The sequence below is a fragment of the Nonomuraea zeae genome (genome assembly GCF_005889725.1).
In the GTDB taxonomy this organism is placed as follows: Bacteria; Actinomycetota; Actinomycetes; order Streptosporangiales; family Streptosporangiaceae; genus Nonomuraea; species Nonomuraea zeae.
Window position 1 is genome coordinate 1 of record NZ_VCKX01000083.1, and the last position, 43,313, is coordinate 43,313.

Annotated in this window: 41 protein-coding genes and 1 riboswitch; of the genes, 28 read left to right on the forward strand and 13 right to left on the reverse strand. The window is 71.6% G+C overall.

Annotated elements, in window-relative coordinates:
- Window positions 1–403: 403 nt before the first annotated feature.
- From ETD85_RS25680 to thyX, 6 genes are all read left to right on the forward strand, one after another.
- Window positions 404–2,530 carry an anthranilate synthase component I gene (locus ETD85_RS25680; RefSeq protein WP_138692345.1) on the forward strand — a complete coding sequence of 709 codons (2,127 nt, stop codon included), beginning with the start codon at window positions 404–406 and terminating at the stop codon, window positions 2,528–2,530.
- A 57-nt stretch (window positions 2,531–2,587) separates the two neighbouring features.
- Window positions 2,588–3,781 carry an amidohydrolase family protein gene (locus ETD85_RS25685; protein ID WP_138692346.1) on the forward strand — a complete coding sequence of 398 codons (1,194 nt, stop codon included), beginning with the start codon at window positions 2,588–2,590 and terminating at the stop codon, window positions 3,779–3,781.
- Window positions 3,782–3,837: 56 nt separating this feature from the next.
- Window positions 3,838–4,746 (forward strand): ABC transporter ATP-binding protein, encoded by a 909-nt coding sequence (locus ETD85_RS25690; RefSeq protein ID WP_138692347.1) that lies wholly within the window; start codon window positions 3,838–3,840, stop codon window positions 4,744–4,746.
- Window positions 4,746–5,525, forward strand: coding sequence for an ABC transporter permease (locus ETD85_RS25695; RefSeq protein ID WP_240779417.1), 780 nt, complete (start codon window positions 4,746–4,748; stop codon window positions 5,523–5,525). Before ETD85_RS25690 ends, ETD85_RS25695 begins: the two co-directional genes overlap by 1 nt.
- 185 nt (window positions 5,526–5,710) lie before the next feature.
- The gene (locus ETD85_RS25700) at window positions 5,711–8,365 is read left to right on the forward strand and encodes a M4 family metallopeptidase (RefSeq protein WP_138692349.1); all 2,655 of its coding nucleotides are present in this window, start codon (window positions 5,711–5,713) and stop codon (window positions 8,363–8,365) included.
- Window positions 8,366–8,484: 119 nt separating this feature from the next.
- Window positions 8,485–9,219, forward strand: coding sequence for an FAD-dependent thymidylate synthase (gene thyX, locus ETD85_RS25705; RefSeq protein WP_138692350.1), 735 nt, complete (start codon window positions 8,485–8,487; stop codon window positions 9,217–9,219).
- 51 nt (window positions 9,220–9,270) lie between these two features.
- On the opposite strand, the gene ETD85_RS25710 is transcribed toward thyX, so the two are convergent.
- Window positions 9,271–9,579 (reverse strand): ubiquitin family protein, encoded by a 309-nt coding sequence (locus ETD85_RS25710; RefSeq protein WP_138692351.1) that lies wholly within the window; start codon window positions 9,577–9,579, stop codon window positions 9,271–9,273.
- A 3-nt stretch (window positions 9,580–9,582) separates the two neighbouring features.
- Window positions 9,583–10,662, reverse strand: a complete 1,080-nt coding sequence (locus ETD85_RS25715) for a WD40/YVTN/BNR-like repeat-containing protein (protein ID WP_138692352.1) — start codon at window positions 10,660–10,662, stop codon at window positions 9,583–9,585.
- Window positions 10,663–10,836: 174 nt separating this feature from the next.
- On the opposite strand from ETD85_RS25715, the gene ETD85_RS25720 reads away from it, so the two are divergent.
- Entirely contained in the window at window positions 10,837–11,613 is a 777-nt protein-coding gene (locus tag ETD85_RS25720) for a helix-turn-helix domain-containing protein (protein WP_240779411.1), read from the forward strand.
- A gap of 38 nt (window positions 11,614–11,651) precedes the next feature.
- On the opposite strand, the gene ETD85_RS25725 is transcribed toward ETD85_RS25720, so the two are convergent.
- From ETD85_RS25725 to ETD85_RS25735, 3 genes are all read right to left on the reverse strand, one after another.
- Window positions 11,652–13,028, reverse strand: coding sequence for a sialidase family protein (locus ETD85_RS25725; RefSeq protein ID WP_138692354.1), 1,377 nt, complete (start codon window positions 13,026–13,028; stop codon window positions 11,652–11,654).
- Between the two features lie 230 nt (window positions 13,029–13,258).
- Window positions 13,259–14,377: a globin domain-containing protein gene (locus ETD85_RS25730; protein WP_138692355.1), complete on the reverse strand. Its 1,119-nt coding sequence runs from the start codon at window positions 14,375–14,377 to the stop codon at window positions 13,259–13,261.
- Window positions 14,378–14,663: 286 nt separating this feature from the next.
- Window positions 14,664–15,023: a winged helix-turn-helix transcriptional regulator gene (locus tag ETD85_RS25735; protein ID WP_138692356.1), complete on the reverse strand. Its 360-nt coding sequence runs from the start codon at window positions 15,021–15,023 to the stop codon at window positions 14,664–14,666.
- Between the two features lie 64 nt (window positions 15,024–15,087).
- Between ETD85_RS25735 and ETD85_RS25740 the strand changes: the two genes are divergently transcribed.
- From ETD85_RS25740 to ETD85_RS25760, 5 genes are all read left to right on the forward strand, one after another.
- On the forward strand, window positions 15,088–15,858 hold the full coding sequence (locus ETD85_RS25740) for a DsbA family oxidoreductase (protein ID WP_138692357.1): 771 nt from the start codon (window positions 15,088–15,090) through the stop codon (window positions 15,856–15,858).
- A 50-nt stretch (window positions 15,859–15,908) separates the two neighbouring features.
- The gene (locus ETD85_RS25745) at window positions 15,909–16,205 is read left to right on the forward strand and encodes a hypothetical protein (RefSeq protein WP_138692358.1); all 297 of its coding nucleotides are present in this window, start codon (window positions 15,909–15,911) and stop codon (window positions 16,203–16,205) included.
- A gap of 183 nt (window positions 16,206–16,388) precedes the next feature.
- Window positions 16,389–17,096, forward strand: coding sequence for a gamma-glutamyl-gamma-aminobutyrate hydrolase family protein (locus tag ETD85_RS25750; protein WP_138692359.1), 708 nt, complete (start codon window positions 16,389–16,391; stop codon window positions 17,094–17,096).
- Window positions 17,097–17,105: 9 nt separating this feature from the next.
- Entirely contained in the window at window positions 17,106–18,020 is a 915-nt protein-coding gene (locus tag ETD85_RS25755; RefSeq protein ID WP_138692360.1) for an alpha/beta hydrolase, read from the forward strand.
- Complete coding sequence (locus ETD85_RS25760; protein WP_240779412.1) at window positions 18,017–18,817, forward strand: enoyl-CoA hydratase/isomerase family protein; 801 nt, start codon at window positions 18,017–18,019, stop codon at window positions 18,815–18,817. Before ETD85_RS25755 ends, ETD85_RS25760 begins: the two co-directional genes overlap by 4 nt.
- Window positions 18,818–19,056: 239 nt before the next feature.
- On the opposite strand, the gene ETD85_RS25765 is transcribed toward ETD85_RS25760, so the two are convergent.
- Both ETD85_RS25765 and ETD85_RS25770 read right to left on the reverse strand, forming a co-directional pair.
- Entirely contained in the window at window positions 19,057–20,238 is a 1,182-nt protein-coding gene (locus tag ETD85_RS25765; RefSeq protein ID WP_138692361.1) for an acyl-CoA dehydrogenase family protein, read from the reverse strand.
- Between the two features lie 26 nt (window positions 20,239–20,264).
- Window positions 20,265–20,855 carry a class I SAM-dependent methyltransferase gene (locus tag ETD85_RS25770; RefSeq protein WP_138692362.1) on the reverse strand — a complete coding sequence of 197 codons (591 nt, stop codon included), beginning with the start codon at window positions 20,853–20,855 and terminating at the stop codon, window positions 20,265–20,267.
- Window positions 20,856–20,985: 130 nt separating this feature from the next.
- On the opposite strand from ETD85_RS25770, the gene ETD85_RS25775 reads away from it, so the two are divergent.
- The 12 genes from ETD85_RS25775 (at window position 20,986) to ETD85_RS25830 (ending at window position 34,697) form a co-directional block, all read left to right on the forward strand.
- Window positions 20,986–22,590 carry a sensor histidine kinase gene (locus ETD85_RS25775; RefSeq protein WP_240779413.1) on the forward strand — a complete coding sequence of 535 codons (1,605 nt, stop codon included), beginning with the start codon at window positions 20,986–20,988 and terminating at the stop codon, window positions 22,588–22,590.
- Window positions 22,587–23,264, forward strand: coding sequence for a response regulator (locus ETD85_RS25780; RefSeq protein ID WP_138692363.1), 678 nt, complete (start codon window positions 22,587–22,589; stop codon window positions 23,262–23,264). Before ETD85_RS25775 ends, ETD85_RS25780 begins: the two co-directional genes overlap by 4 nt.
- 163 nt (window positions 23,265–23,427) lie before the next feature.
- On the forward strand, window positions 23,428–23,844 hold the full coding sequence (locus tag ETD85_RS25785) for a hypothetical protein (protein ID WP_240779414.1): 417 nt from the start codon (window positions 23,428–23,430) through the stop codon (window positions 23,842–23,844).
- Window positions 23,845–23,854: 10 nt separating this feature from the next.
- On the forward strand, window positions 23,855–24,448 hold the full coding sequence (locus ETD85_RS25790; RefSeq protein ID WP_138692364.1) for a phosphoribosylanthranilate isomerase: 594 nt from the start codon (window positions 23,855–23,857) through the stop codon (window positions 24,446–24,448).
- Window positions 24,449–24,638: 190 nt separating this feature from the next.
- The gene (gene clsA / locus ETD85_RS25795) at window positions 24,639–25,220 is read left to right on the forward strand and encodes a cardiolipin synthase ClsA (RefSeq protein ID WP_138692365.1); all 582 of its coding nucleotides are present in this window, start codon (window positions 24,639–24,641) and stop codon (window positions 25,218–25,220) included.
- Window positions 25,221–25,224: 4 nt separating this feature from the next.
- Window positions 25,225–27,729: a mannose-1-phosphate guanyltransferase gene (locus tag ETD85_RS25800; RefSeq protein ID WP_138692366.1), complete on the forward strand. Its 2,505-nt coding sequence runs from the start codon at window positions 25,225–25,227 to the stop codon at window positions 27,727–27,729.
- A gap of 279 nt (window positions 27,730–28,008) precedes the next feature.
- Window positions 28,009–28,521, forward strand: coding sequence for an FHA domain-containing protein (locus tag ETD85_RS25805; RefSeq protein ID WP_138692367.1), 513 nt, complete (start codon window positions 28,009–28,011; stop codon window positions 28,519–28,521).
- Between the two features lie 52 nt (window positions 28,522–28,573).
- Window positions 28,574–29,227, forward strand: coding sequence for a transcriptional regulator FtsR (gene ftsR, locus ETD85_RS25810; RefSeq protein ID WP_240779415.1), 654 nt, complete (start codon window positions 28,574–28,576; stop codon window positions 29,225–29,227).
- Between the two features lie 131 nt (window positions 29,228–29,358).
- Window positions 29,359–29,829, forward strand: coding sequence for a bifunctional nuclease family protein (locus tag ETD85_RS25815; RefSeq protein ID WP_090771501.1), 471 nt, complete (start codon window positions 29,359–29,361; stop codon window positions 29,827–29,829).
- A 147-nt stretch (window positions 29,830–29,976) separates the two neighbouring features.
- The gene (locus ETD85_RS25820; protein ID WP_138692368.1) at window positions 29,977–30,597 is read left to right on the forward strand and encodes a MerR family transcriptional regulator; all 621 of its coding nucleotides are present in this window, start codon (window positions 29,977–29,979) and stop codon (window positions 30,595–30,597) included.
- A gap of 61 nt (window positions 30,598–30,658) precedes the next feature.
- Window positions 30,659–30,757, forward strand: a riboswitch (glycine riboswitch).
- Between the two features lie 182 nt (window positions 30,758–30,939).
- Window positions 30,940–33,771 (forward strand): aminomethyl-transferring glycine dehydrogenase, encoded by a 2,832-nt coding sequence (gene gcvP / locus ETD85_RS25825; protein ID WP_138692369.1) that lies wholly within the window; start codon window positions 30,940–30,942, stop codon window positions 33,769–33,771.
- Window positions 33,772–33,896: 125 nt separating this feature from the next.
- Window positions 33,897–34,697, forward strand: a complete 801-nt coding sequence (locus tag ETD85_RS25830; RefSeq protein WP_138692370.1) for a tetratricopeptide repeat protein — start codon at window positions 33,897–33,899, stop codon at window positions 34,695–34,697.
- A gap of 80 nt (window positions 34,698–34,777) precedes the next feature.
- On the opposite strand, the gene ETD85_RS25835 is transcribed toward ETD85_RS25830, so the two are convergent.
- Entirely contained in the window at window positions 34,778–35,140 is a 363-nt protein-coding gene (locus tag ETD85_RS25835; RefSeq protein ID WP_138692371.1) for a hypothetical protein, read from the reverse strand.
- 82 nt (window positions 35,141–35,222) lie between these two features.
- Between ETD85_RS25835 and ETD85_RS25840 the strand changes: the two genes are divergently transcribed.
- Window positions 35,223–35,825, forward strand: a complete 603-nt coding sequence (locus tag ETD85_RS25840) for an alpha/beta hydrolase family protein (RefSeq protein ID WP_240779416.1) — start codon at window positions 35,223–35,225, stop codon at window positions 35,823–35,825.
- A gap of 1 nt (window position 35,826) precedes the next feature.
- On the opposite strand, the gene ETD85_RS25845 is transcribed toward ETD85_RS25840, so the two are convergent.
- Window positions 35,827–36,024, reverse strand: a complete 198-nt coding sequence (locus ETD85_RS25845) for a DUF5999 family protein (protein ID WP_132341476.1) — start codon at window positions 36,022–36,024, stop codon at window positions 35,827–35,829.
- Window positions 36,025–36,225: 201 nt separating this feature from the next.
- Window positions 36,226–36,786, reverse strand: coding sequence for a TetR/AcrR family transcriptional regulator C-terminal domain-containing protein (locus ETD85_RS25850; protein ID WP_170246838.1), 561 nt, complete (start codon window positions 36,784–36,786; stop codon window positions 36,226–36,228).
- A gap of 116 nt (window positions 36,787–36,902) precedes the next feature.
- Between ETD85_RS25850 and ETD85_RS25855 the strand changes: the two genes are divergently transcribed.
- Window positions 36,903–37,301 (forward strand): hypothetical protein, encoded by a 399-nt coding sequence (locus ETD85_RS25855; RefSeq protein WP_138692373.1) that lies wholly within the window; start codon window positions 36,903–36,905, stop codon window positions 37,299–37,301.
- A gap of 117 nt (window positions 37,302–37,418) precedes the next feature.
- Here ETD85_RS25855 and ETD85_RS25860 read toward each other — a convergent pair whose 3' ends face one another.
- The 3 genes from ETD85_RS25860 to ETD85_RS25870 form a co-directional block, all read right to left on the reverse strand.
- Window positions 37,419–38,780 carry an RNA polymerase sigma factor gene (locus ETD85_RS25860; RefSeq protein ID WP_138692374.1) on the reverse strand — a complete coding sequence of 454 codons (1,362 nt, stop codon included), beginning with the start codon at window positions 38,778–38,780 and terminating at the stop codon, window positions 37,419–37,421.
- Window positions 38,781–38,957: 177 nt separating this feature from the next.
- Entirely contained in the window at window positions 38,958–39,299 is a 342-nt protein-coding gene (locus ETD85_RS25865) for a hypothetical protein (protein ID WP_138692375.1), read from the reverse strand.
- Between the two features lie 43 nt (window positions 39,300–39,342).
- Window positions 39,343–40,491 carry an AMP-binding protein gene (locus ETD85_RS25870; protein ID WP_138692376.1) on the reverse strand — a complete coding sequence of 383 codons (1,149 nt, stop codon included), beginning with the start codon at window positions 40,489–40,491 and terminating at the stop codon, window positions 39,343–39,345.
- Window positions 40,492–40,572: 81 nt separating this feature from the next.
- On the opposite strand from ETD85_RS25870, the gene ETD85_RS25875 reads away from it, so the two are divergent.
- Window positions 40,573–41,466, forward strand: a complete 894-nt coding sequence (locus tag ETD85_RS25875) for an o-succinylbenzoate synthase (protein ID WP_240779419.1) — start codon at window positions 40,573–40,575, stop codon at window positions 41,464–41,466.
- Window positions 41,463–43,124 (forward strand): 2-succinyl-5-enolpyruvyl-6-hydroxy-3-cyclohexene-1-carboxylic-acid synthase, encoded by a 1,662-nt coding sequence (gene menD, locus ETD85_RS25880; RefSeq protein WP_138692377.1) that lies wholly within the window; start codon window positions 41,463–41,465, stop codon window positions 43,122–43,124. Before ETD85_RS25875 ends, menD begins: the two co-directional genes overlap by 4 nt.
- Window positions 43,125–43,313 lie beyond the last annotated feature (189 nt).

Genomic DNA, 43,313 nt, shown 5'->3' on the forward strand with positions numbered 1-43,313 from the left:
CGAAGAGATCGTGACGGCCCTCGGCGTACGGCGCGGCGGCGCCTTCTCCTCGGGCATGGACTATCCGGGCCGCTACAGCCGATGGGCCTTCGGCTACGTCGACCCGGTCTCGGTCATCTCGGATCTCCTCTGGGGATGATGACTACAGAAATACAGTACAGCTCTGTATTGTATGTCGCCGCGGCGGGTCCCCGATGAAGGGTGCACGTTCTGGCGGGTCGCGTTGCGCGATCTTGGTCCGGCGGTTAACCTGTTCCCATGCGAAATCACGCTCAGCTCCAGTGGTGGCGCCGCTCCTAGGCGGCGCGTGTTTCGCATTCCTCAACGGACGGCCGCCCCGGAGGGCGGCCTTTCTCGTGTCCACCCCCGGGGCTCAGCATTTGACGTGATAAGGGGCAAGCTGGTGGAGACGAGCGGATATACCACAGCCGGGGGCATCGGCGTCGAGCGCGAGACACGCGAAGTGGACGAGGCGGCGCTCGAAGAGATCGTGACGGCCCTCGGCGTACGGCGCGGCGGCGCCTTCTCCTCGGGCATGGACTATCCGGGCCGCTACAGCCGATGGGCCTTCGGCTACGTCGACCCGTGCCTGGAACTGGTGGCCAAGGGCCGCACCATCTCGGCGACCGCGCTCAACGCCCGCGGCCGGATCGTGCTGCCCGCCGTCGCCTCCTGCCTGCTGGCCGCGGGCAAGCCGGTCTCCGAGCCCACGCCCGACCACGTCGAGGTCCTGGTGCCCGAAACGGCCGACCTGCTGCCGGAGGAGCTGCGCAGCCGCCGGCCCACCGTGTTCACCGCGATCCGCGAGGTCATCGCCGCCTTCCGCGGCGAGGACCCGCACCTGGGCCTGTACGGCGCCTTCGGCTACGACCTGGCCTTCCAGTTCGAGCCCATCAGGCACGAGCTCGTCCGCCCCGACGACCAGCGCGACCTCGTGCTCCACCTGCCCGACCGGCTGGTCGTGATCGACAGGCAGCGCGAGACCGCCCTCGAACACCGCTACGAGTTCACCGTCGACGGCACCACCACCCGCGGCCTGGACAGGTCCGGCACCACCGCCGAGCCCGTCACCCCCGCCGAGCTGCCCGCCAACCCCACGCGGGGCGACTATGCCAAGGTCGTGGCCGCCGCCAAGGAGAAGTTCAAGCGCGGCGACCTGTTCGAGGTCGTGCCCGGCCAGGTCTTCCACGCCACCTGCGACGACCCGTCGGCCTTCTACCGCGGCCTGCGCCACAGCAACCCGGCCCCGTACGAGTTCATCATCAGCCTCGGCGAGGGCGAGCACCTCGTCGGCGCCTCGCCCGAGATGTACGTCCGGGTCAACGGCGATCGCGTGGAGACCTGCCCCATCTCCGGCACCATCGCCCGCGGCAGCAACCCGGTCGAGGACGCCGAGGCCATCCGCACCCTCCTGTCCAGCGTCAAGGAGGAGTCGGAGCTGACCATGTGCACCGACGTCGACCGCAACGACAAGTCGCGGATCTGCGTGCCGGGCACGGTCAAGGTCATCGGCCGCCGCCAGATCGAGCTCTACTCCCGCCTGATCCACACCGTCGACCACATCGAGGGCCGGCTGCGCCCCGAGTTCGACGCGCTCGACGCCTTCCTCACCCACATGTGGGCCGTCACCGTCACCGGCGCCCCCAAGACGTGGGCCATGCAGTTCATCGAGGACCACGAGGCCACCACCCGCAGGTGGTACGGCGGCGCCATCGGCTTCATCGGCTTCGACGGCTCCATGAACACCGGCCTGACCCTGCGTACCGCCCAGATCAAGAACGGCGTGGCGACCGTCAGGGCCGGGGCCACGCTGCTGTTCGACTCCGACCCCGAGGCGGAGGAGCGCGAGACCGAGCTCAAGGCCAGCGCGCTGCTCGGGGCCCTGGCCGCGGTCAACCAGCCCGGCGCCGCGCCCGTCCCCGAGCCCAGGCCGCAGCCGGGCCAGGGCATGAAGGTGCTGCTGGTCGACCACGAGGACTCCTTCGTCAACACCCTGGCCGACTACTTCCGCCAGGAGGGCGCCGACGTGGTGACGCTGCGCCACGGCTTCCCGATCCACATGGTCGACGACATCGGGCCCGACCTCGTGGTGCTCTCGCCCGGCCCCGGCTGGCCGACCGACTTCGGCATCTCGGCGCTGCTCGACCAGATCTACGCCCGCGACCTGCCGGTGTTCGGCGTCTGCCTGGGCCTGCAGGCCATGGTCGAGCAGGCGGGGGGCACCCTTGAGCTGCTCGACTATCCCGAGCACGGCAAGCGCGGCCAGGTCTCCAGGCTCGGCGACAGCGCGCTGCTCGACGGGCTGCCCGAGGAGTTCACCGCGGCCCGCTACCACTCGCTGCACGCCAAGCGGCCCGGCGTGGTCGGCTTCACCCCGACCGCGCTCACGCCCGACGGCAACGTCATGGCGATCGAGGACCCCGAGCGGCGGCGCTTCGCCGTGCAGTTCCACCCCGAGTCGATTCTGACCCAGGAGGGGGGCGCGGGAGCGAAGATCATCGCGAACGTCCTCCGCCTTTCCCGAAGGTAGCCACCCTCCTCGGTAAAACGTCCGCGGGGGCGTGCGGGGCTCCCCTAGAGTCTCCGCATGCTCCCCGTAGACCTGCCCGACACGGTGCGTGACGCGCTGCTCGCCCCGCTCGTCGACCACCACTGTCACGGGGTGCGGCGGGACGACCTGACGCGCGCCCAGTTCGAGCTGCTCATCACCGAGGGCGGCAGCCCGGCGCCGCCCGGCACCACCCATTTCGACACGCCGCTCGGCGTGGCCCTGCGCCGCTGGTGCGCGCCGCTGCTCGACCTGGAGCCGCACGCGCCGCCGGCCGTCTACCTCGCCCGCCGGGCCGAGCTGGGCGCGGGCGAGGTCAACCGGCGGCTGCTCACGGGCGCGGGCGTGGTGGCCTTCCTGGTGGACGACGACGGCCCCGGCGACGGCCCCGGTGACGGCCCCGGTGACGACGTCAGCGGCATCGACGACGTCGACCTGCTGTCGGCCGCCGAGATGGGCCGGCACGGCGGCGCCGCGGCCGACGAGCTCGTCCGCATCGAGCGGATCGAGCGCGACGTCGCCGAGTCCGCGCAGGCCGCCCTCGACTACCTCGACAGCCTGGGCGAGGCGCTGGCCGCCAGGGCCGCCAGGGCGGTCGGGCTCAAGACGGTCATCGCCGGCGTGTGCGGCCTCGACCTGGAGCCCGGCAGGCCCAGCAGGGGGTCGGTGCTCGCGGCGGCCAACCGGCGGCTGGCCGAGCCCAAGGAGCCGGCGACGGAGCCGGTCCTGCTGCGCCACCTGCTCTGGAGCGCGATCGACGTGGCCAGGGAGCGGGGGCTGCCGCTGCAGTTCCACACCGGGTTCGCCGGTTCGGCGCCCGACCTGCACCGCTGCGACCCGGCCAGGATGAGCGCGTTCGTCCGGGCGCTGCAGCCTCTCGGCGTGCCGGTGATCCTGCTGCACTGCTACCCGTTCCACCGCCAGGCCGCCTACCTGGCCGCCGTCTACCCGCACGTCTACGTGGACATCGGCCTCGCCCTGCCGCACACGGCGGCCGCGTCGGCCAGGGTCATGGAGGAGCTGCTGGAGCTGACGCCGTTCCACAAGCAGCTGTTCAGCTCCCACTGCCGTGGTGTGGCCGAGACCGCCTACCTGGGCGCCCTCTACTACCGGCAGGCGCTCGGCGCCGCGCTCAGGGCCAGGCTCGGCGCGGGGGAGTGGAGCGTCGCCGACGCGGCCCGCATCGCCCACATGATCGGCTCCGGAAACGCCCGCCGGGTGTACCGCTTGTGAACTCCTCCTCACGGAGGAGGCGCGACTTCGTACTAATTACGGATAATCGCCACACCATGAGTGCTATCGAGATACGAGACCTTTCAAAGTCGTTCGGTCCGGTACGCGCGGTGGACGGGGTGTCATTTACTGTCGAATCCGGCACGATAACGGGCTATTTAGGCCCGAATGGGGCGGGAAAGACGACAACCCTGCGCAGCCTGCTCGGGCTGGTCACCGCGGATTCCGGCAGCGCGCTGGTCAACGGCCGGCGCTACGTCGAGCTCGACCGCCCCCTCAGCGAGGTCGGTGCGGTGCTCGAAGCCACCAACTTCCATCCGGGACGCACCGCGTACAACCACCTGCGCGTGCTGTGCACGGCCGCCAAGCTGCCCAGGGCGCGCGTGGGCGAGGCCCTGGAGCAGGTGGGCCTGGCCGACGTGGCCGGCAAGCGGGTGCTGGGCTTCTCCATGGGCATGCGGCAGCGGCTCGCCCTGGCCACCGCCCTCATCGGTGACCCCAAGGTGTACATCCTCGACGAGCCCGCCAACGGCCTTGACCCGGCGGGCATCCAGTGGCTGCGCGGCTTCATGCGCCACCTGGCGCACGAGCGGGGAGCCGCCGTCCTGGTCTCCAGCCACGTGCTGGCCGAGGTCGAGCAGATCGTCGACAACGTGGTGATCATCGCCAAGGGCCGCCTGGTCCGGCAGGGCACGCTGGCCGAGCTCGTCTCCAACGGCGGCGCGCCCGTCATCAGGGTGCGCACGCCCAAGCCGGAGGCGCTGCGGCCCGCGCTGGAGCGGCACGGCGCCCAGGTGGAGGCGGTGGGCGACGTCCTCAGGGTCACCGGCCTGGACGTCGAGGGCATCGGCGGCATCGCCCTGGACGAGCGCATCCTGCTGACCGAGATGACCCAGGAGCGGGGCGACCTGCAGCAGGTCTTCCTGGAGCTGACGGGAGAACAGACGGGGGAGGGGCGAGCGTGATGGCGCTCATCCGCGCGGAGCTGCTCAAGGTGGTCACCACCAGGCTGTGGTGGGTGATGCTGATCGTCATGCTCGCCTACGTCGGCCTGTCGCTCGGCTTCTTCATCGTCTTCGCCGGCCAGGGCGGGCCCGAGGGAGAGGCGATCGTCCCGGCCCGCGGCACCCTGGCCTTCCAGGAGTCGCTCTGGAGCGCCGGGGCGGGCGGCTCCCTGTTCGCGGCCGTGCTCGGGGTCGTCATGATGACCTCCGAATACCGCTACCAGACCATCACCACCACGCTGCTCGTCGCGCCGAAGCGGGTCAGGGTGGTGGCGGCCAAGCTCGCCGCGACCATGGTGGTGGGCGTGGTGCTGGGGCTGGCGGTGCTGGCGCTGACCGGCCTGGCGATCGCCGGGTCCGTGCTCGCCTCGGGCGGCGACCTGGCGTTCAACGCGACGATCGCGCGGGTCGCCGCGAGCGTGCTGGCCGTGCTGGCGCTCTACACGCTGTTCGGGCTCGGCCTCGGGGCGCTGGTCAAGAACCAGGTCGGGGCGCTCATCGCGGTCATCGCCTGGGTGTACGTCGTCGACTCCATCGTCAACGCGATCCCGGCGCTGCAGCCGGTGGGCAAGTTCACCCCCGGCGGGGCGACGGCGGCGCTGACCAACGTGGGAGCCGGGTTCGGGCTGGACACCGCGTACCTGCTGCCGGCCTGGGCGGGCGGGGCCGTCCTGCTCGGCTACGCGCTGATCTTCTCGGCCCTCGCCTCCGTCACCACGCTGCGGCGCGACATCACCTGATCCGGAGCGGGAAATCCGGTGCGGCGAAGATTGGCCGCGCCGGACGTTTCCGCGCCGCTGACCTCCTCCAGGAAAGAGGTAATGAATATTTCCGCAAACGGGTAATCGAATTGTTATTTGGCTCTTTGTCAAATTTGCTGTGATGATCGGGTCGCCAGAAAATCTACGCCACACCTGGAGGTGTCGTGTCCTGGCGTCCCATCACCCTCACCGCCATCGGGGCCAGTGCCGCCTTATGCCTGGCGCTGTCCCTGCCGGGAGCCGCCGCAGCCGACGACCCGCCGCCGCCCGACGTACAGACGCGCGCGGACACGCGGGCGCCCGCGGAGGTGAGCGGGCTGGCCGAGCCCGCGCAGCCGGGAGACCCGGTCGCGGCGGCCAGGGCGCACCTGGCCGATCCGCGCTACCACCTCGACCCGGCCGACCTGGTGCCGCTGCGGACCGTCGTGGACGGCCGGGACGAGACCGTCAGGTTCGCCCAGCGCTACCGCGGCCTGCCCGTCTTCGGCGGCCAGTACCTCGTCCACTTCCGCAAGAACGGCGCCCAGCGCGAGGTGACCGGCGCGGGCGGGCGCTTCCTCACCGAGCTGAGCGTCGACCCCGCGCCGGCGATCACCGGCGCGACGGCGGCGAAGCTGGCCCGCTCCCGGCTCGTCGCCGACCGCCGCGTCCGCGAGACGGTCAAGGCCACGCCCCGCGAGCTGGTCGTGGTGCCGCGCGGCAAGGGCGTGCTGGCCTGGCACGTCACGATCGCCGGCACGGACCGGGTCAAGAAGCGGCCGGTACTGCTCGACGCGTACGTGGACGCCCATTCGGGACGGCCGCTGTTCGGCGTCGACCGGCTGCGCCACGAGGGCCCGGTGACGGGCAGCGGCCAGACCGCGCACGGGCAGACCGTGCCGCTCAACGCCTACCAGCGCGCCGACGGCGCCTACGAGCTGCGTGACCGGTCCCGCCCGATGTGGAACGGCACCACCGGCGAGATCCTCACCTACGACGCGGCCGGCCGCGACGTCCAGGACTTCCTCGACCCCGGCATCCCGCCGGGCACCGAGCTGGCCACCTCGCCCACGCCGGTCTTCGGGCCGCAGCACACCGCCGCCGGCGCCGTGGACGCCCACTGGGGCGCGGGCAAGGTGTACGAGTACTACCGGGGCCTCGGCCGCGAAGGGCTCGACGGCGCGGGCGGCACCATGTACTCCGTCGTCAACGTCACCTTCCTGGGCGGGCCGTTCGAGAACGCCTTCTGGGACGGCACCAAGATGGTCTACGGCGGCGGTGGCGCGGACCTGCACTCCTTCGCCGCGAGCCTCGACGTGGTCGGCCACGAGATGACGCACGGCGTGATCACCCACAGCGCCGACCTGGTCTACCTCGGCCAGTCGGGCGCGATCAACGAGGGCCTGGCCGACTACTTCGGCAACGCGATCCAGACCGCCGCCCTCGGCATCCCCATGAGCGATCCGGACGCCAGCCTGCTGGGCGAGGGGCTCTGCAAGACGCTGCCGCCCGCCGAATGCGCGATCCGCGACCTGGACGACGACCGCAACGCCCCCGAGGACTACATCGGCGTCACCGTGGGCTTCGACGGAGGCGGCGTGCACCTCAACTCCACGATCTTCTCCGGCGCGCTCTGGGACGCCAGGGAGCAGCTCGGCGCCGGGTTCGACAAGATCGCCTACAAGGCGCTGACGGAGTACATGACGCCGCTGGACGACTTCACCGACGGCCGCCGCGCCGTCGAGTCCGCGGCCCGCGCGGCGGGCCTCAGCGGGCGCGACCGGCTCACGATCGCGCGGGCGTTCGACCGGCACGGCATCAGGCCGGGCTGGGAGCGGCTCATCCGCATCGACAGCAAGGTCGTGATCGACGGGCTCACCGACGCCTTCGACCCGCCGGGCCTGGCCGGCGACCGGTACGTCGTGACGAACTCCACCATCGACGCCGCCGGCCCCACCTCCATCCTCACCGGCCGCCTCACGGGCGGCGGCAGGCCGGCCACGCTGTCGGACAACGCCCGCTGGAACTGGCTCCCCGCCACCGACGGCAGGCGCGGCGCGTGGGTGTCCTACGACCCCGGGTCGGGCAGCTTCCAGATCAGGACGCGCCCCCTCGACCGCGGCACGCCCTCGGCGGTGCAGCACGACTCGGCGGGCTACGTCTACGGCATCGCCATCTCCGGCGACACCCTCGCCTGGTCGGGCGACGACCCGGCCACGGGAGAGACCGAGCTGTGGCTGAAGCGCGGCTCCGCCGCCCCGGTCAACCTCACTGCCCAGGCGGGCGTGCAGGGCCTGACGCCCTCGATCAGCGGCGGCCGGCTCGCCTACACGCGGGTGTGGTTCGAGGGGGAGGCCGACCACAGCACCCCGGTCGTCCGCGACCTGGCGACCGGCAAGGAGGTCGTGCTGCCCGAGGTGCCGCCGACCGGCGACGCCCCGTCGATCTCGGCGCTGCCCGTCATGACCGCCAGGCACGTGGTGTGGCTCTTCGACGCCGACCGCGACGGCCGCGCGGGCGTCATGCGGGCCGCCGCCGACGGCACGGGCTCGACGCCGATCGTCGCCGACGGGCCGCAGGCGCCGCAGGCGTCCTATCTGGACGCCAACGACAAGGTGGCCACGATCGGCCACTACCCCGGTGACTTCACCGTGGCGAACGAGAACCTGCTCAAGCTGCTCCAGGTCCCGATCTCGGGCGGCGCGCCGGCGCCGTACTCCTGCAACAGGGGGGAGCAGTCCCTGTTCGCCGCCGGGGAGGGCGGGCGCGTGCTGTGGCTCGACGGCACGGCCGCCGACACCGATCTGGTCACCCGCGAGCGGGCTGTGCACCGCTGCTGACCTGGCATCGGCGCCCGCCGTACCGTTGAGAGGGGGCGGCGGGCGCCGACTCGCGCGCGGGCGCGCCACCTGGTTTGCTTGGGGCCGTCACCGAACACCCAACCGAGCGGGGGCTCTCCATGGGCACAGCCGAACCCGAGACCGAGATCACGTTCCGCAGCGACATGGACGTGGAGCTGGTGAAATCGGCCGCGTCAGACGCCGACGTGCTCTGGGCCGCACGCGTGTCCACGAAGGGCGAGAGCTCGCTGGCCGAGATCGAGGCCGACCCCCAGCGCTCGAAGGGCCTGATCAACTTCCTGATGCGCGACCGGCACGGCACGCCCTTCGAGCACTCGTCCATGACCTTCTACGTCAGCGCGCCGATCTTCGTCTTCCGGGAGTTCATGCGCCACCGCACGTTCTCCTACAACGAGGAGTCCGGCCGCTACCGCCAGCTCGTCCCGGTCTTCTACGTGCCCGGGCCCGACCGCAAGCTGGTGCAGGAAGGCAAGCCCGGCAAATACGTGTTCAAGGACGGCACCCCGGAGCAGCACAAGCTGGTGACCGAGGCGACGATGGACAGCTGCCGGCGTTCCTACGACGCCTACCTGGAGATGCTCGACGCCGGGGTGGCCCGCGAGGTCGCCCGCACCGTCCTCCCGGTCGGCCTCTACTCGTCGATGTACGCCACCTGCAACGCCCGGGCCCTGATGAACTTCCTGTCGCTTCGCGTCAAGCGGGAGGACTCCGCGTTCCCGTCGTTCCCGCAGCGGGAGATCGAGATGGTCGCCGAGAAGATGGAGGCGTTGTGGGCCGGGCTCATGCCGCTGACGCACGCGGCCTTCGAGGCGAACGGCCGCGTCTGCCCGTGAGCCGGCCGCCGGCCGGCCGCCACAGGGGGTATGCGGCGGCCGGCCCGGCGATCAGGCGAGGGCGGGCAGGACGTAGACCTCGGCCCCCGGCGGCAGCGCGCAGTCGAGGCCGCCGAGGCCCCGGGCGTTCTCGCCGCACACGATCATGCTGATGTGCCGGCGGATGCGCCCGTAGTCGTCGCGCAGCCGCTCCTCCAGCAGGGGATGGGTGCGCCGCAGCATGTCGAGCGCCGAGCCCAGGGTCGGGGGGGAGTCGCGGTCGGCGCCGACCGCGAAGACCTTGACCTCCGTCCGCCCGCTCACCCACCGCCGCAGCGAGTTGGGCAGCACGAACACGACCATCGTCACGGGTTTCGTCATCGACTAGAGCACCGCCGCGCGCACGGTGAGGACGTCGGGCAGATGTCGGCCGACCAGCGACCACGTCTCCCCGTCGTCGCGGGACCAGTGGACCTCCCCGTCCCGCGTGCCGAAGAACAGCCCCGCCTCCGACGCCGTCATCGCATCGCGCAGGACGGTCGCGTGGACGGGACCCTCGGGCAGCCCCGCGCCGAACGGCTGCCACGTCTCGCCCGCGTCGTCGCTGCGGTAGATCCGGTAGCGGTGGCCGACCGGGGTGCGGTCCATGTCGGCCGTCAGCGGCAGCACGTAGACCGTGCCGGGCCGCGACGGATGGGTCACGATCGGGAAGCCGAAGTCGCTGGGCAGCGCCGAGCCGATGTCGTGCCAGCTCCCGCCGAAGTCGTCGCTGCGGTAGACGCCGAAGTGGTGCTGCAGGTAGAGGCGGTCGGGCTGCGCCGGGTCCATCGAGACCTTGTGCACGCACTGCCCGAACTCCGGATATTGCTGCCCCTCCGGCATGAACGGCGCCCGGATGTTGTGGTTGGCCGCCTCCCAGGTCAGGCCGCCGTCGGTCGTGCGGTAGAAGCCTCCGGTGGAGACCGCGACCGCCATGATCTGCGGGTCGGCCGGGTGGTTGACGATGGTGTGCAGGCACAGGCCCCCGCCGCCGGGCTGCCAGTGCTGCCGGTGCGGGTGCTCCCACAGCCCTTCGACGAGCTGGTAGGTGACCCCCCGGTCCTCCGAGCGGAACAGCGCGCCCGGCTCGGTGCCCGCCCACACGACGCCGGGCTCCGACGGCGAGGGCGCGAGCTGCCAGACGCGGGTCAGCGTCGCCCCGGTCTTGTCGGGGAAGGCGATGGGCGGCTGCTCGGCCTCCCCCCACGTCTTCCCGAGGTCATCCGAATAGAGGACGGACGGACCGAAATGCCCGTATTCGATGCCGGCCAGGAGCCGGGGTGTGGTGCCTCGGGTGTCGATCGCCACGGAGGGCACCGCGACCGTGGAGAACTGGATCGGCTCGATCTCGAACGGGCCGCCGTCCGTCGAGCGGGCGAGGAACAGGCCCTTGCGGGTGCCGATCGCGAGCACTGCGTCACTCATAGCATCGCTCCCATGTTCGCTTGCCGCCATCGTGCCACGCAGCGCCGACAGTCGCCGAAGACCGGGAGATTCGCCCCACCGAAGCTGTCCGGTTCGACATTACCTGAGGGGTAATCGCCGCCATTCCCTGTTGCCGGTAGCGTGCCGGGTATGGGAGCGCTTGCCGTACAAGAGATGACTTTCGGGGAGCTACTGCGCTCGTGGCGGCAGCGGCGCCGGGTGAGCCAGCTCGATCTCGGGATCGAGGCCGGGGTTTCGGCCCGCCACATCAGCTTTCTGGAGACCGGGCGGGCCCGGCCGAGCCGCGAGATGGTGCTGAAGCTGGCCGAGGAGCTGGGCGTGCCGCTGCGGCACCGCAACCGGCTGCTGGTGTGCGCGGGGTTCGCGCCGATCTATCCCGAGCGGGAGGTACGCGCCCCTGAGATGCACGTCGTACGCCAGGCGCTGGACAAGATCCTGGCCGGGCACGAGCCGTACCCGGCGGTCGTCGTGGACGCGGTCTGGAACCTGGTGGCGGCGAACTCGGCGGCGGCCATGTTCATGGACGGCGTGCCCGCCGAGCTGCTCAAGGAGCCGGTCAACGTGATGCGGCTGTCGCTGCACCCCGACGCGATGGGCGGCAGGCTGCTGAACCTGGCCGAGGTGCGCGCCCACCTGCTGCACCAGCTGCGCAGGCAGGCCGAGGTGTCCGGCGACGGCAGGCTGGCCGAGCTGCACGACGAGCTGGCCTCCTACACCTACCCGGGCGTGGACCTGAACGTGGCGCACGTGCCGGGGCCCGGCGACATCCTGGTGCCGCTGCGGATCGCGGCCGGCGACCGGGTGCTGTCGATGTTCACCACGATCGCCACGTTCGGCACTCCGGTGGACGTGACGGTCTCCGAACTGGCCATCGAGACGTTCTGGCCCAGCGACGAGGAGACCGCCGCCGCCTTCCGCGGCGCGTCCTGAGCCGCTTCTGAACCGCCGCCTGCCCCCGGTCAGGCGGGTCAGCGGGACGTCGGCGGGAGGGTGGGCACGGCCTCGCCGGTCGCGACGGGCGCCTCGATCGCCAGCGGCGTGGGCCCGCCTCCCGCGATCGGCAGCCCGCCGGCGACCGTGTACGTCCGCAGGTCGAGGGCCCCGCCCGACGGGGCCGACGCGGCCGTGAACACCGGGAAGGCGTTGCCGCCCGGCACGACGGAGGTGGAGACGTGGTCGCCGGCCATCCGGCCCTGACCGGTGTTCGCCAGCCAGTCCAGCGCCATCGGGCCCTGTAATTGGGTGGGCGCGGCCCAGCCCCTGCCGCCGTCGGCCGAAGAGGTGTAGCCGACCGTGAGCCGGCAGGTCGCGGCCGTGCAGCGGGCGTCCGGGTAGCGGTAGTAGGTGACGGCGAGCCTGGCCGTCCCGCCCGAGGTGGCGCGGTCGGTCCCGAGACCGGGGATGAAGTGGTCGCCGCCGTCGCCCGTGACCCGGCGGACGTGGCTCCACGCGGCCCCGGTGGCCGACTTGCTCAGCACGATGTCGTTGCCCGCGCAGCCGATCTGGAAGCGGCAGTCCTGCCAGACGACGTACACGGTGCCGGAGGCGTCCGTCTCCGCCGATGGCAGCGGCGAGGCGCGCAGCCCGCCCGCCACGGTGTGCCGCTCCACGAGCGACACGAGCACGTCCGCGCCCCAGGTGGCGCCGCCGTCGCGCGAGCGGAAGGCGCGGATCTCGTTGCCGTTGCCCAGGTAGGGGACCACCACGACGCCGTCGGGCCGCACCACCGGCTGCCCGCCCAGACCGGCGGCGGGGGTGCCGGCCACGGCCCAGGTCAGGCCGCCGTCGGAGGAGACGGCCAGCTTGATCGCGTTGTCCGCCGCGTGGTCGTCGAAGGCCGTGTAGCAGCGGCCGTAGAACGGGCTGGCCGGGGTGTTGTCGCAGGAGATCCAGCTCTTGTCCAGGTCGCCCCCGGCGGCGGTCGTGACCGGGGCGCCCCAGGTCAGGCCGCCGTCGGTGGAGCGGCTGGTGAGCACAGCCGCCCCGGCGAGCCCGCCCGCGTCCGTGAGCGCCAGCGAGGAGATCAGCCAGACGCCGTGCCGGACGTCGTACGCCACAGACGGGTCGCTGACCCGCTGGTACGGCCCGCCGCCGAAGGTCGTGATGCCGGGCAGGACGCCCTTCGCCCAGGAGGCGCCGCCGTCGCCGGAGGTGGCGAACGCGATGCCGGACGCCCCTCCGTCGAAGAAGCGGCCGGCCTGCTGCGCGACCACGATGGTCGAGCCCGACTGGTGGCTGTCGGGGCCGGTCTGCGTGCCGTGCTGGCTGGTGGCGTTCGCGTACGGATCGGCCCCGATCTCGGTCAGCGGGATGCTCGCCGACGCGGGGGAGGTGAGCATGAGCACAGTCGCGACAGTGACGGCCGGAACGGTCAGGAGTCCGCCGATTCCTCGGCGCCTGGCGGGTGATGGCACGGTTCACCTCATTTGGCGGGTCAGATTCCAGATCGCACGTCTGACCCGCCCTGTCAACCTCCTGATCACAAGACGGACGTCCCGGCCGGGTCAATCCACCGTGTGCCGGCCCCGCCGCCAGGGTCCGGCCATGACCCCGTGCGGGCGTTCTCAGCGAGAGGTCAGCGCTCCGCCTGGACGATGTCCCGGTGGATCCGGGAGAGGGGGACGCCGTCGATCTGCAGGCGGCGTACGGTCTCGTTGACCATGGAGGGCGGGCCGCACACGTACACCTCGTGCTCGGCCCAGGAGTGGAAGCGCTGCGTGACCTCGGGCAGGTGGCCGCGCATCCCGTCGTAGGAGGGCTGGTCCGACACCACGGGCAGCACGCGCAGCCACGGGAACGACGACTCCATCTTGATCAGGTCGGGCAGGTCGTAGAGCTCGTCGGCCGTGCGGGCGCCGTACAGCAGGTGGATGTTGGGGCGGCGGCCCGAGGCGATGACGGACTCGATGATCGCCTTCAGCGGCGCCAGCCCGGTGCCGCCCGCCACGCACAGGATGTCGCGCATGCTGCTCTCGCGCAGCGCCATCGTGCCCATGGGCGGCCCGAGCATGAGCGTGTCGCCGATGCGCGTGTGCCTGATCAGCGTGGTCGACACCCAGCCGCCGGGCACCGAGCGCACGTGCAGCCTGATCGTGTTGTCGGGGCGCGGCGCGTTCGCGATCGAGAACGTCCGCCAGACGCGCGGCCAGCGCGAGGTCTGCACGTTGACGTACTGGCCGGGCGTGTACGGCAGCCGCTGCGTGGGCCGCAGCGTGAGCACCGCGATGTCGCGATGGCGCTGCTCGTGGTCCACGACCTCGGCCAGCCACCACGCGGGCGAGACCCCCGAGTCCGACTCCGCCGACTCGATCATGAGATTGGCCGCCGCCGTGTACGCGGCCACCCAGGCCGCCTCGATCTCGTGGTTCCAGATGTCGGCGGCGAAACAGCGGATGGTGGCCAGCAGGGCGTTGCCCACGGCCGTGTAGTGCTCCGCGAGCACGCCGTACTTGCGGTGGTCCCTGCCCAGCTGGCCCAGGAAGGCCGCGAGGCTGTCCGGGCTGTCCAGGCTCCACACGATCCGGGTCAACGCGCTGAACAGTCGGTCACGCTGGACGTCCATGGCGGGCGGGAACATGCCTCGCAGGTACGGGCTCTCAGCGAACAACCGGCCGTAGAAGTAGGCCGTGGCCTTGTCGGCCACCGGCTCGACCACGGCGAAACTCTCTTTTACCAGGCGCGGATTCAACGACATATACCCAACCCCACCTATTGACCGGAAAAGAAATCCGGTCGTGCCGTTCACCTCCCTGACGGTTCCGGGTAGTGAACGCGCGGTGAGCCCCGGCACATCCGACGCGTTCAAAAATGAGTGTTACACCGCCGATGACGTGTCACAACCGTTTCACCCCAATAAGGTGCGAAGCGAAACAAGCGGTAGCCGATCTGTGATTCTCCGCAATCAGCGCCGACTGTTTTTCCGACCGTGAATGCGAATGTAAGTCATATTCGCTTTCAATTCATCAGTCCTCGGGTCCGGGTCAGCCGCGCCCGTCATATTTCTCCTGGGCGGCCAGGATGTCGGGGGCCGAACGCGCGATCCAGTCGACCAGCCCGCGCAGGTGCGTCACGGCCTCCTGGCCGAGCGGGGTGAGGGAGTAGGTCACCCTGGGTGGGGTCGTGGGCTCGACGAACCGGTCGAGCAGCCCGTCCCTGCCCAGCACCCGCAGCGTCTGCGACAGCATCTTCTCGCTGATGCCGCCGATCGTGTCGCGCAGGAGGTGGAAGCGCAGCGGGCCGTCCTTGAGCGCCACCAGCACCAGCACCCCCCACCGGCTGGTGAGGTGATCGAGCACCTCGCGCCCGGGGCAGGCGCTGTCGAAGAGATCTTTGGCGTCCACACCAGGAGCTTACCTACAGGTACGTACTTACGAAAGGTAAGCTGCCTCTCGTAATCTCCCTGATATGAGCACATTGACCGTTGACATCTGGTCCGACCTCGTCTGCCCGTGGTGCTACATCGGCAAGCGCCGCTTCGAGACCGCTCTGGCCGGCTTCGAGCGGCGGGCGGACGTACGGGTGCGGTGGCACAGCTTCGAGCTCGACCCGGACGGCAGCCCCCACCCGGGGCTCACCCTCCCCGAGCGCAGCCGGCGCGCCCTCGGCGGCACCCGGGCCGACACCGACCGGCGCATGGCGGCCGTCACCGAGCTGGCCGCCCAGGAGGGCCTCACCTACCGGCTGGACCGGGCCAGGGCGGTGAACAGCTTCGACGCCCACCGCCTCATGCACTACGCCGAGCGCATGGGCAGGGGCGAGGAGGTGCGCGAGCGGCTGATGCGGGCCTACACGGCCGACGGGGCGATCCTGACCGACCCCGCCACCCTGGTCGCCATCGCCGCGGACGGGGGCCTGGACCCGGCGGCCACGCGCGAGATGCTGCTGAGCGGCGACTTCGGCGAGGCCGTCAGGGCCGACGAGCGGCGGGCCCGCGAGCTGGGCCTCTCGGGGGTGCCGTCGTTCGTCTTCGGGGAGCGGTACGCGGTCTCGGGCGCCCAGCCGGCCGAGGTCTTCGCCCAGGTGCTCGACCGGGCCTGGCGGGAGTCCGCCGAGTCCGCCGAGTCCGCCGGGGGCGCCGAGTCCGCCGGGGGCGCTGCGGCGCAGGATGCCGAAGCCGGGGAGACCGGGGGCGCCGCGGCCGGCGACGGGGTGTGCGCCGTGGACAGGTCCTGCTGAAACCGTTGCGGACCGTTCCCTCCCGGGCGGGGCGGGCGTACCATCCGGCCATGGCAGTCCTCCATCCCCGGCGGGTGGCGTGGGAGGGCGCCCGGGTCTTCGTCTTCGCCGCGAACACGGACGCCTACTGGTGGCTCAGCGACACGCTCGGGCACCACCTGGGGATCCTGTACCAGTCACGGCTGCGCGACACGCGGCTGCGCCTGCAGGCCGCTCAGGAGTCCGAGGCGCTCTACGCCGAGACCGGCGCCTGGCGGGCGCGGCTGGACGATCTCCTCGACGACCACCCGGCGACCGCGTCCGTCCTGACCCGGTTGATCACCGAGACCTCCGCCCGCCTGCCCTGACGAAAGGGGCTCCCACCTGCCGCGATCACCGCGTACTCCGGGTCCACGGCAGGAGAGGATCTTGGGGAGAGGTGACATATCGGAAAGAGTGTGCGCCATGATGGGGCGTGTGGCCATCACGCCGGAGGCACTTTCCGGCGCGACGATGGCGGCACGAACTCCACCATGCCCCCTGGAGATCGCATGTCCCGACCGCTGATCGGTATCACCGCCTACTTCGAGGCCGCCCGCTGGAGTGACTGGGTGCGCGAGGCCGTTCTGTCCCCTCCCTCCTACGCCAAGGCGGTCGACCGGGCGGGGGGTGCGCCCGTGGTGCTGCCGCCGCTCGGCCTGCACGCCATCGAGGACTACGTACAGGGCCTGCGGGGCCTGGTCCTGGCGGGCGGCGTCGAGCTGGCCGCGAGCACCTACGGCGGCGAGGAGGACGAGCGGGTGCCCGAGGCGCAGGCGCACCGCGACCGCTTCGAGCTGGCCCTGGCCAGGGCCGCGGTCCGGGCCGACGTGCCGATCCTGGCCATCGCCAGGGGCATGCACGTGCTCAACGTCGCCCAGGGCGGCACGCTGATCCCGTGGCTGCCCGAGGTCCTCGACAGCGAGCGGCACGGCGAGCGGGCCAGCGAGCGCACGGGCGAGCCCGGCGCGGCCCACACCATCCAGGTCAGCGTGTCCAGCAAGCTCGGCAAGGCCGTCGGCGACCGGATCGAGGTGACCGCGCCGCACCACCAGTCCGTCCGGCGGCTCGGCAGCGGCCTGCTGGCCGTGGCGTGGGCGGAGGACCAGATCGTCGAGGGCATCGAGCTGCAGGGGCACCGGTTCGGCGTGGGCGTGCAGTGGCATCCGGAGCGAGGCGACGGCCGGCTCTTCGATGCGTTCATCGAGGCGGCCCGCTAGGCTGCGATCATGCCGCTGCACCCCCAGGCGCGGGATTACGTCGCCCGCTACCCGTCGGATCTCAACGCGGACCTGGCCACGCTCGGTCCGGCCGAGATCCAGGAGATGCGCGCGCAGGACGGCCTGGCCGCCCACCGGGGGCCGCACACCAAGCTGCCCTTCGTCCGCGACGAGCTGGCCGAGGGCGTGCCGATCCGCATCTACCGCGCCGACCCCGGCGACGGCCGGCTGCCCGTGGTGGTCTACTTCCACGGCGGCGGCTGGGTCTTCGGCAGCGTCAGGCGCAACGACGCGGCCGGCCGCGACCTGGCCATCCGCACCGGCGCGGTGGTGGTGTCGGTCGACTACCGGCTGGCCCCCGAGCATCCGTTCCCGGCCGCCGCCGACGACGCCTGGACCGTCGTGCGCGACATCTTCGCCCGCCCGGCCTTCTACCAGAGCGACGGCAGCGTGGCCGTCGTCGGCGACAGCGCCGGCGGCAACCTGGCCGCCGTCGCCGCCTGGCAGGCCCGCGACGCCGGGCTGCGGCTGGCGCACCAGGTGCTCGTCTACCCGGTGCTCGACGTGGCGATGGACACGCCGAGCTACCAGGAGTTCGCCAAGGGCTTCGGGCTGGACGCCGCGGAGATGGCGTGGTTCGCCCGGCAGTACGCCGCGGGCGCCGACCCGGCCGACCCGCGGCTGTCGCCGCTGCGGCTGCCCGACGTCTCCGGCCTGGCGCCCGCGACCGTCGTGACCGCCGAGTGCGACGTGCTCAGGGACGAGGGCGAGCGGTACGCCCACCGCCTGGCGGAGGCGGGCGTGCCGGCCGAGATCCGCAGGTTCGAAGGGGCGGTGCACTCGTTCTTCGTCCTGCCGGGCCTGTTCGACCAGGCGGTCGAGGCCCGCGACTACATTGCGGGCCGGCTGCGGGAGTCGCTGTGACCAACTCTGTGATCTACGACGCCTACGACAAGCTCAAGCTCGACACCCCGGCCGAGGGCGTGCTGAGGATCACGATCAGCGAGCCCGGCCGGCTCAACGCCGTCGACGCGGCCGCCCACCGCGAGCTGGGCGAGATCTGGCGCGACGCCGACCGCGACGACGCCGTCCGGGCCATCGTCGTCAGAGGAGAGGGCCGCGCGTTCTCGGCCGGCGGCGACCTGTCCATGATCGAGGAGATGACCCGCGACCACGCCACCAGGCTGCGCGTGTTCGCCGAGGCCCGCGACATCGTCTACAACGTACTCAACTGCTCCAAGCCGATCGTCTCCGCCGTCCAGGGCCCGGCCGTGGGGGCGGGGCTCGCGGTCGCGCTCCTGGCCGACATCTCCGTCGCCGGACGCACCGCGCGGATCATCGACGGGCACACCCGGCTCGGCGTCGCGGCCGGCGACCACGCCGCGATCGTCTGGCCGCTGCTGTGCGGCCTGGCCAAGGCCAAATACCACCTCCTGCTGTGCGAGCCGGTCACCGGCGAGCAGGCCGAGCGGATGGGCCTGGTCAGCCTGTGCGTCGACGACGACCAGGTGCACGACAAGGCCATGGAGATCGCCGTCAGGCTGGCCGGAGGCGCGCAGGAGGCGATCAGGCTCACGAAATACTCGCTGAACAACTGGCTGCGCCTGGCGGGGCCCTCGTTCGACGCCTCGCTGGCCATGGAGTTCCTCGGTTTCACCGGCCCGGACGTGACCGAGGGCGTACGCGCCCTGCGGGAGAAGCGGCCGCCGTCGTTCGGCTGAGGCCGGGGAGACGATCAGCCGGGAAGACGATCAGGACGAGCGGGTGTGCTTCCCCCGCGCTCGGGTAGCGGCGAAAGTGCAGACGACGTGGCCGGCACACCGGCCGTGCCGGCACCGAGGCCAGTCCGCCGAGGCCGAGAACGCCGCTCCGGGGGACGAAGCAGAGGCACTCACCGCCCGGCGCGTCCGGCGTCCGGTTCACCGGCAGCAGAGGAGGAGATCATTTTCCCCCGATGCGGTCAGAAGCTGCGCGGCAGCCCCAGCACCTGGGTCGCGAGGTAGTTGAGCAGGAGCTCCTCGGTCACAGGTGCGACCTTTCCGATACGGGCGTCGGTCAGCAGCCTGGCCACCGGATACTCCAGCGAGTACGCCATCCCGCCATGCGTCTGGAACGCGGCGTCGGCCGCCTCCCAGGCCGCCTGCGCTGCGGTCAGCTTGGCGATGTTGGCCTCGGTGCCGCACGGCAGGCGGCGGTCGAAGGACCAGGCGGCCTTGTAGAGCATCAGGCGGGCCAGCTCGATCTTGGCCTTGACCTGGGCCAGCGGGAAGGCGATGGCCTGGTTGGCGCCGATCGGGCGGCCGAACACCTCGCGTTCCTTGGCGTAGGAGACGGCCACCCGCAGCGCCACCTCGGCCGCGCCCAGCCCGGAGGCGGCCAGCAGGATCCGCTCGGGATTGAGGATGTCCCAGAGCACGGCCGCGCCCTTGTCCACCTCGCCGACCACGTTCGCGGCGGGCACCCGCACGTCGTCGAAGAACACCATGTTCGACGGCGTGGTGTTCGCGCCGAGCTTGGGGATCGGCCGGTAGGTCAGCGTGCCCGCGGCCACCGCCTCGGGCACGTTGACCAGGAGCACCGTCAGGCCGGCGGTGCGCGAGGCGGCCTCGGCCGCCGGGACCGTCCTGGTCACCAGCAGCATCCAGGTGGCCCGCTGCACGCCGGTGATCCAGATCTTCTGTCCCTTGACGACGTAGTCGCCGCCGTCTCGCCTGGCGGAGGTGGTGATCGCCAGCGCGTCGGAGCCGGCGTCCGGCTCGGTCAGCGCGAAGCAGGTCTCGATCTCGCCGGTGGCCAGCCGGGGCAGCAGGTCGGCCCGCTGCCCGTCGGTGCCGTGCCGGGCGATGGTGAGGGCGCCGAAGCCGGGCGTCAGCACGTACGTGAACGCCGAGCCGCCCGCCGCCCCCGACGCCGACAGCGTCTCCGTGGCGACCGCGAGCTCCAGCAGCCCCTGACCGCCGCCGCCGTATTCCTCGGGCACCGCCAGCCCCAGCCAGCCGCCCTTGGCCAGCTCTTCCCAGACCTCCTCAGGCCACCGCTTGCCGCTCTCGCAGCGTTGCCAGTAGTCCAGGTCGTAGCGGGAACAGATGTCGCCGATGCCACGCTGGACGGCCAGGGCGCTCTCAGGAAGGGTGAAATCCATCACACCATCGTAGAATGATGTTCGGTTCAGGGTCGAGGTCTCCGCGCGTGGAACACGAAGGCCGGGGGTGTGTTGCGCCACACCGTACGCCCGCGCACGACTTCCTCGAAGCGCTCGGCCAGCAGGTCGCGGAAGCGCCGCGCCGAGCTGAGCGGGATCGCGTGAATGTAGGAGAAGGTGGTGAACGCCGCCACCGGGCTCATCGCGGACGTCACCGCCGCCAGCAGGTCCTGCTGGAGCTCCAGCGGGAACGCCGCCCACGGCAGCCCGCTCACCACCACATCCGCCTGCCGCAGCCCCCGCTCGCCGAGCAGCTCGCCCACCCGAGCCGCGTCGCCGTGCACCACGTCCACGTCGGGGAAGCGGTCGGCCAGCCGCTGCGCCAACGGCTCGTTGAGCTCCACGGCCAGGTGGTGGCCACGACCGGCCAGCCGCTGCTGGATCTCAACGGTGAAGGAGCCCGTTCCGGGCCCGAGCTCGACCACTGTCGGCTCGCCGCGCTCGGGGATCGGCGTGCAGACGGCCGAGGCGAGCTGTCTCGAGCTCGGGGCGACGGCGCCGATGCTGGCGGGGGCGCGCAGGAACTGACCGAGGAACAGTGCGGTGTCGTTGGACATGACACGAATCTAAAGGGAAGATCCGGCTGAAGCGCTCCCCCTCAAGGACGGACCTCGCGGCCAGTAGGAGGAGGCGGGGTCCTCCGCACGGAGGATCAGCTCCCGCACGCTGGGCGGATACCGTGTGTCCATGCGTTGGCGCGGTGTGCCGCTGGATGTCCTGCTCGCGGTCTCAGGTGTGGGCCTCGACCTGCTCACCACGTGGCACGCGGGCGACACCGCCTACCTGCCGGCCGAGATGAACATCCCGATGGCGCTGCTGGCCGGCCTGCCCATGGGCCTGGTCAGGCGCTGGCCGGTGCCGGTCACCCTCTACCTGGCCGTCCTGCTGTTCGTCACCGACCAGCTCGAGTCCTTCACCTCCAACACCGCGCAGATCCTCATCTGCGTGGCGATCGGCGTGGCCGGCTACCGCTCCGGCTGGCGGGCCACCCTCCTGGCCGCGGTGCCCGCGATCCTCGCCACCGCGTTCAACATGGCCGACCCCGGCATCGCGCTCAACAGCAACATGTGGATGTACTCCGTACTGCTGCCGGTCTTCCCGGCCATGCTGGGGGCCTACCTGAGAGGCTCCGCCGAGCGGCTGGAGGAGCGGGACGTCACCCCCGACGCGCTGCTGGCGGCCGGCGGGGTGGCGATCACCGTGCTCAGCACGTGGACGTCCTGGCACTCCGGCCCGCAGCCCGTCTGGGTGGTCGGCCTGCTCGCCGTGGTGGGCGGCCTGTCGCTGGGCGTGGCCAGGCGGCTGCCGGGGCTCGTCTTCCTGCTGCAGGGCGTGCTGCTCGTCTCGGCCGACACCTATCTGAACGTCGCCGTCAACACCTGCGTCATCCTCACCCTCATCGCGATCGGCGTGTTCGCCATGCGCGTGAGCTCCTGGGCCTGGATGACCGTCGCCTACGCCGCGGGCTGCCTGCTGACCGCGATCGCCGTCGTCGCCGACGGCACCGACGTCACCCCGTTCCGCGTCGGCGTGCTGATGACGCTGGTGGCCACGCCGATCGCCATCGGCCGCTACCTGGGCGCCCGCCAGTCCGCCGCCGCCGCCGAGCGGCTGCGCGCGGAGGAGTCCGCCAAGGCGGCGCTGGCGCAGGTCCGCGCCGACCAGCTCGCCGAGCGCGAGCGCATCGCCCGCGACGTGCACGACATCGTGGCCCACCACGTCGGCGCCATGGTGCTGCGGGCCAGCGCCGCCCGCTACACCGCCCCGGACGGCCCCGTGGCCGACGCGCTCAGCGACATCCGCGAGACCGGGCACCAGGTGCTGCAGGACCTGCGCGACCTGCTCGACCTGCTGCGCGACCCGGACAAGCAGCCCGACCTGCTGGCCAACCCCGCCGACGTGGTGCGCGAGTCCGCCGAGCGGATGGCCGCCGCCGGGCTCGTGGTGGACCTCGACCTCGACCCGGCCACCGACCACGCCCCGCTGATCGCCCGGGCCTCCGCCGCCCGCATCGTCCAGGAAGGACTCACCAACGTGCTCAAACACGCCGGCCCCGGCACCCGGGTCCGCGTCGCCGTCACCCCGTCGCGAGAGGGGCTGAACGTGGAGATCCAGAACGGCCGCCCGCCCACCGCCATCGAACGCCTGCCCTCCTCGGGGCGCGGCCTGGCGGGCATGCGCGAGCGCGTCCGCGCCGTCGGCGGCACCCTCAGCGCCGGTCCCGACGGCGAAGGCGGCTGGCTGCTGGCCGCGAGCCTGCCCGCGCGCCTGACCCCGGGCAGCGCCGCGTGATCCGCGTGCTGGTGGCCGACGACCAGGCGCTCGTACGCGCGGGCGTGCGCATGCTGCTGCAGGCCACCGGCGACATGGAGGTCGTGGGCGAGGCCGAGGACGGCGCGGAGGCCGTACGCCTGGCCGAGCGCCACCTGCCCGACGTGATCCTCATGGACTTGCGGATGCCCAGGGTCGACGGCCTGGAGGCGATCAAGCGGGTGCTCGCGGCCCGGCCGGGGTCCAGGATCGTGGTGCTGACCACGTTCGCCGAGGACGGCAACGTCTACGCGGCCCTGCGCGCTGGGGCCGTCGGCTTCCTGGTGAAGGACGACGAGCCGGAACGCATGGTGGACGCCGTGCGCCGGGCGGCGGCGGGGGAGCAGCTCCTGGCGCCCTCCGTGCTGCGCAGGGTCGTCGAGCGCTTCCTGGACGCCGAGGAGCGGGCCGCGCCGCCCGCCACCCCCATGGGGCTGACCGAGCGCGAGCTGGAGGTGCTGGCCCTGGTGGGCACCGGCCTGTCGAACGCCGAGATCGCCGAGGAGCTGCACGTGGGCGTCACGACGGTCAAGACCCACATCGCCGCCGCCATGGACAAGCTGGGGCTGCGCAACCGCATCCAGGCCGCCGTGGTGGCCCACCGCAGCGGCCTCGTGGACGCCTCCTTCCGCCCGGTACGCCCCCCACGCGCCTGACCCCGCCGGGCCGGGCTCCCGCGCCCGCCGAGCCAGGGTTCTGCGGCGCCGGGCCGGGTCCCCCAGCGGGCGGATCGGCAGGTCATCCCGCAGGCTGACGACCGCGCGCGGTCCGCGCGGCGAGCATGTGGTCCTTCCGACGAAGAAAGGACCACTGGTCATCATGCGGGAAACCGTCGTCATGCCCCAGCCCGCGAAGCCGGGCGGCCAGGTCTCGCCCGGCCTCCTCTACAGTCTGCGCATCGTCGTGCTCGCCCAGGCGGCCGCACTGGTGGTGGCGGCCTCGTTCGCCGGCCAGGCGGTGGAGTCCGGCTCGATGGCCGAGACCCACGTGATGGCCGGCATGGTCGTCCACCTCGTGGCGCTCGTCCAGATCGTCCTGGCCGTGCTCGTCTGGCGCCCGGGCCGCGGGGCCGGCTGGCCGGCGCTCGCCAGCGCGGGACTGTTCCTGGTCGGGGCCGCCCAGCACTTCACCTGGCTGTGGCTGGGCGCGCACCTGCCCAACGGGGTGCTCCTGTTCGGCCTGATCACCGCCGTGCTGATCTGGGCCTGGTCGCCGGCGGCCGCCCGCCGCCGTTAGGGTCGGAGATGTGTATGTGAAGATCTGCGGGTTGAGCGAGCCCGAGCACGTGGCCACCGCCGTCGAGGCGGGCGCGGACGCCATCGGGTTCGTCATGACCAGGAGCCCCCGCCGGGTGACGCCCGAGCGGGCGGCGGAGCTGGCCGCGCTGGTCCCCGAGCACGTGCTGACCGTCGGGGTGTTCCGCGGGGAGGACCCCGAGACGGTGCGGGCCGCGGCGCTGGTGTCCGGGGTGCGGGCCGTCCAGCTCCACGGCAAGCATCCGCACGGCGACTTCACGGCGCTCAAGGACCTCGGCCGCTCGCTGGTCAGGGCCGTGGACGCGGCGGCCGACCTGCGGTGCGGGGCCTTCGACGAGGACCTGCTCATCGTCGACGCGCCCCACGCGGGCTCGGGGCAGCCGTGGGACTGGGCGGCCGTCCGCGGCCGCCCGTCGGGCCGCTGGATGCTGGCGGGGGGCCTCGACCCGGCCAACGTGGCCGAGGCCGTCGCGGCCGCCGCCCCGTGGGGGGTCGATGTGTCCAGCGGCGTGGAGACCGCGCCGGGCGTCAAGGACTCGGCGCTCATCACCGCCTTCCTGACCGCCGCCCGCCGCGCCGCCTGACCCCGCCGCGCCGCCTGGCCACGTCGCCGAGGCCCGGCCCGGTGCCCGCTCTCGCCCGCCTGATTCGCCGCTCAGGCGGGCCCGTTCCGCCTCGCTCCGGGGGCCGCCGTGCCGCGGGTGAGAAGCGCCTGGAACAGAGAGCCACAGGCGGGACCGCTGCGTTGCAGTTCCACGCAGTAGGGTCTCCTGCGTGAGCGAAACTTCCGCCGAGGACCGGATCTGGACGGTTCCCAACCTGCTGAGCTTCCTGCGCCTCCTGGGCGTCCCCGTGTTCCTCTGGCTGGTTCTCGGGCCCAAGGCGGACGGGTGGGCCATCGGGGTCCTCGCGGTGGCCGGCTTCACCGACTGGCTCGACGGAAAGATCGCCAGAGCGTTCAACCAGACCAGCAAGCTCGGCCGGATCATCGACCCCGCCGCCGACAAGCTCTACGTCTTCGCCACCATCCTGGCGCTCCTGCTGCGCGACGTCATCCCGTGGTGGCTGGTCGCCGTCATCGTGGGCCGCGAGCTCTTCGTCGCGTGTTCTTTTCCCGTACTTCGCAAACACGGCTACAAGGCACTTCAAGTGCATTTTCTGGGCAAGGCCGCCATGTTCAACCTCATGTACGCCTTCCCTCTCCTCTTCCTTGCCTCCCACACTGGGTGGTATGCCGATATAGCCCGAATTGTCGGGTGGGCGTTCGCGCTTTGGGGAACGGGCCTGTACTGGTGGGCGGGGGTGCTGTATGTGGTACAGGTGCGCCAACTCGTAACCTCGGCGAAAAAGGAGTGATCGGGTGAAGGCGGTCGTCATGGCAGGCGGGGAGGGCACTCGGCTGCGTCCGATGACCGCCAACCAGCCCAAACCTTTGCTCCCCGTGGTCAACCGCCCGATCATGGAGCACGTGCTCCGCCTGCTCAAGCGGCACGGCGTCACCGAGACGGTGGTCACGCTCCAGTTCCTGGCCGCGCTCGTGCGCAACTACTTCGGCGACGGCGATGAGCTGGGCATGAGCCTCCAGTACGCCACGGAGGACGTCCCGCTCGGCACCGCGGGCAGCGTCAAGAACGCCGCCGACCGCCTCCGCGACGACCGTTTCCTCGTCATCTCCGGCGACGCCCTGACGGATATCGACTTATCCGACATGATCCGTTTTCACCGTGAGAATTCGGCTCTCGTGACGATCGGCCTGAAACGCGTCCCGAACCCGCTCGAGTTCGGGATCATCATCGTGGACGACCAGGGCCGGGTGCAGCGCTTCCTGGAGAAGCCCACCTGGGGCCAGGTCTTCTCCGACACCGTCAACACCGGCATCTACGTCATGGAGCCCGAGGTCCTCGACGCCGTGGCGGCCGGCGAGCCCGTCGACTGGTCCTCGGACGTCTTCCCCGCCCTCCTCGACCGCGGCGCAGCCATCTACGGCTACGTGGCCGAGGGCTACTGGGAGGACGTCGGCACCCACGACAGCTATCTCAAGGCCCACGCCGACGCCCTGTCGGGCAAGGTCAACCTGGACATCGGCGGCTTCGAGCTCTCACCCGGCGTCTGGGTCGCCGACTCGGCCTCCGTGGACCCCGACGCCGTGCTCAAGGGCCCCCTGCTCATCGGCGAATACGCCAAGGTCGAGGCCGGCGCCGAGCTGCGCGAGTACACCGTGCTCGGCAACAACGCCGTCGTCCGCGAGGGCGCCTTCCTGCACCGCGCGATCGTCCACGACAACGTCTACCTCGGCCCCGGCGCCCACCTGCGCGGCTGCGTCATCGGCAAGAGCACCGACATCATGGCGGGCGCCCGCATCGAGGAGAACGCCGTCATCGGCGACGAATGCGTCATCGAGGCCGAGGCGTACGTCTCCAGCGGCGTCAAGGTCTACCCGTTCAAGACCATCGAGGCGGGCGCGGTCGTCAACACCAGCGTCATCTGGGAGTCGCGGGGCCAGCGCAACCTGTTCGGCCCGAGGGGCGTCAGCGGCCTGGTCAACGTCGAGATCACCGCCGAGCTGTGCGTCCGCCTGGCCAGCGCGTACGCCACCACCCTGAAGAAGGGCGACTACGTCGTCACCTCCCGGGACTGCTCCCTGGCCGCCAGGGCGCTCAAGAGGGCCGTCATCGGCGCGCTGACCGCGGGCGCCATCAACGTGCTCGACCTGGAGGCCGCCCCGCTGCCGGTGACCCGCTTCCACACCGCCAGGGAGTCGGCGGGCGGCGGCATCGCGCTGCGCACCACGCCCGGCGACCCGCAGAGCGTGGACATCGTCATCATGGACGACCGCGGCGCCGACCTGCCCCCGGCCGCCCAGCGCAAGCTGGAGCGGGTCTTCTCCCGCCAGGAGTTCCGCCGCGCCTTCCCCGGCGAGATCGCCGAGCTGCACTACCCGGCCAGGGCCATCGAGGACTACACCCACGAGCTGCTGCGCCACATCGGCGTGACCGGCGTCAAGGACATGAAGGTCGTCGTCGACTGCGCGGGCGGCACGTCCTCGCTGGTCCTGCCGACCCTGCTCGGCCGGGTCGGGGTCGAGGTGCTCACCGTCAACGCCCGGCTCGACGATGTGTCGCCCACCGAGACGCTCGCCGAGCGCCGCCGCGACCTGCAGCGCCTGTCGGAGCTGGTCAGCTCCTCCAGGGCCGCGTTCGGCGTCCGGTTCGACCCGGTCGGGGAGCGGATCGCCCTGGTGGACGAGATGGGCCAGCTCATCAACGAGGAACGCGCCCTGCTCGTCGTGCTCGACCTCGTCGCCGCCGAGCGCAGGGGCGGCCAGGTGGCCCTGCCCGTCACCACGACCAGGGTCGCCGAGCAGGTCTGCCGCTTCCACGGCGTGCAGGTGCAGTGGACCTCCACAGCGCTGGACGCCCTCACCTCCGCCGCCGCCGGCCCGGACATGATCTTCGCGGCGGACGGGCGCGGCGGCTTCGTCGTCCCGGAGTTCAGCCCGGCCATCGACGGGCTGGCCGCGTTCATGCGCCTGCTGGGGCTGGTCGCCCGCACCCGCCTGTCGCTCAGCCAGATCGACGCCAGGATCCCCGAGGTGAAGCTGCTCAAGCGGACCGTGCCCACGCCGTGGGCGGCCAAGGGGGCCGTCATGCGCTCGGTCATCGAGGCGGCCGAGGCCGAGCCCGACGGCTTCCGCATCGACACCACCGACGGGGTGCGGGTGGCCCGCGACGACGGGAGCTGGGTGCTGGTCCTGCCCGCCGCCGCCGAGCCCGTGACCGACCTGTGGGCCGAGTCCTCCGACATGGACGGCGCCCAGGCCCTGCTCGAACGCTGGGCCCGCATCGTGGAGCAGGCCGCCACGTGATCCGGTCACTGAGCGTAGCCGGACGGGCTCGCAAAAGGCTTTGCCGATGACGTGCACAGAGAGTGCCGCAAGATCGTAATGTAGAAACGCGCGGCGGCATGGACCACGGGGCGGGGGCGGCGGTAACTTTGTCTGCGTCCAAACCAAAGTCCAGCGCCCCGCCTTGACCTTTGCCGCTGATCAGCGTAAGTTGCGGCATTCGCAAACTTGAAAAAGCGAAGCGAGGCGCGTTCCCCAGCACCGTCGCCGCGTCTTCGCGGTAGGAGGCCGAGCCGATCGATGCCGAGCGTCTACTGCACGCAGTGCGGGCATGCCAACCCCGAGGATGCCCGTTTCTGTTCCCGCTGTGGGTCACCGTTGACCAGACCCGAGGTCTCCGGGGACACCACATCGACGATCTCCGTCGCGGGAATCGAGGCGTACGAGGCTGAGACAGGCGACATGCTCCTGGCCGAGCGGGCGCTGGTCGAGCAGCTGCCGCCCGGCACGGCGTTGCTCACGGTGACCAGGGGCCCCAACCAGGGCAGCCGCTTCCGGCTCGACAAGGAGCTGACCACCACCGGCCGCCATCCGGAGAGCGACATCTTCCTCGACGACATCACCGTCTCCCGGCGCCACGTCGAGTTCTACCGCCACCGCGGCGGCCAGTTCTCCGTGCGCGACGTGGGCAGCCTCAACGGCACCTACGTCAACAGGGAGCGGATCGAGGAGGTCCCTCTGCACTCTGGGGACGAGGTGCAGATCGGCAAGTTCCGCCTGGTCTTCCTGATGCGAGCCAACGCCGGCGCATGAGCGAGCGGAGCGGGCGAGCGATCGGCGCGGTCACGCCGGACGGGGAGGCCGCGTGAGCTCCCAGGCGGCACGCTCGCACATGAGCATCGGGGAGGTGCTCGCCCTGCTGCAGGGCGAGTTCCCCGACGTCACCATCTCCAAGATCCGCTTCTTGGAGGGCGAGGGGCTGATCGAGCCCGAGCGCAGCCCCTCCGGCTACCGCAAGTTCACCCACCTGCACGTGGAGCAGCTGCGCTTCATCCTCACCGAGCAGCGCGACCACTACCTGCCGCTGCGGGTGATCAAGGACAGGATGGCCGAGAGCTTCGGCCGTCCGCGGGCCGTGCAGCACAAGCAGGAGACCAGGCTCAGCAGGGCCGAGCTGATCGAGGCCGCGGGCATCGACGAGGAGACGCTCACCGACCTCGAGGACTACGGCCTGCTCGCCCCGGTGGCCCGGCGTTACGACGAGGAGGCGCTCAATGTGGCCCGCAGCGTCGGCGCCCTGGCCCGCTTCGGCCTGCACCCCCGGCACCTGCGGGCGGTCAAGGCGGCGGCCGAGCGCGAGTGCGGCCTGGTCGAGCAGACCGTCGCGCCCATTCTCAAGCGGCGGGCCCCCGGCGCCATCGGCGAGGCCGACGAGGTCGCCAGAGAGCTGTCCGCACTTCTGCTCGACCTGCACGCAGCCCTTGTCCGCACGGGGATCCGGTCGGTCCTGGGCCGCTGAGTCCGCAGCGGGCTGGGAGGCGGAGGCACATTCCAGCCCCGCCGGGTGTTACGTTGAATTGAAGAAGCCAGACAGCAGAAGCGACGATCAATAGCTGTGCCGGGTGACCGGTCAGGAATACGGAGCGGCCCGTGTTGCAGATGGAGGTCGTGGGCGTTCGAGTTGAAATGCCCACAAATCAGCCGATCGTCTTGCTCAAGGAGGCACACGGGGAGCGGTTCCTTCCTATATGGATTGGCATGACCGAAGCCACGGCCATCGCCCTGGCACAGGCGGAGGAGCCTCCGCCGCGGCCGCTGACCCATGACCTCTTCCGCGACGTGCTGAGCGCCCTGGGCGTCGGCCTGCGCGCGGTCAACATCGTCGCCCTGCGCGATGGCATCTTCTTCGCCGACCTGGTGTTCTCCAACGGCGTGGAGGTGAGCGCGCGGCCCTCCGACTCCATCGCGCTCGCCCTGCGCACCGGAGCCCGCATCTTCGCCAGCGAGGAGGTCGTCCAGGAGGCCGGAGTGATCATTCCGGACGACCAGGAGGACGAGGTGGAGAAGTTCAGGGAGTTCCTTGACACGATCACTCCCGAAGACTTCGGCAGGGCGGGGTAGGTATTTCAGTGCATTTACGCTTCACGACGCGCCGAGCCGGATCGTTGACTGAGCATGGTCACGGTCCTACGGTGCAAGTGAAACCCGTGGTCGCCCTTTACGAACCCCCAGATCAGGCCACGGGATGAGAGAAAGCCGGAGGTCCGCGTGGCGGTCAGCAGCGGCGAGGGAAAGACGGCCGGCCAGGAAGATCCGGTGCGGCGCGAGAGCGCGCGGCAGCGTGCCGGAGAGCAGGGTCTGCTCTTCGACGAGCAGCCGGCGGCGGTGCCGGACGACATCGGATACCGCGGGCCGACGGCCTGCTCGGCGGCCGGCATCACCTACAGGCAGCTCGACTACTGGGCGCGCACGGGTCTCGTAGAGCCCACGATAAGAGCCGCGCACGGCTCGGGCTCGCAGCGGCTCTACAGCTTCCGCGACATCCTGGTGCTCAAGGTCGTCAAGCGGCTCCTCGACACCGGGGTGTCGCTGCAGCAGATCCGCACGGCCGTGCAGCATCTGCGTGACCGCGGGGTCGCCGACCTCGCGCAGATCACGCTCATGAGCGACGGCGTCAGCGTCTACGAGTGCACCTCGGCAGACGAGGTCATCGACCTGCTCCAGGGCGGCCAGGGCGTGTTCGGCATAGCACTCGGCCGGGTCTGGCGCGAGGTCGAGGGATCGCTCGCGGAGCTGCCGGGGGAAAGAGCGGCGGTCGAGGACACCGTCCCGGCCGACCACCCCGCTGACGAGCTCGCCCAGCGGCGACGCGCGCGCCGTACCGGCTGAGAGCGAACCCGGTGGACCGGCGAACACGGCACACCGTAGTAATCTAGGACAGTAAGGCTGACGACCCCGTGCGGGAGAGTCCCCTAGGCCACCGGCCGAGGGGCGCCGAAGGAGCAACCCTCCCCGGAATCTCTCAGGCAACCGGTACCGCTCGGGTGAGGCAACTCTGGAAAGCAGGTGCGCCCGCCAGGCGCGCCTCACCGACGGTGCAAGCCCCTGTCCCGGGGTGAAGCTCTCAGGTCGTGACCCGCGCCCATCTCGGGGTCGCGCTGACAGAGGGGGAGATCCGGCACTCGTCCGCGCCCTGGCGCCGGTCTCCATAAGCCTCGGGAGGCAATCTCCATGTCCGATCTGTCAGCTCCGCCGTTCGCATCCAGGCACATCGGCCCCTCGGAGTCCGAGCAGCTGCGCATGCTCGAGGCCGTGGGCTTCGAGTCCGTGGCGGACCTGGTGGCCGTGGCGGTCCCCGAGGCCATCAGAGCCAAGGACCGGCTCAAGCTGCCCGCCGCCATCGGCGAGGCCGAGGCCATCGCCGAGCTGCGCGCCCTGGCCGGGCGCAACCGCGTGCTCACCTCGATGATCGGCCTGGGCTACTACGACACGGTCACGCCCGCCGTCATCCGCCGCAGCCTGCTGGAGAACCCGGGCTGGTACACCGCCTACACCCCGTACCAGCCGGAGATCTCGCAGGGCCGCCTCGAGGCGCTGCTGAACTTCCAGACGGTCGTCTCCGACCTCACCGGGCTGGACGTGGCCGGCGCGTCCCTCCTCGACGAGGCCACCGCCGCCGCCGAGGCCATGACGCTGGCCCGGCGGGCCGGCAAGTCCAGGAGCGACGTGTTCGTGGTCGACGCCGACGCGCTGCCCCAGACCAAGGCGGTGCTCGCCACCCGCGCCGAGCCGCTCGGGATCACCCTCGTGGAGCACTCGCTCGACGGCGAGCTGCCCGAGTGCTTCGGCGTGCTGGTGCAGTACCCGGGCGCGTCGGGGCGGCTGCGCGACTTCCGCGCGGTGGCCGCCGCCGCGCACGAGGCGGGCGCGCTCGTGGTCGCCGCCGCCGACCTGCTGGCCCTGACCCTGGTGGCCGCCCCCGGCGAGCTGGGCGCCGACATCGCGATCGGCTCCTCCCAGCGCTTCGGCGTGCCGTTCGGGTTCGGCGGGCCGCACGCCGCCTACATGTCCGTACGCGAGGGGCTGCAGCGCCAGCTCCCCGGCCGCCTGGTGGGCGTGTCGGTGGACGCCGACGGCGACCCCGCCTACCGCCTGGCCCTGCAGACCCGCGAGCAGCACATCCGCCGCGAGAAGGCCACCAGCAACATCTGCACCGCGCAGGTGCTGCTGGCCGTCATCGCCGGCATGTACGCCGTCTACCACGGCCCCGAGGGCCTGCGCGGGATCGCCCACCGGGTGCACCGCTACGCCGCGGCGCTGGCCGCGGGCCTGCGCGAGGCCGGCCTGGAGGTCGTGCACGGCGAGTTCTTCGACACCGTCCTGGTCCGCGTGCCCGGCCGGGCCGCCGCCGTGGTCGCCGCCGCGGCCGAGCAGGGCGTCAACCTCTGGCAGGCCGGCGACGACCTCGTCTCGGTCTCCTGCGACGAGAAGACCGGCGCCGCCGAGGTGGCCAAGGTGTGGGCGGCCTTCGGCCTGGACCGCTCGGACGTCGACATCGAGGGTGCCGCCGACGTGCTGCCCGCCGAGCTGGCGCGCGAGTCGGCGTACCTGACCCACCCGGTCTTCCACAGCCACCGCTCCGAGACCGCGATGCTGCGCTACCTGCGCAGGCTGCAGGACAAGGACATCGCGCTCGACCGCTCGATGATCCCGCTCGGCTCCTGCACGATGAAGCTGAACGCGACCACCGAGATGGAGCCGATCACCTGGCCCGAGTTCGCCGCGATCCACCCCTACGCGCCCGACGACCAGGCCGAGGGCTATCACGAGCTGATCGGCACGCTGGAGGGCTGGCTGGCCGAGGTGACCGGCTACGACGCCGTCTCGATCCAGCCGAACGCGGGCTCGCAGGGCGAGTTCGCCGGCCTGCTGGCCATCCGCGCCTACCACCGCGCCAACGGCGACGAGGGCCGCGACGTCTGTCTCATCCCGTCCTCGGCCCACGGCACCAACGCCGCCAGCGCCGTCATGGCCGGGATGCGGGTCGTGGTCGTGGCCTGCGACTCCGACGGCAACGTGGACCTCGCCGACCTCGACGCCAAGATCGACAAGCACCGTGACACGCTGGCCGCGATCATGGTGACGTACCCGTCGACGCACGGCGTGTACGAGGAGACGATCACCGAGGTGTGCGCCAAGGTGCACGAGGCCGGCGGCCAGGTCTACGTGGACGGGGCCAACCTCAACGCGCTGGTCGGGCTGGCCAAGCCCGGCGAGTTCGGGGCCGACGTGTCCCACCTCAACCTGCACAAGACGTTCTGCATCCCGCACGGCGGCGGCGGCCCCGGCGTGGGGCCGGTGGCGGTGCGCGGCCATCTGGCGGCCTACCTGCCCGGCCACGCGCTGCACAACGGCACGCCGGTGGGGCCCGTCTCGGCGGCCCCGTACGGGTCGGCGGGCATCCTGCCGATCTCGTGGGCCTACGTCAGGATGATGGGCTCCGAAGGGCTCACCGCGGCGACCGAGCAGGCCATCCTGTCGGCGAACTACCTGGCCAGGCGGCTGGCCCCGCACTACCCGGTGCTCTACACCGGGCGCGGCGGGCTGGTGGCGCACGAGTGCATCGTGGACCTGCGCCAGATCACCAAGGAGACCGGCGTCACCGTGGACGACGTGGCCAAGCGGCTCATCGACTACGGCTTCCACGCGCCGACCATGTCCTTCCCGGTGGCGGGGACGCTGATGATCGAGCCGACGGAGAGCGAGGACCTCACCGAGCTCGACCGGTTCGTGGACGCGATGGCCGCCATCCGCGCGGAGATCTCCAAGGTGGCCTCCGGCGACTACGACAGGACCGACAACCCGCTGCGCAACGCGCCGCACACGGCCGAGTCGGTCAGCGCGGACGAGTGGGGGCACCCGTACTCGCGTTCCGAGGCGGCCTACCCGCTGCCTTCGCTGCGCGAGGGCAAGTACTGGGTGCCGGTACGGCGGATCGACCAGGCCTTCGGCGACCGGAACCTGGTGTGCTCCTGCCCGCCGCTGGAGGCGTACGAGGACTAGGGCCGGGTTCGCCGTGAGGGGAGAGGCTTCTCCCCTCACGGCATCCAGTCCTTCGGCGTCAACTCGGCAGACATGATCGCCAGAACTCGTTAGGCTTCGGTGCGACCGCCGCCGAAGGAGCTCCCTTGACGTCCTCAGAGCTGGAGATCCCGCCTCTCGACACCGCCCGCCGCCTGGCCGAACGCGGCGATCTCGATGGCGCCGCCGCCATACTCGGCGAGCTCGCCGCCGACCCCGACGGGCCTGACCGGGCGCAGGCCGCCGTCGGCCTGGCGGTGGTGCTGGACGAGCGCGGCGACGTCGAGGCCGCCAGAGCCGCGGCCAGGACCGCCCTGGCCACCGGCCACCCTGAATACGCCGCCCAGGCCGCCTGCCATCTCGCACAGGGGTTCGAACGCGAGGGCCGGGCCGAACAGGCCAGGGCCGCCTGGCAGGCCGTGCTCGGCGTCGGGACGGCCGCCTACGTGCCGCTGGCCCACCTCGCGCTGGCCCGGCTGGCGATGGCCGCCGACGACCCCGAGCAGGCGCACACGGAGCTCAGGGCCGCCATGGCGGCCGGGGACGACCGGGTGGCGGCGCACGCCGCCCAGCAGCTGGCCGACCTCCTGCTGGAGCACGGGCAGGCCGCGGAGGCGGCTGGAGTCGTCATGGACGCCCTGGAGTTCGCCGACGCCCAGGATGTGCCGGGGCTGCGGGTCCAGCTCGGCATCGTGCATCTGGAGCTGGCCTGCGCGGAGTTCGCGGAGACGGTGGAGGACGGCGGGGCCGATCCGCAGACGAGCGCGCTGGCCATCGAGCTGCTGGCCCGTACGCTGCCGTTGCGCGGGCGGCCGGAGGACGCGGACCGGGTCTGGTCCTACGGCCTGGACCACGAGGACGACGCCCTGGCCGCCGAGGTCCGGCTCCGCTACCGCCGCGACACCTGACCGACCGGCTCGCCGGAGTGGCGGAGGCGCTCCCGTTGCCCCCGCGGGCGCCCGGCTCCCGGGTCGGTGAACCCCGGCTCTCAGCCCCGGCGCATGATGGCCGTGGCGGCGGCCACGTTGATGATCACGATCGCCAGCCACGTGATCGTCAGCCCCACCAGGCCCGCGTTGCCGGCCGCGATGGCCGTCAGCGGGATGCCGATGCCCATCGAGCCCAGCGCGATCGGGATCATCGCGGCTCCGGGGGTGGACCGCTTGTGCGGCGGCTCGCCCCCGTGCCCGGCTCCGTGGTGGTGCAGCTCGGCCCGGACCCGGGCGGCGATGGTGGCGTCGAGGCGCTCGACGAACGACTCGACGAGCGCGGCTTCGTACTCGGGACCGAGATCACGGCGAGCGTCCAGGGTGGCCTGCAGGTCATCCCGGATGGGGCGGTTGTCTGGCATGAGAGTAATCATCCATCCCCTGCGGCGCGCCGTCATCCCTCCTGAGGTCTAGGCCGCGATCCTCCCCAGGTACGGTGCTGCCATGGGTGCTGCGATGAAGGTCATGACGCCGCGAGGGCCCGCTCTGGTCGAGGTGGACGAGGTCGCGGACCCGAGGCTGCTGCTGGTGCTGACCCACGGGTCGGCCGGGGGAGTGGACGCCCCCGATCTGGTGGCCGTCCGCGACGCGGCGCTCGGCGTGGGGGCCAGTGTGGCCAGAGTGTCGCAGGCGTTCAGAGTGGCGGGGGCGCGGGCGCCCGGCTCGCCGGTCAGGCAGGACGAGGCTTGGGAGATCGTGCTGGGCGAGCTGCGCGCGCGATGGCCCGGGCTGCCCGTCGTACAGGGCGGGCGGAGCAATGGGGCTCGGGTCGCCTGCCGGACGGCCACGGCGGTCGGCGCGGCGGCGGTGGTGGCGCTGGCCTTCCCGCTGCATCCGCCGGGAAAGCCGGAACGTTCCAGGGCCGACGAGCTACGCGGCGCCGGAGTGGACGTGCTGGTGGTCAACGGGGACCGCGATCCGTTCGGGGTCCCGGACGCCGGGGATGCGGCGCGTCTGGTGGTGTTGCCTGGGGAGGGTCACGACCTGAAGAGGGACCCCGCCCGGGTGGGCGAGGTCGTGGCGGAGTGGATCTCCCACTACGCGTAGATCAGGCCGCGCCGACCAGCGGATCGGGCCGGTGCGGTGCGATGACGGTGCCGCTGGGAAGGAGCTCCCCGGTGTCCTCGAAAAGGACGACGCCGTTGCACAACAGGCTCCATCCCTGCTCAGGGTGGCAGGCGAGGGTGCGTGCCGCCTCGCGGTCTGGCGCTTCGGCGTCCGGACAGGCCGGGTCGTGCGGGCACATCGGCGTGCCTCCGATATCTCGTGGGATGCTCCCGGTGTGGAGGGGCGGGAGCCTGCTCGGGTTGTTGTATTAGCAAGTGTGCGACGTATGTCACACGTTCGGACATAGCCCGTTTGGACTGTTACAGGAGGATCCCCGAGTCGTGTGACCTTCGACACAGCGTGCCTTATGCAGGATAACGGGCCAAGCGCGACACGCGCACTACGTTTGCAATCCCTTGAGCAGAGCTTCGAGTCCGCGCTCGAAGTCCACATCGGCCCTTTCGTCACGTCTGACCCATTCGTCGACTTCTGGGTCCGCCCAGCCCGACTGCTGGACCTCGACCGCGACGCTGCCGAACACATACGCCCGCAGCGCGCGTACGGCGTCCGCGGCGTCGGCGAGCCCGCCGTCGGCGAGTTGCTCGACCTGCTCCTTGATGGCCAGGGCCGTGCTCCCCTTGGGGGGTTTGGTCAGGGCGAGCGCGAGGACGCCCGGATGGTCGCGCAGCAGCTCCCGGCCGGCCCTGCACCAGGCCCTCGCCGTCTCCTGCCAGGTGGCGGCCTGCTCCACGTGGACCGCGGTGACGTGCTCGGCCAGGGCGTCCATCAGGGCCTCCTTGCCCCTGGGTAGATGGTGGTAGATGGCCATGGCCTCGACCTCCAGGGCGTCGCCCAGGCGGCGCATGGTGAGCCTGCGCAGGCCCTGGCTGTCGGCGATGTGCAGCGCGGCCTCGATGATGCGCTCCCTGGAGAGCGGCACGGGCGGCCTCTTGGCGGGCATGGTGATCATCTTACTATGTAAAGGCGCCCGGCCCGGGCCGATTTCCGCCCGTGTCGGGGAACGGCGTAACCTTGGCGCTTGAACGAGTACCGACTGCGAGGTAAGGGGCCGAGTCGATGGCGTTTTTCCGTCCGCGGGTGAGCCGGGAGGCCGAGGTCCGCTACCACGCGGACCAGGAGATCTCCAAGAGCTACCCCGAGCTGCTCGAGAAGGCCAGGCAGGCCGAGCAGACGCTGCGTGACCTGCGGGCCGGCGCGGCTGACGAGATCGAGCTGCTGGCCGCCGGGCGGGCGTTCGACGTGGCGCTCACCGACGCGCTGCGGGCGGCCGAGAGCGGGCAGCGGGCGACGTTCGGGGTGAAGGCCTACGACGACCGCATCGCGCGCCGCAAGGCCAAGGCCACGCCCGCCGGGGCCATGTGGACGAGCGAGGTCGACCGGCTGCGCACCCTGCGCGAGGACAACCGGCTGTCGGGGATCCCGCGCGTGCCGAGGCCGGTGCCCTCGGCTCTCTGAGACGAACGCGGAAGAGCCCCGGCGCGATGTGCGCCGGGGCTCTTCTCTGCGTCGCCGCTCGCCGGGCCGGCGGGCGCGCTTACCTCAGCTCACCTGCCGGACGGCGGGTGTCCCACGTCAGCTCGCCCAGTCGAGCAGGGGGCGGGTGTTGCTCGGGTGCCGCAGCTTGGACAGCGACTCCTTCTCGAGCTGGCGGATCCGCTCCCTGGTCAGCCCGAGATACTTGCCGATCTCGTCCAGGGTGTGCGGCTTGCCGTCCACCAGGCCGAAGCGCAGGGCCACGATCTTCGACTCCCTGGGGGAGAGGTTGTCGAGCACCCCGCGGAGCTGGTCACCCAGCAGCTGGCGGTCGACGATCTCCGACGCCTCGGGGGAGTCCACGTCCTCGATCAGGTCGCCGATCGTGGTCTCGCCGTCCTCGCCGATCGTCGCGTTGAGCGAGATCGGCTGGCGGCTGGTACGCAGCAGCTCCTCGATCTGGTCCGGCGTCTTGTCGAGCTCGACGGCCAGCTCCTCCGGCGTGGGCTCGCGCCCCAGCCGCTGGTGCATGTCACGCTCGATGCGCGAGAGCTTGGACAGCATCTCCAGCACGTGCACGGGCAGCCGGATCGTGCGGGCCGAGTCGGCGAAGCCGCGCTGGATGGCCTGCCTGATCCACCACATCGCGTACGTGGAGAACTTGAAGCCCTTGGTGTAGTCGAACTTCTCCACGGCCCTGATGAGCCCCAGGTTGCCCTCCTGGACCACGTCCAGCAGGGACATGCCGCGGTCGGTGTACTTCTTGGCGACCGAGACCACCAGGCGGAGGTTGGCCTCCAGCATGTGGTCCTTGGCCTGCCGTCCGTCCTCGATGACGAGGTGCAGGTCGTCCTTGGCGGCGGGGGACAGGTCGGGGTGGGTCTCCAGCTTGTACTCGGCGTACAGGCCGGCCTCGATCCGCCGGGCCAGCTCGACCTCCTGCGCCGCGGTGAGCAGCGTGCGGCGGCCGATGGACTTGAGGTAGGTGTGCACGGAGTCGCCCATGACCGACTGGTTGTCGTCCAGGTCGATCGGCTCGTTGCCGAGGTCGGCCTCCGCGGCCTCCTCGCCGGTGAGCTTGAGGTCCTCCGGGACGTCCTCCTCGTGCTCGGGCTTGGTGTGGTCGGACGGGCCGGCGCCGTTCGCCTGGCCCGTTGCGGCGGTTTTTGCCTCGGCCGCCTTGCGGCCGGTAGTCTTCGAGCGAGAAGACTTCTTCTGAACCGGCGTCTTCTGCTGTGTCTTCTTGGTGGCGGTCTTGCTGAGCGACGGCTCGTTCTCGGCAGCCAGGCTCACACCGGCCTCCGACAGCTCACGCAGGATCGTGCGGCCTTCAGAGGGGCTGATACCCGCCTCCGCGAATGCGTCACGCAGCTCCGCGAGAGAAAGGTGACCCTGGGCGCGCCCTCGTCCGATCAACTGGTCGAGAGACACGGGTGGGGTCGCCACGGCGGTTCTGGGCATGAGGACACCTCCTCCATACGGAGTCGAAGCGGTCAGGCAGATTGTGGTGGGGCGGTCTCGGTCCGCACGGCGCACCAGTATCAATAACGTCATTCGCCGTTATTTGTTCCCGGACAGACTAGACGGGACGAAAAAGGGGCGGATCGCCCCCTAGGCGAACCGCCCCGGACGTGGGTCCTATTCCGTCACCTCGATGTCGCCGGTCGAGACTTCGGGCATGGGCATGGGCTGGGCGTCCTCCATGCGCTTGTCCGTCCAGTATTCGAGGACCGCGTCGGGATCGGGATTGATCTCCGTGGAGACCACGATGTCGTCATCGGTGGTCTGCGGGCTGGCCTCTGGGCCCGGAGTCTGCTGCTCCGGCTGACCGGACGGTGACGCCTTCTCCACCACGGCTCGGGTCTCCTTGCCGACCTGTTCGAGCTTGCCCGCCGAGGCGGCTGCCGCGATCGAAACGCCTCCGGCGACGATGACGCCGACGACGGCCGCGGATGCCCACATCTTGCGGGTCTGGTCCATGAAGGCTCCCTCCTTCTCCCCACTATGACGCAGCCGCGACTCGTCAGGTTCCGGCCTTCAGGCGGACCAGATCGGTCTTGCCGTTAGGCAGCAGCGGCAGGCCCGCGACGAGGCGCAGGCCGTGCGGGGCGGCATGAGGGGGAAGCCTATCGCGGCAATATGCCCTCAATTGCTCAAGCGTGGGGGGCGTGTCGGGGTCGGCGGGGACGACGACGGCGGTGACCCGTTCGCCCCACTCGGGATCGGGAGTGCCGATCACGGCCGCGTCCGCCACCCCGGGGTGCGTGCAGAGCACCGCGGTCACGGCGCCGGCCACGACCTTCTCGCCGCCGGTGTTGATGACGTCGTCGGCCCGGCCCAGGACGCGCAGCCGGCCGCCGGCCAGCTCGCCGAGGTCGGAGGTGACGAACCAGCCTCCGTCGAACGGCCCCGGCCCCTCGTCGAAGCGGTAGCCGGAGAACAGCACCGGCCCGGCGATCCTGATCAGGCCGTCGTCGCCGATTTTGAGATCTACATCGTAAAGGGGCCGGCCGTCGTACACGCAGCCGCCGGCCGTCTCGCTCATCCCGTACGTGGTCACGATCCGGGCGCCGAGCTCGCGGGCCTGCTCGACCAGCAGGGGCCGGGGCGCCGCGCCGCCGAGCAGGATCGTGCGGAACACCGACAGGTCCGCCTTGAGCTCGACCAGGCGGTGGAGCTGGGTGGGCACGAGCGAGACGTGTGCCGCGCCCGAGCCGAGGACCTCGTGGGGGTCGAACGCCGGGTGGATGATCGGCTCGCTGCCCGACATCAGGGCGCGTACCAGCACCTGGAGGCCGGAGACGTGGGAGACGGGCAGGCAGCACAGCCAGCGCTCGCCCTCGGCGGCCTCCAGGCGTCGCAGGGAGGCCGCCGCCGAGGCGCGCAGCGCGGCGGCCGACAGCATCACGCCCTTGGGCGCGCCGGTGCTGCCGCTGGTGGCGATCACCACCGCCACGTCCGCGGGGACGCCCTCGCCGCCGTGCTGGGGCACGCCGTTCACGTGGGTGGGGCGCAGGGCCGCGAGCGTGCCCTCGGAGTGGCCGGGCGGCAGGGGGAGGACGGCGGGACCGTCGCCGGACAGGGCGTCGCGGACGGCCGTGAAGAGCTCGGGGCCGGGAGGCTGCACAATGGCATGCAGCGGACGGTCCGGATGCGACGGGTTCCTCCACATGCTCGTAAGGTTAATGGCGACAGGTCGGACAGAGGGTCAGGGAGGGTCGTGACGCGTTCTCCCGTGGTCTTCCGGGTTCCGATGCGCACTCGTTTCCGAGGGCAGACCGTCAGGGAAGGGGTGCTGCTGCACGGCCCCGCGGGGTGGGGCGAGTTCTCCCCGTTCCCCGAGTACGGGCCGCGCGAGTGCGCCCGCTGGCTGGCGGCCGCCCGCGAGGCGGCCTTCGAGGGCTGGCCCGAGCCGGTGCGCGACAGCGTGCCGGTCAACGCGACCGTGCCGGCCGTGCCCCCCGAGCAGGCTTACGACCTGGTGCGGGCCTCGGGCTGCGGCACGGCGAAGGTGAAGGTGGCCGAGCGCGGCCAGACGTTCGACGACGACGTGGCGAGGGTGGAGGCCGTACGCGACGCGCTCGGCCCCGCCGGGCGCCTGCGGGTCGACGCCAACGGCGCGTGGGAGGTCGACGAGGCCGTGCGGCGGCTGAAGCGGCTCGACCGGTTCGACCTGGAATACGCCGAGCAGCCGTGCGCCACGCTGGAGGAGCTGGCGGCGGTGCGGCGGGCGTGCGACGTGCCGATCGCGGCCGACGAGTCGATCAGGCGGGCCGAGGACCCCTTGCGGGTGCGCGCCGCCGAGGCGGCCGACATCGCGGTGGTCAAGGTGCAGCCGCTCGGCGGGGTGCGCAACGCGTTGCGGGTGGTGGAGGCGTGCGGGCTGCCGGCCGTGGTCTCCAGCGCCGTGGAGACGTCCGTGGGGCTGGCGGCGGGGGTGGCGCTGGCCGCCGCGCTGCCGTCGCTGCCGTACGCGTGCGGGCTCGGCACGATGTCGCTGCTGACGGGTGACGTCGTGGACGACTCGCTGGTGCCGGTGGACGGCCGGCTCGAGGTCCGGCGCCCGTCGGTAAATTTTCAGCATTTGTCGGCTTTTGAGATTGAATCTCCCCAGTGGCTACGCCGGATGCAGGAGGCGTCACTTTGAACCCCGCCACAGCGCTGGCCACGGTGCTGGTCGACGAACTCGTGCGCTGCGGCCTGACCGACGTGGTGGTGGCGCCCGGCTCGCGTTCGGCCCCGCTGGCGCTGGCGCTGCACGCCGAGTCGCGGGTGCGCCTGCACGTGCGCATCGACGAGCGTTCCGCGTCGTTCCTGGCGCTCGGGCTGGCCAAGCGCTCCGAGCGCCCGGTCGCGCTGATCTGCTCCTCCGGCACGGCCACCGCCAACTTCCACCCGGCCGTGATCGAGGCGGGCGAGTCCGGCGTACCGCTGCTGGTGCTGACCGCCGATCGCCCGCCCGAGCTGCGCGGCACCGGGGCCAACCAGACCATCGACCAGATCAAGCTGTTCGGCTCGGCGACCCGCTGGTTCGCCGAGGTCGGCGTGCCCGAGGACCGGCCCGGGCAGGTGGCCTACTGGCGGTCGCTGGCCTGCCGCGCCTACCAGCGCGCGAGCGGCCCGGCCAACCCCGGGCCCGTGCACCTCAACCTGGCCTTCAGGGAGCCGCTGATCCCCGACGGCGACACCGCCTGGTGCGAGCCGCTCGACGGCGCCGCGAACGGCCCCTGGGTGCGCGCCAGGGTCGCGCCCCCGCCCATCGCCCTGCACATCCCGCCAACCAGGCGCGGCGTGCTCGTGGTCGGTGACGGGGCCGCGAACGTGCGCCGCTACGTGGCCGCCGCGGGCATGGCCGGCTGGCCGGTGCTGTCGGAGCCGAACGGCGGCGCCCGCTACGGCGACCACGCCATCTCCTCCTACCACTACCTGCTGGGCACGCCGGAGTTCGCCGACGCCCACCGGCCCGACGTCGTCGTCACGCTCGGCCGCCCCGGGCTGTCCCGGCCGCTGCTGTCGTGGCTGAAGCGGGCCGACGAGCACATCGTGGTGGCGCCCGACCTCGACCGCTGGCCCGACCCGACCAGGTCTGCCACCCAGGTCGCGCAGGCCGTGGAGATCCCGGTCGCCTCGGGCGACGACACCTGGCTGCACGCCTGGCGGCAGGCCGACCAGGCGGTCCGGTCGGCGACGGACGAGGTGCTCGACCTGTCGGGCACCAGCGAGCCACGCCTGGCCAGAGACCTGGTGGACTGCCTGCCGAACGGGGCGCTGCTGTTCTGCGGGTCCTCGATGCCGATCCGCGACCTGGACCAGTCCATGCGGCCGCGGCGCGGCATCAGGCTGATGGCCAACAGGGGCGCGTCCGGCATCGACGGGGCCGTGTCGGCGGCCATGGGAGCGGCGCTGGCGCACAACGGCCCCTCCTACGCGCTGCTCGGCGACCTGTCGTTCCTGCACGACCAGAACGGCCTGATCCTGGGCCCCCGCGAGCCGCGGCCCGACCTGTGCCTCGTGGTGGTGAACAACGACGGGGGCGGGATCTTCTCGCTGCTGCCGCAGGCGGCGGTGCGCGATCCGTTCGAGCGGGTGTTCGGCACGCCGCACGGGGTCGATCTCGGGTACGTGGCGGCCGCCACGGGGACGCCGTACACGCTGGTGTCGGACATCGGCGACCTGTCCAAGGCGCTGCGCGGCGAGGGGCCCCGGGTGGTGGAGGTGCGCACCGACCGGGAGGAGAACGTCGCCGTGCACGGCCGGCTCAGGGACGCCGCGCAGGAGGCCATCCACGCCTTCCTGGAGGGGTGACCGGCCACCTCCGGCCCCCCGGCCCCCTCGGCCCCGGGTTGCCGGTGGCCGGGAGCTGTCTTTTATACACATCTCCGAGCCCACGAGACCCTAAGAAAACTCGTATGCCTTCATCTCCCAGAAAAAAAAAAAGTTACCTGATTTTATATGGTACGAAATTGATTGTTCAAATGACGTCGCGGGGTTCTT

Bases quoted from the DNA above. Each gene is read 5' to 3' on its own strand.
- ETD85_RS25685 (WP_138692346.1), top strand. From the start codon at position 2,588: ATGCTCCCCGTAGACCTGCCCGACACGGTGCGTGACGCGCTGCTCGCC.
- ETD85_RS25690 (WP_138692347.1), top strand. From the start codon at position 3,838: ATGAGTGCTATCGAGATACGAGACCTTTCAAAGTCGTTCGGTCCGGTA.
- ETD85_RS25695 (WP_240779417.1), top strand. From the start codon at position 4,746: ATGGCGCTCATCCGCGCGGAGCTGCTCAAGGTGGTCACCACCAGGCTG.
- thyX (WP_138692350.1), top strand. From the start codon at position 8,485: ATGGGCACAGCCGAACCCGAGACCGAGATCACGTTCCGCAGCGACATG.
- ETD85_RS25710 (WP_138692351.1), bottom strand. From the start codon at position 9,579: ATGACGAAACCCGTGACGATGGTCGTGTTCGTGCTGCCCAACTCGCTG.
- ETD85_RS25715 (WP_138692352.1), bottom strand. From the start codon at position 10,662: ATGAGTGACGCAGTGCTCGCGATCGGCACCCGCAAGGGCCTGTTCCTC.
- ETD85_RS25720 (WP_240779411.1), top strand. From the start codon at position 10,837: ATGACTTTCGGGGAGCTACTGCGCTCGTGGCGGCAGCGGCGCCGGGTG.
- ETD85_RS25730 (WP_138692355.1), bottom strand. From the start codon at position 14,377: ATGTCGTTGAATCCGCGCCTGGTAAAAGAGAGTTTCGCCGTGGTCGAG.
- ETD85_RS25740 (WP_138692357.1), top strand. From the start codon at position 15,088: ATGAGCACATTGACCGTTGACATCTGGTCCGACCTCGTCTGCCCGTGG.
- ETD85_RS25745 (WP_138692358.1), top strand. From the start codon at position 15,909: ATGGCAGTCCTCCATCCCCGGCGGGTGGCGTGGGAGGGCGCCCGGGTC.
- ETD85_RS25750 (WP_138692359.1), top strand. From the start codon at position 16,389: ATGTCCCGACCGCTGATCGGTATCACCGCCTACTTCGAGGCCGCCCGC.
- ETD85_RS25755 (WP_138692360.1), top strand. From the start codon at position 17,106: ATGCCGCTGCACCCCCAGGCGCGGGATTACGTCGCCCGCTACCCGTCG.
- ETD85_RS25765 (WP_138692361.1), bottom strand. From the start codon at position 20,238: ATGGATTTCACCCTTCCTGAGAGCGCCCTGGCCGTCCAGCGTGGCATC.
- ETD85_RS25770 (WP_138692362.1), bottom strand. From the start codon at position 20,855: ATGTCCAACGACACCGCACTGTTCCTCGGTCAGTTCCTGCGCGCCCCC.
- ETD85_RS25775 (WP_240779413.1), top strand. From the start codon at position 20,986: ATGCGTTGGCGCGGTGTGCCGCTGGATGTCCTGCTCGCGGTCTCAGGT.
- ETD85_RS25785 (WP_240779414.1), top strand. From the start codon at position 23,428: ATGCGGGAAACCGTCGTCATGCCCCAGCCCGCGAAGCCGGGCGGCCAG.
- ETD85_RS25805 (WP_138692367.1), top strand. From the start codon at position 28,009: ATGCCGAGCGTCTACTGCACGCAGTGCGGGCATGCCAACCCCGAGGAT.
- gcvP (WP_138692369.1), top strand. From the start codon at position 30,940: ATGTCCGATCTGTCAGCTCCGCCGTTCGCATCCAGGCACATCGGCCCC.
- ETD85_RS25835 (WP_138692371.1), bottom strand. From the start codon at position 35,140: ATGCCAGACAACCGCCCCATCCGGGATGACCTGCAGGCCACCCTGGAC.
- ETD85_RS25840 (WP_240779416.1), top strand. From the start codon at position 35,223: ATGGGTGCTGCGATGAAGGTCATGACGCCGCGAGGGCCCGCTCTGGTC.
- ETD85_RS25845 (WP_132341476.1), bottom strand. From the start codon at position 36,024: ATGTGCCCGCACGACCCGGCCTGTCCGGACGCCGAAGCGCCAGACCGC.
- ETD85_RS25850 (WP_170246838.1), bottom strand. From the start codon at position 36,786: ATGCCCGCCAAGAGGCCGCCCGTGCCGCTCTCCAGGGAGCGCATCATC.
- ETD85_RS25855 (WP_138692373.1), top strand. From the start codon at position 36,903: ATGGCGTTTTTCCGTCCGCGGGTGAGCCGGGAGGCCGAGGTCCGCTAC.
- ETD85_RS25860 (WP_138692374.1), bottom strand. From the start codon at position 38,780: ATGCCCAGAACCGCCGTGGCGACCCCACCCGTGTCTCTCGACCAGTTG.
- ETD85_RS25865 (WP_138692375.1), bottom strand. From the start codon at position 39,299: ATGGACCAGACCCGCAAGATGTGGGCATCCGCGGCCGTCGTCGGCGTC.
- ETD85_RS25870 (WP_138692376.1), bottom strand. From the start codon at position 40,491: ATGTGGAGGAACCCGTCGCATCCGGACCGTCCGCTGCATGCCATTGTG.
- ETD85_RS25875 (WP_240779419.1), top strand. From the start codon at position 40,573: ATGCGCACTCGTTTCCGAGGGCAGACCGTCAGGGAAGGGGTGCTGCTG.